Annotated in this window: 42 protein-coding genes (1 of these 42 running past the window's edge); 21 read left to right on the forward strand and 21 right to left on the reverse strand. The window is 63.8% G+C overall.

The features are described from left to right. Positions 1-149: 149 nt before the first annotated feature. From AC4FIJ_RS01385 to AC4FIJ_RS01410, 6 genes are all read right to left on the reverse strand, one after another. Positions 150-1,223, reverse strand: coding sequence for a Glu/Leu/Phe/Val family dehydrogenase (locus tag AC4FIJ_RS01385; protein WP_490334942.1), 1,074 nt, complete (start codon positions 1,221-1,223; stop codon positions 150-152). Between the two features lie 141 nt (positions 1,224-1,364). Further along, complete coding sequence (locus AC4FIJ_RS01390) at positions 1,365-1,838, reverse strand: Lrp/AsnC family transcriptional regulator (protein WP_490334943.1); 474 nt, start codon at positions 1,836-1,838, stop codon at positions 1,365-1,367. Between the two features lie 10 nt (positions 1,839-1,848). Further along, positions 1,849-3,051: a dipeptidase gene (locus tag AC4FIJ_RS01395; RefSeq protein WP_490334944.1), complete on the reverse strand. Its 1,203-nt coding sequence runs from the start codon at positions 3,049-3,051 to the stop codon at positions 1,849-1,851. Further along, entirely contained in the window at positions 3,048-4,187 is a 1,140-nt protein-coding gene (locus tag AC4FIJ_RS01400; protein WP_490334945.1) for a YkvI family membrane protein, read from the reverse strand. The genes AC4FIJ_RS01395 and AC4FIJ_RS01400 overlap by 4 nt, the downstream gene beginning before the upstream one ends. Continuing rightward, a complete protein-coding gene (locus AC4FIJ_RS01405) occupies positions 4,184-5,224 on the reverse strand; it encodes an N-acetyltransferase DgcN family protein (protein WP_490334946.1) in 1,041 nt (346 codons plus the stop codon). The genes AC4FIJ_RS01400 and AC4FIJ_RS01405 overlap by 4 nt, the downstream gene beginning before the upstream one ends. A gap of 99 nt (positions 5,225-5,323) precedes the next feature. Beyond that, the gene (locus tag AC4FIJ_RS01410) at positions 5,324-7,297 is read right to left on the reverse strand and encodes a serine hydrolase domain-containing protein (protein ID WP_490334947.1); all 1,974 of its coding nucleotides are present in this window, start codon (positions 7,295-7,297) and stop codon (positions 5,324-5,326) included. 131 nt (positions 7,298-7,428) lie between these two features. Here AC4FIJ_RS01410 and AC4FIJ_RS01415 point away from each other — a divergent pair, with 131 nt between their 5' ends. Continuing rightward, positions 7,429-8,052, forward strand: a complete 624-nt coding sequence (locus AC4FIJ_RS01415; RefSeq protein WP_490334948.1) for a helix-turn-helix domain-containing protein — start codon at positions 7,429-7,431, stop codon at positions 8,050-8,052. A 22-nt stretch (positions 8,053-8,074) separates the two neighbouring features. Here the strand turns inward: AC4FIJ_RS01415 and AC4FIJ_RS01420 are convergent, their stop codons facing one another. Together AC4FIJ_RS01420 and AC4FIJ_RS01425 are read right to left on the reverse strand one after the other, a co-directional pair. Next, complete coding sequence (locus tag AC4FIJ_RS01420) at positions 8,075-9,793, reverse strand: N-acyl-D-amino-acid deacylase family protein (RefSeq protein ID WP_490334949.1); 1,719 nt, start codon at positions 9,791-9,793, stop codon at positions 8,075-8,077. A 25-nt stretch (positions 9,794-9,818) separates the two neighbouring features. Continuing rightward, entirely contained in the window at positions 9,819-10,958 is a 1,140-nt protein-coding gene (locus AC4FIJ_RS01425) for a dipeptidase (RefSeq protein WP_490334950.1), read from the reverse strand. 262 nt (positions 10,959-11,220) lie between these two features. Between AC4FIJ_RS01425 and AC4FIJ_RS01430 the strand changes: the two genes are divergently transcribed. Both AC4FIJ_RS01430 and AC4FIJ_RS01435 read left to right on the forward strand, forming a co-directional pair. After that, the gene (locus AC4FIJ_RS01430) at positions 11,221-12,759 is read left to right on the forward strand and encodes a serine hydrolase domain-containing protein (RefSeq protein WP_490334951.1); all 1,539 of its coding nucleotides are present in this window, start codon (positions 11,221-11,223) and stop codon (positions 12,757-12,759) included. A gap of 584 nt (positions 12,760-13,343) precedes the next feature. After that, complete coding sequence (locus tag AC4FIJ_RS01435; protein ID WP_490334952.1) at positions 13,344-16,067, forward strand: TonB-dependent receptor domain-containing protein; 2,724 nt, start codon at positions 13,344-13,346, stop codon at positions 16,065-16,067. A 64-nt stretch (positions 16,068-16,131) separates the two neighbouring features. On the opposite strand, the gene AC4FIJ_RS01440 is transcribed toward AC4FIJ_RS01435, so the two are convergent. The 3 genes from AC4FIJ_RS01440 to kdsA form a co-directional block, all read right to left on the reverse strand. Continuing rightward, entirely contained in the window at positions 16,132-17,238 is a 1,107-nt protein-coding gene (locus tag AC4FIJ_RS01440) for a DUF2279 domain-containing protein (protein WP_490334953.1), read from the reverse strand. A 165-nt stretch (positions 17,239-17,403) separates the two neighbouring features. Further along, positions 17,404-18,453, reverse strand: a complete 1,050-nt coding sequence (locus AC4FIJ_RS01445) for a phytanoyl-CoA dioxygenase family protein (RefSeq protein WP_490334954.1) — start codon at positions 18,451-18,453, stop codon at positions 17,404-17,406. A 3-nt stretch (positions 18,454-18,456) separates the two neighbouring features. After that, the gene (kdsA, locus tag AC4FIJ_RS01450) at positions 18,457-19,320 is read right to left on the reverse strand and encodes a 3-deoxy-8-phosphooctulonate synthase (protein WP_490334955.1); all 864 of its coding nucleotides are present in this window, start codon (positions 19,318-19,320) and stop codon (positions 18,457-18,459) included. Positions 19,321-19,537: 217 nt separating this feature from the next. Between kdsA and AC4FIJ_RS01455 the strand changes: the two genes are divergently transcribed. The 5 genes from AC4FIJ_RS01455 to AC4FIJ_RS01475 are packed head-to-tail and all read left to right on the forward strand — an operon-like array spanning position 19,538 to position 24,941. Further along, entirely contained in the window at positions 19,538-20,530 is a 993-nt protein-coding gene (locus AC4FIJ_RS01455; RefSeq protein WP_490334956.1) for a KpsF/GutQ family sugar-phosphate isomerase, read from the forward strand. Positions 20,531-20,566: 36 nt separating this feature from the next. Then, positions 20,567-21,403 carry a 3-deoxy-manno-octulosonate cytidylyltransferase gene (kdsB, locus tag AC4FIJ_RS01460; protein WP_490335138.1) on the forward strand — a complete coding sequence of 279 codons (837 nt, stop codon included), beginning with the start codon at positions 20,567-20,569 and terminating at the stop codon, positions 21,401-21,403. A gap of 18 nt (positions 21,404-21,421) precedes the next feature. Further along, positions 21,422-22,033 (forward strand): histidine phosphatase family protein, encoded by a 612-nt coding sequence (locus AC4FIJ_RS01465; protein WP_490334957.1) that lies wholly within the window; start codon positions 21,422-21,424, stop codon positions 22,031-22,033. After that, positions 22,030-23,733 carry a capsular polysaccharide export protein, LipB/KpsS family gene (locus AC4FIJ_RS01470; protein ID WP_490334958.1) on the forward strand — a complete coding sequence of 568 codons (1,704 nt, stop codon included), beginning with the start codon at positions 22,030-22,032 and terminating at the stop codon, positions 23,731-23,733. The genes AC4FIJ_RS01465 and AC4FIJ_RS01470 overlap by 4 nt, the downstream gene beginning before the upstream one ends. Beyond that, positions 23,730-24,941 carry a glycosyltransferase family 4 protein gene (locus AC4FIJ_RS01475; protein WP_490334959.1) on the forward strand — a complete coding sequence of 404 codons (1,212 nt, stop codon included), beginning with the start codon at positions 23,730-23,732 and terminating at the stop codon, positions 24,939-24,941. The genes AC4FIJ_RS01470 and AC4FIJ_RS01475 overlap by 4 nt, the downstream gene beginning before the upstream one ends. 4 nt (positions 24,942-24,945) lie before the next feature. Here AC4FIJ_RS01475 and AC4FIJ_RS01480 read toward each other — a convergent pair whose 3' ends face one another. Beyond that, complete coding sequence (locus AC4FIJ_RS01480; protein ID WP_490334960.1) at positions 24,946-25,527, reverse strand: sterol desaturase family protein; 582 nt, start codon at positions 25,525-25,527, stop codon at positions 24,946-24,948. A gap of 114 nt (positions 25,528-25,641) precedes the next feature. On the opposite strand from AC4FIJ_RS01480, the gene AC4FIJ_RS01485 reads away from it, so the two are divergent. From AC4FIJ_RS01485 to AC4FIJ_RS01500, 4 genes are all read left to right on the forward strand, one after another. Beyond that, positions 25,642-26,433 (forward strand): SDR family NAD(P)-dependent oxidoreductase, encoded by a 792-nt coding sequence (locus tag AC4FIJ_RS01485; protein ID WP_490334961.1) that lies wholly within the window; start codon positions 25,642-25,644, stop codon positions 26,431-26,433. Between the two features lie 177 nt (positions 26,434-26,610). Beyond that, a complete protein-coding gene (locus AC4FIJ_RS01490; protein ID WP_490334962.1) occupies positions 26,611-28,737 on the forward strand; it encodes a TonB-dependent siderophore receptor in 2,127 nt (708 codons plus the stop codon). A 2-nt stretch (positions 28,738-28,739) separates the two neighbouring features. Beyond that, entirely contained in the window at positions 28,740-29,315 is a 576-nt protein-coding gene (locus AC4FIJ_RS01495; protein ID WP_490334963.1) for a hypothetical protein, read from the forward strand. Beyond that, the gene (locus AC4FIJ_RS01500; protein WP_490334964.1) at positions 29,312-30,616 is read left to right on the forward strand and encodes a PepSY-associated TM helix domain-containing protein; all 1,305 of its coding nucleotides are present in this window, start codon (positions 29,312-29,314) and stop codon (positions 30,614-30,616) included. The genes AC4FIJ_RS01495 and AC4FIJ_RS01500 overlap by 4 nt, the downstream gene beginning before the upstream one ends. On the opposite strand, the gene AC4FIJ_RS01505 is transcribed toward AC4FIJ_RS01500, so the two are convergent. Both AC4FIJ_RS01505 and AC4FIJ_RS01510 read right to left on the reverse strand, forming a co-directional pair. Continuing rightward, positions 30,617-33,193: a cellulase N-terminal Ig-like domain-containing protein gene (locus AC4FIJ_RS01505; RefSeq protein WP_490334965.1), complete on the reverse strand. Its 2,577-nt coding sequence runs from the start codon at positions 33,191-33,193 to the stop codon at positions 30,617-30,619. Between the two features lie 84 nt (positions 33,194-33,277). Beyond that, positions 33,278-34,801 (reverse strand): LTA synthase family protein, encoded by a 1,524-nt coding sequence (locus tag AC4FIJ_RS01510; RefSeq protein ID WP_490334966.1) that lies wholly within the window; start codon positions 34,799-34,801, stop codon positions 33,278-33,280. A 268-nt stretch (positions 34,802-35,069) separates the two neighbouring features. Here AC4FIJ_RS01510 and AC4FIJ_RS01515 point away from each other — a divergent pair, with 268 nt between their 5' ends. Then, entirely contained in the window at positions 35,070-36,332 is a 1,263-nt protein-coding gene (locus tag AC4FIJ_RS01515; RefSeq protein WP_490334967.1) for a capsule polysaccharide biogenesis protein, read from the forward strand. 48 nt (positions 36,333-36,380) lie between these two features. Here AC4FIJ_RS01515 and AC4FIJ_RS01520 read toward each other — a convergent pair whose 3' ends face one another. Then, positions 36,381-37,511 carry a polysaccharide biosynthesis/export family protein gene (locus AC4FIJ_RS01520; protein ID WP_490334968.1) on the reverse strand — a complete coding sequence of 377 codons (1,131 nt, stop codon included), beginning with the start codon at positions 37,509-37,511 and terminating at the stop codon, positions 36,381-36,383. A gap of 225 nt (positions 37,512-37,736) precedes the next feature. On the opposite strand from AC4FIJ_RS01520, the gene AC4FIJ_RS01525 reads away from it, so the two are divergent. From AC4FIJ_RS01525 to AC4FIJ_RS01540, 4 genes are all read left to right on the forward strand, one after another. Beyond that, positions 37,737-39,473 (forward strand): glycosyltransferase, encoded by a 1,737-nt coding sequence (locus tag AC4FIJ_RS01525; RefSeq protein WP_490334969.1) that lies wholly within the window; start codon positions 37,737-37,739, stop codon positions 39,471-39,473. Between the two features lie 310 nt (positions 39,474-39,783). Continuing rightward, complete coding sequence (locus tag AC4FIJ_RS01530; RefSeq protein WP_490334970.1) at positions 39,784-44,541, forward strand: glycosyltransferase; 4,758 nt, start codon at positions 39,784-39,786, stop codon at positions 44,539-44,541. A 55-nt stretch (positions 44,542-44,596) separates the two neighbouring features. Beyond that, on the forward strand, positions 44,597-45,334 hold the full coding sequence (locus tag AC4FIJ_RS01535) for a class I SAM-dependent methyltransferase (RefSeq protein ID WP_490334971.1): 738 nt from the start codon (positions 44,597-44,599) through the stop codon (positions 45,332-45,334). 200 nt (positions 45,335-45,534) lie between these two features. Then, a complete protein-coding gene (locus tag AC4FIJ_RS01540) occupies positions 45,535-48,372 on the forward strand; it encodes a glycosyltransferase family 2 protein (protein ID WP_490334972.1) in 2,838 nt (945 codons plus the stop codon). A gap of 285 nt (positions 48,373-48,657) precedes the next feature. On the opposite strand, the gene AC4FIJ_RS01545 is transcribed toward AC4FIJ_RS01540, so the two are convergent. From AC4FIJ_RS01545 to AC4FIJ_RS01565, 5 genes are all read right to left on the reverse strand, one after another. Further along, positions 48,658-49,305 (reverse strand): ABC transporter ATP-binding protein, encoded by a 648-nt coding sequence (locus AC4FIJ_RS01545; RefSeq protein ID WP_490334973.1) that lies wholly within the window; start codon positions 49,303-49,305, stop codon positions 48,658-48,660. Continuing rightward, positions 49,302-50,084 carry an ABC transporter permease gene (locus tag AC4FIJ_RS01550; protein WP_490334974.1) on the reverse strand — a complete coding sequence of 261 codons (783 nt, stop codon included), beginning with the start codon at positions 50,082-50,084 and terminating at the stop codon, positions 49,302-49,304. The genes AC4FIJ_RS01545 and AC4FIJ_RS01550 overlap by 4 nt, the downstream gene beginning before the upstream one ends. Continuing rightward, positions 50,084-51,265, reverse strand: a complete 1,182-nt coding sequence (locus AC4FIJ_RS01555) for a KpsE/RkpR family capsule polysaccharide export protein (protein WP_490334975.1) — start codon at positions 51,263-51,265, stop codon at positions 50,084-50,086. Before AC4FIJ_RS01555 ends, AC4FIJ_RS01550 begins: the two co-directional genes overlap by 1 nt. A 106-nt stretch (positions 51,266-51,371) precedes the next feature. Continuing rightward, entirely contained in the window at positions 51,372-52,172 is an 801-nt protein-coding gene (locus tag AC4FIJ_RS01560; RefSeq protein WP_490334976.1) for a DUF5672 family protein, read from the reverse strand. Between the two features lies 1 nt (position 52,173). Then, positions 52,174-53,769 carry a glycosyltransferase family 2 protein gene (locus tag AC4FIJ_RS01565; protein WP_490334977.1) on the reverse strand — a complete coding sequence of 532 codons (1,596 nt, stop codon included), beginning with the start codon at positions 53,767-53,769 and terminating at the stop codon, positions 52,174-52,176. Positions 53,770-53,962: 193 nt separating this feature from the next. Between AC4FIJ_RS01565 and rfbA the strand changes: the two genes are divergently transcribed. From rfbA to rfbB, 4 genes are read left to right on the forward strand one after another with little or no spacing between them, the layout of a single operon-like run. After that, a complete protein-coding gene (gene rfbA, locus AC4FIJ_RS01570) occupies positions 53,963-54,850 on the forward strand; it encodes a glucose-1-phosphate thymidylyltransferase RfbA (RefSeq protein ID WP_490334978.1) in 888 nt (295 codons plus the stop codon). 11 nt (positions 54,851-54,861) lie between these two features. Beyond that, positions 54,862-55,407 carry a dTDP-4-dehydrorhamnose 3,5-epimerase gene (gene rfbC, locus AC4FIJ_RS01575; protein ID WP_490334979.1) on the forward strand — a complete coding sequence of 182 codons (546 nt, stop codon included), beginning with the start codon at positions 54,862-54,864 and terminating at the stop codon, positions 55,405-55,407. Next, positions 55,404-56,261, forward strand: a complete 858-nt coding sequence (gene rfbD / locus AC4FIJ_RS01580; protein WP_490334980.1) for a dTDP-4-dehydrorhamnose reductase — start codon at positions 55,404-55,406, stop codon at positions 56,259-56,261. Before rfbC ends, rfbD begins: the two co-directional genes overlap by 4 nt. Beyond that, positions 56,254-57,309, forward strand: coding sequence for a dTDP-glucose 4,6-dehydratase (gene rfbB, locus AC4FIJ_RS01585; RefSeq protein ID WP_490334981.1), 1,056 nt, complete (start codon positions 56,254-56,256; stop codon positions 57,307-57,309). The genes rfbD and rfbB overlap by 8 nt, the downstream gene beginning before the upstream one ends. A gap of 7 nt (positions 57,310-57,316) precedes the next feature. Here rfbB and AC4FIJ_RS01590 read toward each other — a convergent pair whose 3' ends face one another. Further along, on the reverse strand, positions 57,317-57,671 hold the end of the coding sequence (locus tag AC4FIJ_RS01590) for a glycerol-3-phosphate dehydrogenase (protein WP_490334982.1). Its footprint extends 1,139 nt past the window's final position; 355 of the gene's 1,494 nt are visible here — the last part of the coding sequence; the start codon falls outside the window, past its right edge; its stop codon occupies positions 57,317-57,319.

A 57,671-nucleotide genomic window follows, 5' to 3' on the forward strand; every position in this document is an offset into this window, starting at 1 on the left:
CGGCCGCCGCAAATGGGCCCGTAGGTTCTGATCAGTGCAGGTTGGTATCAGTTCGGGCGCCGGCAGGTCGAGCTGCGCGAAATAGCCCAGCATTTTGCACAGCAGCCCGCTGTCGGACACTGCGACAGCGCTTATGCGGACCTGCCCGCTCATGCCGCCTTCACCCTCCCCGGCGGCAGGCCGATCAGTTCGCGTGCCCGCGCATCGGCCGCGCGATGCGGGGGCAGTTTCCGTTCGTCCGCAAGGTCGAAAACGGCGGACAGGCGCTGGCCGGTTTCCTTCACCCGGCGCTCGACCTCGACCTGCGTCCAGCCGAGATATTCGCCCGCGACGTTCACGATCCCGCCAGAGTTGACGACATAATCGGGCGCATAGAGCACACCGCGCTCAGCCAGCCTGTCGCCATCGGCATCGGTGGCAAGTACGTTATTGGCGGCTCCGCACACGACGCGGGCCCTCAGCCTGACAACCGATTGCGCATCGATGACGGCACCCAGCGCACAGGGGGCGAACACATCGCAATCCGCGCCAAGAACGGCATCGGGCGACACCACGCTGGCATGACATTCTTGCGCGACGGCCTCTGCCACGTCGCGGCGCATGTCCGCGACCACCAGACGCGCGCCCGCACGGTCCAGAAGGCGGCACAAATGCGACCCGACATGGCCCAGCCCCTGCACCGCCACGGTCATTCCGCGCAGGTCCGATCCGAATTTGCGGCGCACGGCTTCCTCCATCGACAGGAACACGCCCAGCGCCGTCCATGGCGAGGGATCGCCGCCGGGCCTGCCGGACCGCGCTGACAATCCGGCGACATGATCAGTGTGGCTGCGCACGTCCTCCATGTCGGCGACGCTGGTTCCGACATCCTCTGCGGTGACATAGGACCCGCCCAGCCGGGCGACCTCGCGACCAAAGGCTTCGAACAGGCGGCTGCGGTCGAACGGCTTTGACGGCAGGCGAAGCACCGCCTTGCCCCCGCCCAGCGGCAGGTCGGCCATGGCGTTCTTGTAGGCCATGCCCTCTGCCAGGCGGAACGCATCGCGCGTCGCGGCCCTGATGTCGGGATAGTGCCAGAACCGGCACCCGCCCGCCGCCGGACCGCGGCGCGTGGAATGCAGCACGATGACCCCTTCCAGACCGCTTTCGGGATCGGAAATCATGTGCACAGCCTTGGGCGGGGAACCGGCTGGGTGGGCGGCAAGACTGGTCAGTTCGGACATGGAAACTCCTTTGTGTCGAGGAGTCTTGTCGGGGATTTCGAACGGTATTGCTGTTCTATTTGCGGGCCGGCGCGTGCTGTCTCGGAATGATCTCACCGCAATATTCATCAAACCGGGCGAATTTTGCCCCGGGCCGCGGTACTACGGAACCGGCAGAGCCGTCGTCGCCTTGATCTCTGACAGCGCGACGGTCGAATTGACCTCCTGCACGCCGGGCAATTGCGACAGGCAATCGAAGAAGAAGCGCTCATAGGCCTCGATATCGGGCGCGACGATGCGCAGCAGGAAATCGACCGATCCCATCATCACATAGCATTCCAGCACCTGCGGAAAGCCCTGTATCGCCTTGGAAAACTCGTCGAGATTGGCGCGGCCATGCGCGTTCAGCTTCACCTGCGCGAAGATATGGGCGTTGAGGCCCAGCTTCTTGCGGTCGGCAATCGCGACGCGCCGCTTGATGAAGCCCTCGCGCTCCAACCGGTCGATCCGCCGCCAGCAGGGCGAGGACGACAGCCCGACCTTCTCCGCCACCGCCGATGTCGAGAGCGAGGCATCCTCCTGCAACAGCGCGAGGATCTGCTTCTCATACCGGTCGAGCGTATCGGGTTCCGACATGGCGTCCCTGCTACCGCGCCGCGGCTTCGGCGGCGCGCATGATGCGCAGCACGTTTCCGCTGGTCATCTTCTCGATATCCTCGGCCGAATATCCCGCCGCGAGCAGGCTTTCGGTGATACTGGGCAAGGCAGAGATCTCCATCAGTCCCTCGACACCGCCGCCGCCGTCCCAGTCCGCGCCAAAGCAGACATGATCCGTCCCCGCCACGTCGATCACGTGCAACAACGCCTGCATGTAACGGTCGAAATCGATGGTCCACAGCGGATCCGCCGCATCCAGTGCGCGTGTCCTGCGGGTCAAATCCTGCTGCTCTTCGGGGCTCATGCTGGCGATATGGCCATATTGATCGAACAGTTCAGAGCGTTCGGGCCCCATCTGCATCTCGCTCATGAAGATGGTCGACATGCAGATTGCCCCGCCCGATTCCGCCAGGCGCTTGATCCTTGCATCGTCAAGGTTGCGCGGATGATCGAACGCCCAGCGCGGCGAGCTGTGCGACAGGATGATCGGTGTTTTCGACAGTTCGACAAGCTGGTCGAACGCGGCATCCGAAGAATGGCTGCCGTCGATCACCATGCCCAGCCGGTTCATCTCGGCCACCCATTCGCGGCCCAGCGGGCTCAGCCCGTTCCAGCGCGCATCGTCGGTGGCGGAATCGGCGAACTGGTTGGTGCCCGAATGCACCGGTCCCGCCATGCGGACGCCGCGCCGGTAGAATTCCTCCAGCAGCGAGACATCCTCGCCCAGCGGATAGCTGTTCTCGATGCTCTTCAGCGCGACCAGTGTGCCTGCCGCGGCAAGGCTCTCGACCTCTGCGGCACTGGTCGCAAGGCGGATCATATCGGGATGGCGGGCGATTTCCCGGTCGATCGCGTCCGACCGCCCGCGAGCGAAGGCCAGCGCGTCGCGATAGCCCTCGGCAGTCAGCGGGCCCTGATCGGTGAAGGTGACGAAGAACCCGCCATCGAGATAACCCTGCGCCATGCGGCCAAGATCGACCTGCGCGACATCGCTTTCGAAACTGTGACTCGCGGCGAAATCCCAGCCTTCGCGCCCGAAGTTGACCGGCGTGTCGAGGTGGGTGTCGAGCACCAGCAGATCGCGGTGCACCTGCTGCGGATCGGCCTGCATCGGGGCGGTATTGGGGGCCACGGCGCAGCCGGCCAGCAGGGCCAATGTAGCAAGCGAGAGAAGCGGATTAGGGCGGGTCATGCGGGTTGCTCGCTCGTCTTGTGACTTTGCGCTGAGGACCGGAACAGCCGGTATACGCCCACTGTCATCAGCGGAAGGACGAAGGTTGCCAGGAACACATAGGCCATCAGCCGATAGCCCGAGGCGATCAGGTCGACCAGCCCGATCCGGCTGGCCACGAACATACAGCCAGCCAGAATGGCCAGCGTCAGCGCGGGGCGGAACCATCGCGGCGCCGGCCCCTTTCCCTTGCGTGCCGCGCGAAACGCCAGGGCGCGTTCGTTAAGCGCATGGATCACCCCGACCCCGCTTTCCAGCAGGGCGCCGAACACCATCAGCTGAAAGACGAAGCGGAATGCCGGGCTTCCCATGCGCTGCAGCAGATAGTCGGACGGAAGCGTTTCGGTCAGGATCTGCGGATAGAAACCGACCATCGCGATCAGGAAGAACAGCGCGGGCAGCATTGCCATCGGACCGGCGATAGCCCCCGCGACAAAGGCCTGCCGCCGCGAGGTCTGGTGCTGAAGCACGGGCAGGATCATCACCGCCGCCACGATGTTATAGGCGCCATAGGTCACGCCCGACAACGCCCAGCCCGGCTCGATCCCTCCGGCGGCAAAGCTGGCCGAGATGCGGTCGCCGAAACTGGTCAGCGCAAGCACCAGAAACGCCGCATAGACGGTGTAGAGCAGCATCGAGACATATTTGAACATCGCCTCGACCGCGTTTTCGCCCAGTCCGGCGATGATCGCGATGCACACGGCCAGCGCCACGGTGCCGACCAGCGCCGGAAGACGGAACAGGCTGACGCCCAGCTCTCCCGCGGCCGCGCCGAAGACGGCGAGCAGCAGGATCGAGAACAGCAGGAAGCAGATCTCGAAAATCACCGCCGCGCGGCCCAGCAGGCGTTCGATGAAAGCGCGGTAGTCGTAGCTGCGGAAATGATGCGCCAGCGCGAATGTCATCGCCGCGATCAGGCTCCACATCGCGGCGGCCACCGCCATGGCGAGCATCGCGCCCACCGGACCTATGGTGAGGAAATATTCGATCAGCTCGCGCCCGGTGGAATAGCCGCCGCCGATGATGACACCCTTCAGCGCCAGCGCAGGGAGCAGATAGCGCCTGAAGACGCCAGCCTTAGCGGGTTGCTCGCTCACGCGAGGCAATGGTCGACCAGCGCGTCGAAGGCCCGCCCGCCCCGGACGGGGTCGGCAACCGGGATGCCCAGCCGGTCGCTTTCGCGCGCGATCAGGCGATCCGCTTCCTCGGCCGAATAGGAGCCTGTGTTGAAGCTGATCCCGCCGCAGCGGATGTCCGGATTGGTCAGCTTGCCCAGACGGACCGTCATGTCGATCACCTCCTCGACCGGCGGCAGGCCGAACCCGTCGATGCCCAGCATCGCCTTGCGCGCGGGATCGTGGCAGACCACGAACACGTCGGGCTGGCTGCCATGCAGCAGGCCCAGTGTGACCGCGGCGAAAGATGGGTTGAACAGCGACCCCTGCCCTTCGATCACGTCCCAGTGCCCGGCAGGCGCATCGGGGCTGAGTACCTCGGCGGCCCCGGCCTCGAAATCCGAGATGACTGCATCCATGGGAATTCCGCCGCCCGCGATCATGATGCCGGTCTGGCCAGTCGCACGGAAATCGGCGTCGATCCCCCTTTCGGCCATCGCGCGGTGAATGGCGAGCGCGGTGTATTTCTTGCCCACCGCGCAATCGGTGCCGACGGCGAGCAGGCGCTTGCCCGACCGCTTGCGTCCGGTTCCAACCGGGATGCCCGCTGGCGGCGTACGCACGTCGATCAGGCGGCGGCCATTGCGCTTGGCCGCCTCGGCAATCGCCGGGATCGCGCCAAGCCGGACATGCAGCCCGCTGACGATGTCGAGGCCGGCGTCCAGTGCCTCGACCAGCGTTGCCTGCCAGCTTTCGGGAATGACGCCGCCAGAATTGGCGACGCCGATCACCAGCGCCTTGCCCCCTGCGGCCACCGCTTCGGCGGGTGTCATCGGCGTCAGGCCGACCGAAAGCGCCGAGCCGCCGATCGCAAGCTCGCCCACGCAGCGGTCGCTGGCCCAATGGGCAAGGCCGAACGCGGTCTTGGCAAAGCTGGGCTCCGCAACGTCGCCGAGAAAGAGAAGATAGGGCTGCGGCAGGTTCAATGAGCCGGCGAGCGTTTGCGATGGCGCGTTCATGTCAGTCCCGGATAAAGGCAAAGGAATAGGCCGGTTTTCCAAATGGAGAATAGTGGCCTGAGACGATAAGGCAACCTGCCATGGCGCATGATCCTTCCATCAATACACCATGCCAAAGCCGTAGAGATTGAACTGAATTGTGACCCATCCGAAGACCAGTCCCGCAAGCAGAAGCAGCACCGCGCCGAGCACCATTGTCCAGCGCTGCTTGCCGCGAATACAAAGCCACAGGTGCCAGCCCGCAGTGATGATCAGGCCAAGCGCGGCAAGCGGCGTCAGGATGCGCAGCAGGGTGATCAGCCAGTCGAGCGGGCCGCCGATTGCACCGATATCAGCCGAAAAGGCCATGACCAGCGCCACCCATCCCGCAACCGCAAGGATGACCAGCCACGCAAACAGGCGCGACAGGCGAAAGGCGGTCAGCGCGCGACCCTGAAGCATGAATTCGGCGCTGAATCGGCGGCGAACGATGGCGCGCAACGGCCATGCGAGCGCAGCCAGCACCACGATGAACAGCGCGGCCAGAACGACCGGCATCAGCCAGGCCGGATTGGTCGCGGCGGGTGCCGGTTCCATCACCATGAAGGGCGATACCGCGTCGATGCTGAAGCGCTTTACCTCGCCATTCTCGACGGTGGCGGCCAGACGTTCGCCGGTTGCGCGGTCGCGCCATACGAAGGGTGCGACCTCTATCCAGTCGCGTGCGCCCGCGGCGATACCGTCCAGACCCGGTACCATCAGCGCGCCATCCGGTCCGACGGTTACTTCGATCCCGCCGGCAAGTCCCAGAACGCTCATGAAATTGGTGAACGAGCCGCGGCTGGAAACATAGGTCCCGGCCATCATCTCGGCATGCTGGCGCGCGGTTTCCGCGTCGATCGGCGTCAGATCGTCGGGCGCCGGGAAATAGCGGTCGGCGAAATTGTGGAATAGCGCGCTGCGGATTGCGCTCGCCGCGCCGTTCCTGCCGGCGCTGTTGACCGAGATATAGACGCCCACGTTCTCTTCGGGGAACAGCCAAAGGTCGCTGTGGAACCATTGCGTGTCGCCGCCATGGGCAATGGCGCGGCGGCCATTGACCCATTGTTCATAGAAACCCAGCGCCATGGTGTTGAGCGGACCCACGCCCGGCGCGCGGTAGTCATGCATCTCCCGCGCGGTTTGGGGCTGAAGGATCGGCCCGCCATTGGCGAGATGCGCGATCATGAACTTGCCCATGGCCGAACCGCTGGCCGCAAGGCTGCCCGCTGGGGCCGGGATCACCAGCTCGTAATCCTTGGGCGCCTGGGTCACGTCGACATAGCCCTTCGACATGAAGGGCTGCAGCCTGTCGGGCAAAGGCTGGCGGAAGGTCGCATATTGCATGCCCAGCGGCGTGAAAATGCGCTGATCGATATAGTCATCGAACGTCATCCCGCTGACGCGCTCAACGATATAGCCCGCAAGCGCGGTGCCGTAATTCGAATAGGCTGGCGTCGTGCCGGGCGCATAGACCTGCGCGGGCAGATCTTCGATGACGAATTGCCGCAACGGCATGATCGCGTCGGGCCGGTCGCTGATAAGGTGCCGGACGGATTCCTCGAACCCCGCCGTATGTGTCATCAGGTGCCGCATGGTGACGGGCCTGCCCTCGTAATGCGGCACTTCGAAATCGAGATAGGTGTTGATGTCGGCGTCGAGGTCGATCTTCCCCGCCTCGACCTGCTGCATCACCGCGGTCCAGGTGAACAGCTTGGACACCGAACCGGGGCGGAACAGCGTGGTCTGCGGATCGACCGGCTCACGCTCGGCCAGATCGGCATAGCCATAGCCCTTCTCGGCGATCGTCTCGCCGTCCTTGACGACCACGACGACCGCGCCGGCAATCCGGCCATGATCCAGCGCATAGGGCATGAAACCGTCGAGCCACGCGGTCACGTCCTGCCTGTTCAGCGTAGCTACGCCCTCCGGGCTCGGCTGTGATGGCGGAGCCTGCTCCATCGCCGTTTCCGGCTGCAATTGGGGAACCTGCGCCGCAAGCGCGCCCAGACCCAGCAGGCCCATCAGCACGATCAACACCCGGACAAAATGCATAACCTACCCCTCTTGCTTTCTGCCGATCTTGCGGGCCTTCGCCCTTCCGCCTAGACTGCGCTGAAAGTTCAGCCCGTGGGGGACATAATGATCCTGATTGGAAAATTGTCAAACTTGGAATTGCAAATCTGATGGCCACGCGTGAGAAACCGCCCACTCTGGGGCAAGTGATGCGCGGCATTCGGTCCCGGAATGGCTGGACGCTCAAGGAAATGAGCGAGCAGTCGGGCATCCCCGTCTCGACCCTGTCCAAGGTCGAGCATGACCGACTGACGCTGAGCTATGACAAGTTGCAGCAAGTCAGCCAGCGGCTGAACATCCGCATGTCCGATCTGTTCGCCGAGCAGTCCGACGAGGCGATACCGCAGGTCACTGGCCGCCGCAGCCTTGCCACGCTGGACAAGGCGGTGCGGGTCACGACCGACAATTACGATTACTTCTACCTCTGCACCGATCTGCGGCAAAAGCGCATGATCCCGATCATCACCCGCATCCGCGCCCGCAGCGCCAGCGAATTCGGCGAGCTGGTTCACCATCCGGGCGAGGAATTCATCTATGTGATCGAGGGCGCGATCGAGGTGCATTCGGAATTCTACGACACCGTGGTGCTGCACGCGGGCGAAGGGATCTATCTCGATTCCAACATGGGCCACGCCTATGTCGCCGCCGACGGCTGCGACGAGGCCGTGGTGCTGGGCATGTGTTCCAGCGCGGGCGAAGGGCTGATGGATTCGCTGATGGACCTGCACGGCTGATCACGCCGACGACGCGACCGGCTCAGTTCGCGCAGGCCCCGCCATCGGGCCATCCGGTCCAGCCGGGCCCGCGCACCACCCTGCCAGGTGCCGCACCCGTATGCTCGCCCGCCGCGATGACCTGCGTACCGTTCACGAACACGTCGCGCACGCCGGCCGCATATTGGTGCGGCTGCGCATAGGTGGCGTGATCGGTGATCGTTGCCGGATCGAACACCACGATATCGGCCTGATATCCGGGGGTAAGCTGCCCCCTGCCCCGCAAGCCCAGGTTCGATGCAGGCAGTCCGGTCAGGCCATGGATCGCCTGCTCCAGCGGCAAAGCCTTGTCCTCGCGCACATATTTGCCCAGCAGCCGCGCGAAGTTCCCATAGGTGCGCGGATGGACCGCGCTCTCCAGCGCCTCGCCCTCCGCCGCCGGAGCGCTTGCGTCCGAGCCAAAGCTCATCCACGGCAGCGCGGTCTGAGCCTTCACATTGTCTTCGGACATCATGAAATAGACCGCGCCGATCCCGCCGTCCGCAATGACGAGATCGATCACCGTGTCCTCGATGCTGGTGCCGCGCTCCGCCGCGATCTCGGCCAGCGTCTTGCCCAGCAGCGGCTCGGCCTCCGCCGTCTCGGCCTCGACCAGCAGAACGCCTTCGCCCCCGCCCGCGGCGCGCAGCAGGTTTTCCCAGTCGTTCTCCTCCGCGCGCATATCGGCAAGGATGCGCGCACGGGTCGCCGGATCTCGCAAGCGTTCGACCATCGCCTCGCGTCCGCCGCTATGTGCCCATGGCGGGATCACCGCATCGAGGCTCGTCCCGCCCGCGGTATAGAGATACATGTTGGTGGTGATGCGAAGGCCGGACGCGCGTGCTTCCTCGATCTGTGCGACCACTTCGGGCAGCCTGGTCCAGTTGCGCTTTCCGGCGAGTTTCAGATGATAGATCTCGGCCGGCAATCCGCCCTCGCGGGAAATCGTGATGACCTCGTCGATGGCCTCGCCGATATTGTCGGCTTCGGACCGCATGTGGCTGATATACATGCCGCCGCAGCGCCCCGCCTCGCTCGCCAGCGCGACCAGTTCGGGCGTCTCGGCATAATTGGCGGGCGCATAGATCAGCGCGCTGCCGACGCCCATCGCGCCTTCCTCCATCGCCTGCCGCACCAGCGCTCTCATGCGAGTCAGCTGTTCGGGCGTGGGATCGACGTCCTTCTCGCCAAGCTCGTGAATGCGGATCGTCGTCGCGCCGACGAAGCTGGCGACATTGGGCGAGACGCCGCGATCCGCCAGCGTGTCGAGATATCCGCCCAGCGTCGTCCAGCCGGGGGCCGTGCCCAATTCCTCGGCCATTTCGCCGCGCATCGCGTCGTTCAACGGGCCCATCGTCCAGCCCTCGCCGAACACTTCCAGCGTGATGCCCTGTTTCAGGTCGGACATGCCGCGCCCGTCTTCCAGCAGCGAGCGATTGGCCCAGCTCAGCATGTTGATGAAGCCGGGGGCGACGGCCTTGCCCGATGCATCGACGACCCTGTCCGCCGCGCCCGAAAAGATGCCCACCGCCACGATCCGGTCGCCTTCCACCGCAACATCGCCGATATAAGGCGCGCCGCCCGACCCGTCGTAGATCGTGCCGCCCCGGATCACGAGGTCATAGGCGTCGTCCGCTTCCAGCGCTTCGCCGGACATTGTCGCACAGCCGAACAACAGCGGAAGCGTCAGCGCGGCAAACCCGTTGCGGATCGTCATTTCCATTCCCCTCTCCCGGACCATGCCCCGATCAAATCCACGTATCGCCCAGCAGCCGCCTGAAATTGCCACCCAGCACCAGCTTGATATTCTCGTCCGAGTAGCCGCGTCGGATCAACTCCTCGGTCAGGTCATAGGTCTTGAGCGGGTGATCGAAGCCGTCGGTGTCGATCTTCTCGCGGAATGCATAGGCCGTCTGGTCATATGCCTTGCGCAGCATCTTGTTCTGGTCGGCAGGCATATCGTCATAGCCGTTGAGGTCGGAGTCGGAGCCGATCCCGACATGTTCGATCCCCACCAGCTTCGCGACATGGTCGATATGCGTGGCCATGTCGGTGACGGTGACGGGTTCGTCCTTGCTGACGAACATGCGTACTTCGGTGATGCCCATGACCCCGCCCTTTGCCGCGAGCATCTGGATTGCCTCGTCGCTCTTGTTGCGGACATGCGGATTGATCGCACGGCAATTGGAATGGGTGATCGCGATGGGCTTGGGCGAGGCCTCGATCGCGTCCATCGTCGTGCGCTCCGCACAATGCGAGACGTCGACCAGCATCCCCACGCGGTTCATTTCCTCGACGATGGCGGCGCCGAAATTGGTGAGCCCGCCATCGACCCTGTCGGTCGAACCCGATCCGATGAAGTTCTGGCTGTTATAGGTCAGCTGCGCACAGCGCAGCCCCATGCGGTAGAAATATTCGACATCGGCGGGCTTCTGGAACTGGTCGGCGTTCTGGATGCCTAGAATGACGGCGATCTTGCCATCGGCCTTCGCGCGTTCCAGGTCCGGCGCCTTGTCGACCAGTGTGAAGTGGTCGGACTGGCTGCCGATGTAGTACGACCAGCGGCCCAGATACTCCATCGCCTGGTCCTTGCCGTTAAATCCTCCCAGCCCAACCGCCTGGTGGAAACCGGTGATGCCCGACGACTTGAATTCCTCCAGCGATTTCGCGTCGAAAGGCTCGTCGAAGAAGTCCTCGCGAAAATCGATCTTGAGCGGGGCCAGCATGTCGATCACCAGCGCCTCGTTCACAAGATCCATCGCGCGCCGCGAATAGGTGCGGCCCGGCGCGGCGGCCAGCGCATAGCTGCCCTTGTTGATCATGAACGCCGCAGCCGCTGCCCCGGCGGAAAGCTTGAGCGCAGAGCGGCGCGATTGGGTCGATTTCATCAAGACTTCCCCTCTGGCCAACGCGGCCAAAGCGCAATGCGCCGGCTGCGTCATTTCAAATCAGGATGATGACGCCTGTTTAGAAATTGTCAAATGGACCGATCGTTGGCGGGGCAAAGAGACAGGATTTCGCTACAGAAACCCCCGGATATGGGCCGGATTTGTAGCCTCCACGGCTGCTTTAGGGGTTAGGCGCTCTCACGGTTGACCTGTCCCGGATATCGGTTAGGTTTCCAAACAGAAAATTTACGGAGGTGGAATCATGTTTGCTATTGGCCGCAACCGGATGCCGGTTTTCACGACCGCATCGCGTCTCACCTTTGCGCTTCTCGCGGCTGCTCCACTTGCGTGTCCCGCCGCCGCAGCACAAACCGCCCCGGTCGCCGCCACCGCCTTCGATCCCGACGCGCATCTCGGCGGGCTGCAGGATTTCGTCGACGGCGTCATGGTCGAACAGATCGCCTCTCGCGAGGTTGCGGGCGCGGTGGTGACGGTGGTGCATGACGGGCAGATCCTGTTCACCCGCGGCTATGGCTATGCGGATATCGATCAGGACCGGCCGGTCGATCCGATGCAGACCCTGTTCCGGCCCGGTTCGGTGTCCAAGCTCTTCACCTGGACCGCGCTGATGCAACAGATCGAGGCGGGGCATGTCAGCCTCGACGACGATGTTGCCAAATATCTCGATTACGACCTGCCGCCCTTCGACGGCCCGCCGATCCGCGTGCGCGACCTGTTCCAGCACACGCCGGGCCTCAGCGACATTGGCGGCATCATCGTGCGCGATCCGGAAAACCTGCCCTATTATGCCGACTGGATGAAGGAGAACATTCCGGACCGCATGTGGGCACCGGGGACCGAGGTGTCCTATTCCAACTATGGCTCGGTCATCGCAGGCTATATAGTAGAGCGTGTTTCGGGCGAGCCTTTCGCCGACTATGTCGAGAAGCATATCTTTAGGCCGCTCGGGATGAACGCCTCCACCTTCCGCGAGCCATTGCCCGCCTCGCTGAAGGCGAACATGGCTCTGGGCTATACGCTCGAGGACGGCCAGTTCGTGGCCCAGCCCTATGAATTCGTCAGCCCCGTCCTGCCGGCGGGATCGGTGGCCGCCACCGCGCCCGATATGGCGCGATTCATGCTGGCCATGCTGAACCGGGGACAACTGGGCGATGCGCGCATATTGAAGCCGGAGTCGGTGGAATTCCTCTTCAGCGATTCCTTCGCCAACACGCCGAACCTGCCGGGCATGGCGCATGGTTTCCTCGTCTATAACGAAGCCGGCCCGCGGCTCGTCGGCCATGCGGGCAACACCGGGGACTTCCATTCCGACCTGATCATCGCGCCCGAACACGGTTTCGGCTTCTTCGTATCGACAACCGGCGGGCAGGAAAGCGGCGCGGGGCGCACCGATCTGGGCCATGCGATCCTTGGCCGCGTATTCTCCGAAGAACCGACCCCGCGCTGGACCGGGACCGATGCGGTGCAGCCTCCGCTGGGCGCCTATCGCAGTAACCGCCGCGATTACAGCAAGGAGCCGCGCGCCGAATACGACCTCAAGGTTTCGATGCCCGAACCGCATCTCGTGCTGGTGGAAAGCTATGACGGAACCACCGCGTGGGAACAAATCGGACCGAACCTCTACGAAAAGGTCACGGCGGCGCGCGAAGGCGGACCGTTCACGCAGCTGGAATTCTACGGCCTGCCCGACAACCCGCGGCTATCCTTCTCCGACCACCCGTACGAGACCTATCACTTCGTCCCGAATGCCCCTGATGCCGCGGAGGCGGGCGAGGACTAGTCCCCCTCGCCCCGTATTCCGGCTGACGGCAGGCCAGGCGCCGTGATGCGCCCGGCCTGCTTTTTTTGTCACGCTTTTATGCGGGCAGCAGCAATCCCCCGGACCGTATGTCGACATCAAACAATGTTCGGGTTGCAGAAGTGAGGGGCTGCCCGAAATTCGACCCGTCGTGTCGTTAACGACAAGAAAATCATCCTGCTCAGGACATCATGGTCCCATCGCGGGCCGCCTGGTGAGCAGGTGTGCCAGCGATATAAACCGTCAGATGCTCGATCTGCTTCGGACTGAGGCGCAAAGCCATCGGCAGCGAACGCCCGGCCTTACGCTGCGAATAGTTGCACGGAACCCACAGCATTGGGTTTTGTGCAAGAATACGTTGACAATCGTCCAGATTAGAGCAGAACTTTCTCCATATAGGCTTTTGTCGTCTCGATCAGGTCAATATGATCGTGAACGGAAGGCCATCGGGTAGGCGGCGGTAAGGGACGACCGGCGAAACCCTGGTCGTTCGATCGACCGGGGGTCCGCAGCCAGATTTGCAAGGCGTGGTGGCATCGCGCTCTTGGTTCAGGGAGAAATTGCACATGCGTTCATTCAAGCCCGCGTTTCGCGCGACACTTTCGCTATCCGCGGCCGGCCTTGCACTTGTCGGTGCAGGACAGGTGCTTGCTCAGGAAGCGCAGTCGGACGAACTGGAACTCACCGAAGTCGCGCCGAGCGAGGAAGAGACCATCGTCGTGACCGGATCGCGGATCAGGCGCGCCGGTTTCGACCAGCCCACCCCCACCACTGTCGTCACTGGCGCAGAGCTGATGCAAGGCAGCCCGGTCAATATCCAGCAAGCGTTGAACGATCTGCCGCAGCTGCGAAATTCGGTATCCGCCAACCAGTCCATTGCGAACACGTCGGCAGGCACGGCTCCCGTCGAATTGCGCGGCCTTGGCACCCAGCGGACGCTGACCCTGGTTAATGGCCGCCGCTTCGTTGGCGACAATAATCTCAATTTCGTCCCCGCCAACCTGCTCGAACGTGTCGAGATCGTGACCGGCGGCGCATCGGCAGCCTGGGGTTCGGGCGCAGTAGCAGGCGTGGTCAACCTTATCCTCGACGATGATTTCGATGGTCTCAAACTCGGTGCGCAGACCGGGATCTCCGATCGCGGCGACGGTGCCCGCTATCAATTCGACGGCGCGTTCGGGACAGATTTCGCCGATGGCCGCGGCCATTTCATGATCGGTGCCGAATATGTCCACGACAAGGGTATCGGCCCCGGCGGACGCAGGGACCGCCCGTGGTATGGTGCGGGCCTTGTCAGTGTCGGCAATGGCCAGGTGGAGCTGCAGCCCGACGTCGACAATTTGGTCGTGGCGCCCGGCATTCCGATCACGCTGGGCGGCACGATCTTCAGCGGCTCGCTTGCCGGACAGGTGTTCGATCCCGACGGATCGCTGCGCCCGGCGCAGGACCGCGATTTCCGCTCGCTCTACGACAATCTGATCGTGGGCAGCCCGCTCGACCGCATCGGCAGCTATGCCCGTGCGACCTATGACATCGGCGGCGCGACCCTCTGGGCCGACGTCAGCTATGGCCGGTCGAAGGTGGACCAGTTCTTCCTGCCCGATCCCGGCGGTTCGGTGCTGGCATTCGCGGTCATGGCCGACAACCCGTATCTGGAACAAAGCGTTCAGGACCGGCTGGCAGCGGCAGGCGAACCCTTCTTCCTCCTGGCAAGGCTGTCGGCCGATGCGTTCCCCATCGGCTTCATCGCGACGCGCGAAACGATCGAAGGCGCCATCGGTATCGAGGGCGAATTCGGCGGAGGCTGGGAATATGACGCGCATTACAGCCACGGCGAGGTTGATACCGGCGAACGTCTGACCAATTCGGCAATCAGCGCGAATTTCGCGCGCGCCATCGACGCGGTCGAAGCCAATGGCGCGATCGTGTGCCGCGTGAACGCGGATGCCGATCCGGCGAATGACGATCCTGCCTGCGCGCCCTTCAACCCGTTCGGCAATGGCGCGCCATCGGCAGAGGCCCGCGCCTATACCACTGGCACGCAAAGGTCGGACGCGGTGTCGAAACTGGATGCCGCCGCCGTCCGGGTGCAAGGCGATCTCTTCAACCTGCCTGCCGGCCCGCTTTCGATCGCCTTTGGCGCCGAGGCCCGCTGGGAGGAGCAGGACGAAACGGTCGGCGAACTCGACGCCGCCAGCGCTTTCGCCACGCCGCTCTATCCGCAGGCACTTTCGGGCGGCTTCAACGTCAAGGAGGGCTTCGTCGAAGCGCTCGTCCCCATTCTCAAGAACGATGGCTTCGAAGTCGATTTCAACGGCGCGGCCCGCTATTCCGACTACAGCCTCAGCGGCGGCATCTGGTCGTGGAAGCTGGGCGGCACGACCCGCCTGTTTAACGACCTCCTGCTGCGTGCAACGCGTTCACGCGACATCCGCGCACCCAATGTGGGCGAGCTGTTCTCGCAGGGCGGGCTCAACATCCGGCCCATCGTCGACCTCGACACTGCGGGCCGCAACGATCCCAATTACAATCCCAACCCGACGGCACGGGTCATCAGCGGCGGCAATCCTGACCTCGTTCCGGAAGTCAGCGAGACCCTGATCCTGGGCGGGTCCTATACCCCGTCCTTCGTGCCGGGCCTGCAGCTGTCGGTGGATTATTACGACATCAGCATCAACCGGGCGATCGCCACGGTGACGCCATCGGACATCACCGCCGCCTGCGCCGCCGGGGACCAGGTCGCGTGCGATGCCGTGATCCGCGATGCGACCGGCACGATCACCGACGTATTCGCCACCTCGCAGAACCTCGCCAAGTTCGAAACCAGCGGTTTCGATATCGAGGCTTCGTATCGTATTCCGCAATTCGCGGGACTGCCGGGCATGATGTCCTTCCGCGCGCTTGCCACCTATGTCGACAAGCTGGTCACCAAGACGGGAACGAACACGAACGACACCGCAGGCGACGTGGGCGATGCGATTGCCGGGCTCCCGAACTGGCGGGCAAACTTCGACATCGACTACATTACGGAGGATTTCAGCCTCAATGCCCGTGCCCGCTATGTCGGCGGCGGCGATTTCAACGACCAGCTCGACATCGTAAACGGCAAGATCAGCGCACGCACCTACATCGATCTAGGCGCCGAGTTCTCGGTCATGGACAATTTCACGCTGTTCGGGAATGTCCGGAACCTGTTCGACAAGGATCCGCCGCTGGTGACCACCACCTATAACGCGCATTACGACGTGGTGGGGCGCTTCTTCACCGTGGGCGGACGCGTAAACTTCTGACCGCGATTACGGGGCAGGCGATCACAGGGCAGGCGGGCAAACCGCCTGCCCCTTTACTTTGCCCTCAGAACGACCACTCGCCCTGCGTATCGCGGCGCACCGAGGTATAGGGCAGCTGGATATAATCCAGCGCCGAACGCGCCGCCCGCCCGACCCGCGACGAGGAGTTGGAGAACAGCAGCTCGCCCACGTTCAGGCCCACGCCGACGAACAGGTGCCGCTTGGGAATGATGCCCTGTTCGCGGTCGCTGTTGAGGAAGTCGCTGGCGTAATAGCCGACCTGCAGGTCGAGATAGCGCAGCGGCGTTTCGCGCACGTCCTCGAACCCGGCGCCCTTCACCGACATCATGAAGCGTTGCTGCTCGTAATGCTTCTTGCCGACATGGCTGTAGATCTGGTCGTTGGGCACGATCTCAAGCTTGAACGCCAGCTTTTCCTTCATCCCCGGAGTCGTGTTGCGCAGCGCGGAAAAGGCGGCGCCCGCGACGTTCATGATGATGTCCTGCATCGAATAGCCGCTGTCGGGCTCGATCGCATCGGATATCTCGTTCACCGCCATCAGGCCCGATGCCAGCACCGCCGCGGTAACCGCATCGCCCTCGCTGCCGTTGGTGTTGCGATGGATTCGGTAATGCAGCAGTTCGGCGATCAGATAGGTGTTGAAGGCATGGGTCAGCTTGTCCATGCCCAGGCTTTGCGTGTCCTTGCCGAACCAGCCTTCGTCCTTGAAATGGAACCCGGTGGTCGGCTTGAACAGCTTTGGCACGGATTGCAGCCCGACATAGGCGGTCAGGATCGCCATCTCGGTCCCCACGCTGCCCGCCTGCTGAAAGAATTCCCGGTGCGAGGCGAATTCGCGCGGGACATGGCCGGTGGCGTCGCGCGGCAGGTTCGGCTCCGGATCGGCGGGGCCGAAAGTCAGATCGGCGTCCTGCGGCGCTTCGGGCCCGGCGGCAGGCTGGGCCGAGATCGCGCTGCCATCGACCTGCGCCAGGCGAGAGAGGTCCCATTCCGCAGCGATCGTCACCATCGCGCTATTGCCCTGCACGGCCAGCGGGGCGGCCAGCTCCGGCATCGGACCGATATCCTGCGCCGCGGCGTCGGCGCACAGCCACCCGGCAAGCCACGGGGCCAGCGCAAGGGCGGTCGATAGCTGGAACCTCGTCTTCATGCATGCCCCCATGGCAGAACGGCTACCCCGACAGGCAATCCGTCATCCTTGCCGGAAACCGGGCCAGCGGCCCCAATCCGGCGTGTAGCGCCAAGCCTTTCCAAGGATGCGACCCCTTCCGATGGCCTTGCCCGTGTTTCCGTTTCGCCGCGCCTGATATGGTCCCTATTCGCTTTCGTCCAGCGGCGTGTCGATCGCGCGCCGCACACCCGCCGGTTGCCACGGCTGCCCGATCTGCGCCGCGAACCGATCACGGAAAGCCCACAGCCATCCGACTCGCCGCTCGGCGACGCCGGGCAGGCTGAGCAGGTCGCCGCCCAGCCACGGCAGGAAGGGATTGCGCCGCGCATAGGACCAGATCTCGACCCGCTCCCCCGCCTGCGCCGCCGCGCCGCGCGCGTGAAAGCCCCCGGTGTCGGCCACCACCAGCGTATTGGCCGGAACTGCCAGCCCTTCCGCCGGACCAAGATTCATCGAGGCGAGATCCTCCTCGGTCACGCGCGGCGAACCGCGGGCCGACAGGCGGTCGATCTGTTTTGGATCCGACAGGCTGCGCCGATATTCCCACGCCAGCCGTTCGGGCGTGAAGCGATGCGATCCGCGCACATAGGTAAACGGCCCATCCTCCAGCCGGACGGGATTGAGGAACAGCCACGCCTTCATCGAGGAATGGAAACTGTCCGCATGCACCGCTTCTTGCGGATCGGGACCGTCGCCGCTCGACTGGCTGACGATGGTCTGGATGTAATGCAGCGGCTCGGTCCGGAAGCTGGCGACATAATGGAACAGGGTCCGGATATCGCGCCGCGCCAGCAGCGCCCCCAGCGCCGGGATCGCGTCCAGCATGTCGGGATCGACCGCCATGCGCCGCGTGATCGCATCGCCCTGCCGCATTTCGCGCGCGGGGCCTTCATAGGACAGCAGCGCCTTGCGCAGCGCGGGAAATTGTCTGGGCGGAACGACATCCTCGATCACCACGAAACCGTCGCGGTCGAATGCCTTGCGCCAGTCCGCACGGACATGGCGCGCAAGCCTGCGCCGCCGCCAACGGCATAGCATGTCCGCCAGCCTGACGCGGCCGCGGTGCAGCCCCATACGGTTCAGCCGCGCCGATCCGATCAGCGGATGGTCGAGAAAACTTTTGGCCGAGGTAGCCAGCTGCAGCACATGCAGCGGCGTCAGCACGATCCTCTTCAGGCCGGCAGCGACCGTCATGGCTTACCCTTGCTGCAGCGCCGTCATAGGGGCCCGATCGCCGCTCTTCACCAGCGCATCGATGGCCTGAAGCTGGCGCAGCAATGGCTCGAACATGTCGAGACGAAGCGCATTGGGGCCATCGGACAGCGCCTTGTCGGGATCGGGATGGGTTTCCATGAACACGCCCGACACGCCGGCGGCGACCGCCGCGCGCGCCAGCAGCGGCACATATTCGCGCTGCCCGCCCGATTTCGTGCCCAAACCGCCCGGCCGCTGCACCGAATGGGTCGCGTCGAACACCACCGGGCATCCGGTCTCCGCCATGATCGACAATCCGCGCATGTCGGAGACCAGCGTGTTGTAGCCAAAGGACGTGCCCCGCTCGCACAGCAGGATATTCTCGCCATCGTGCCCCGCCGCCCTTGCCGCATTGCGCGCCTTAGCGACGACCTGCTTCATATCTGCGGGCGCCATGAACTGCGCCTTCTTGATGTTCACGGGCCTGCCCGTGGCGGCCACGGCGGCAATGAAATCGGTCTGCCGTGCAAGAAATGCGGGGGTCTGAAGCACGTCCACAACTTCCGCGACCGGTTTCGCCTGCGCAGGCTCGTGAACGTCGGTCAGCACCGGCAAACCCGTTTCCGCCCGCACCTTTTCAAGGATGCGAAGGCCCTCTTCCAGTCCGGGGCCGCGAAAGGACTGGTCCGAACTGCGGTTGGCCTTGTCGAAAGAACTCTTGTAAATCAGCAGGATATCAAGACGGCGCGCGATGTCAGCCAATGTCTCCGCGACCATCAGCGCATGCGCCTCGCTTTCGATCACGCAAGGTCCCGCGATCGCGAAAAGCGGGCTGGTCGTCGATAATTGCTGTCCGCAAAGGTCCATGGCTGTGCTGCTGCTATCTCGCCATGCCGACACGGATGGCATTGAAATCGTTGATCAATCTGGACGAAAACGGCGGGGCCGGAACATCAGTGGATCAAACTGTGTCGCTCCTTTGACAAAAAAACCGGTGTCAGGCAATTGCTAACCATTCCTGGCGTATGTCACCGGGGTCGCAGGGTGGTGGGCCGATATGGCCGATGCTAAGTTGAAACCGAACATGAATTTTCACGTCGCGCCGTCGCCGCACAGGCTGTCGGCTCTCCGCACGCTGGATATCGAGATCGAAGGTCTCGTCGCGCTCAAGGACGCGGTCACGAATCCGGATCTCGGCCAATCGCTGGAACGGGCGATCAAGGCCATCGCCAGCACCTCGGGACGCGTCATCGTCACCGGCATGGGCAAGAGCGGGCATGTCGCGCGCAAGATCGCGGCCACCATGCGTTCGACGGGAACCTCGGCGCTGTATCTGCATCCTGGTGAGGCGAGCCACGGCGACCTTGGCGTGATTGCCGCAGGCGATGTCGTGCTGGCGATCACCTGGTCGGGCGAAACGCGCGAGCTGGACGACGTCTTCCATTACTGCCGCCATTACGGGATCACGCTGGTGGTCGCGACGGCGCATCCCGATAGCACCGCCGGGCGCGCCGCCGACATCTGCCTTGCCCTGCCCCATGTGCGCGAGGCATGTCCCAATGCGCTGGCACCGACGTCCTCGACGACGTTGCAGCTGGTGCTGGGCGATGCGCTGGCGGTCGCCCTGATCGAGGCGCGGGGCTTTTCCCCGAACGATTTCCGCGTGTTCCATCCCGGCGGAAAGCTGGGCGCGATGCTGGCGACGGTCGGCGAAGTGATGGGCACGGGCGAGGCGGTTCCGCAGGTATCGACCACCACCTCGATCATGGACGCCACGATCGAGATGAACCGCAAGCGTTATGGCTGCACCGCCGTGGTGGACTCGCGCGACCGGCTGGTGGGTGCCTTTACCGATGGCGATCTCAGGCGCTGCATCACGGTGCACGACCTCAGGGAAGAGATCGCGCGCCACATGTCGCTCAACCCGGTCACCATCGACCCGGACAGCCTGTGCAGCGAAGCGCTGACGGTCATGAACGAGAACGCCGTGTCCGTGCTGTTCGTGACCCGCAAGGACACGCTGGTGGGCATCATCCACATGCACGACATCGTGAAGCTGGGTATCGAGCGGGGTTGAGCCGTGCCCGGGAGTGACACGTCCGCGCGCGCGCTGATAGTGATTCCCGCCCGATTTGGATCGACCCGCCTGCCGGGCAAACCCTTGCTGGCCATCGCGGGACGAACCCTGCTGGAACGCGTGCTGGCCAATGCAAGGGCCGCGGCACGCGTGGCGGGCAATTGCGAAATCGTTGTCGCCACCGATGATAAGCGCATCGCCAATCATGCGAAAGAATTGGGCGCGTGTGTCGCCATGACCTCGCCCGATTGCAATTCCGGTTCGGCGCGCGCTTTTGCCGCCGCGCAGCAGCAAGCGTCCAGACCAGCCCATGTGATCAACCTTCAGGGTGACGCACCCTTCGTCGCGCCTGCCACGATCGCCCTTCTGATCGGCGCGCTGCGCACGGGTTCGGCCGATGTCGCGACGCCGGTCTATCGGCTCGACTGGGCACGGCTCGACCGGCTTCGCGCGCACAAGCTGGCGGCGCCCTTCAGCGGGACGACCTGCGTACGCGATGCCGAAGGCCGCGCCATGTGGTTTTCGAAGTCGATCCTTCCCGCGATAAGGGACGAGGCGCGGCTGCGCGGCGAGAGCGGTGTCTCACCCGTGTGGCAGCATCTCGGTCTCTATGCCTATCGGACGGAAGCGCTGGAATGGTTCGCCGCCGCGCCGCAGGGTCATTACGAGGCGCTGGAAGGGCTGGAGCAATTGCGCTTTATCGAGAATGGCTGGACCATCGCCACCGTGCCGGTCGACCCGCCCGAACATGCGCTGTCGGGCATCGATACGCCTGAGGATCTCGCGCTGGCCGAGGACGCGATCACGCGGCTTGGGGATCCGTTTCCGGCAGATGCTGCGACTCCAGTATCCACAGAGATCGGACCGGCCTGACGCCGGGCATTGGCCGTCATGTTCATCATCGTCCGCCATGGCAATACGTTCGAAGCCGGTGAACCGCCGCGCCGCATCGGAGCGCGCACCGACCTGCCGCTGACGGCGCAGGGCAAGGCGCAAGCGGATGCACTGGGCGAGCATTTCGCGGGGGCATCCGTCCGGTTTTCCAAGGCGCTGATCTCGCCGCTGCTGCGCACGCGCCAGACGGCCGAGGCCATCCTGTCGCATCAGCCGGGCGGCGGCCCGTCCCCCGAAACAGCCGATTTCCTGCGCGAGATCGACCACGGCCCCGACGAGAACGCCACCGAAGAGGCCATAACCGCCCGCATCGGTGCCGAGGCGCTGGCCCGATGGGACGCGCGGGCAGTCCCGCCCCCCGATTGGCAAGTCGATGTTGATGCGCGTATCGCCGCGTGGCGCGCGCTGTTTGCGCAGGGCGGCGAAAGCGGTCATATCCTGCTCGTCACCAGCAATGGCGCGGCGCGCTTTGCCTTGATGGCGGATCCGGGGCTTGCCGATGCGGCAACGGCGGCGGGGACGCTGAAATTGCCGACGGGGGGTTACGGCGTGATCACACGCGATGCCAAGGGTGCGCTGGAACTGAAAGGCTGGGGCATCCGGCCATGACCGCACAACCATTGCTGCGCCCGCCCACGTTTCCGGGCGGCCTGCCCGTGCGCTCGCAGCGCTCCGCACCCCCCGCCGATACGCCCCTTGCAACGGCGGACCGCGAGGCGCTGTTCGAGCAGGTCAGGCAGGCCCGCGTCGGCGGTGATTTCTGGGGACCGCGTGCACGGCCGACCTCGCCATTCGAGGTCGTCTTTCGTCCGCGCAGCCTTTCCGATGTGCGCAAGCTGCTCCCCTTGTTAGACCGCGCCGCGACCTTGTGGATCGTGCGCGATCCGGCATTGCGGCGCTTGCTTCACGAACTGGGCGCAAGCGGCGAGGTGCTGTGCGCGGGCGACGTCGATCCATGGTCGGTGCTTCCGGATACCGGCCTTATTCGCGCGCATGGCGATGACGAATGGTTGGCGATTGCGCGGATCGCCGGGGTGCGGGTCGAAATCATTGCACCCGGACGATACGGCAAGCCCGGCGACGATGCCGAAACGCTGGATTCGCGCGCCGCTGCGGCGCTGAATCGCGGGATGGCGGATCCCTTCGGCAGTGGGTGGCTGAACGCGCGGCAAGCCATCGCACTGCTTGCCGACTGGCGCCGCACGATCGACGCCAATCGCGGCGAACCCGGCCATACCATCGTCGCGGCCAGCGGCATCGCATGGTGGAAGCGCGCCGAAATCCGCCATTTCCTCTGGACCCCCGGCCAGCGCCTGCGCATCGTATCCAGCCCGCGCCGCGCCGTTGCCGTCGCCGCCAAGAGAGGCGGCGCGCTGGCGATCTGGCCCTCGCGCGTGTCTCCCGCGCTTCTGGCCGATGCGGAGCGACAGGGCGTTCCGGTCGTGCGGGTCGAGGACGGCTTCGTGCGTTCGGTCGGGCTGGGCAGCAATCTCGTTCCGCCATCGTCGATCATCGTCGACCGGCGCGGCATTCATTTCGACCCGTCGGCACCGAGCGCGCTGGAGGACATCCTCGCCACTGCCGATTTCAGCGAGGAGCTGCTGATCCGCGCTCGCGCGCTGGCGGAGACCATCCTGTCCGCAGGGATCAGCAAATATGCCGCTGGCCGCGACGACAGCGCCCTGCCCCCGCGCACGGACCGCCGCGTGGTGCTGGTGCCCGGTCAGGTCGAGGATGACATGTCGGTGCTGGAAGGCGGCGGCGGGCTCACGTCCAATCGCGAACTGCTGCGCCGCGTCCGCGCGCTTGAGCCCGATGCCGAAATCTGGTGGCGGCCCCATCCCGATGTCGATGCCGGCCACAGGCGCGGCGCGGTGGCGGACGAGGACGCGATGATCCATGCCGACCGCATCATGCGCGGAGGCAGCATGGCGGCGCTGCTCGACCGGGTCGATGCAGTGCATGTGCTGACCTCGCTGACCGGGTTCGAGGCTTTGATGCGCAGTCGCGAGGTCATTTGCCACGGCACGCCCTTCTATGCAGGCTGGGGCCTCACGCGCGATCTGGGTCCGGTTCCCGATCGGCGGGGGCGCAAGCTGGATATCGACCAGTTAGTGGCTGCTGTGCTCATTCTCTATCCGCGCTATCTCGATCCCGTGACGCGCCTGCCTTGCCCGCCTGAAACGCTGGTGGCCCGCATGTCGCAGGATAGCGCGGTCAACCGGCAGGGATGGGTCGGGCCGCTCCGCCGCTGGCAGGGCCGTGCCATGTCCCGCTTGCGCAGCCGCTTAAAGCCAGGCTCGCGATGAGCGGCGTGATACTCGACATCTCGCGCCTGATTTCGCGTGTGCGCCATGTCACGCCGTCGGGCGTGGACCGCGTGGAAATGGCCTATGCGCGGGGATTGCTGGACGCATATGGGCAGGATCTGTCGTTTGCTGCCGTGCATCCCTCGGGCCCCTACGGCAGGCTGAAGAGAGAGGCGGCGCTCGCCTATCTCGACGAGCTGGAACGGCGCTGGGCGCATGACAAGGAAGACAGCCGCCAGCGGTCGCTGGGATCGGCTGTGCCTTGGCTGACGGCCCTGCGTCCCATTGCGCGCGGGATTGGGCGCGGCAGCGGACCCGGCGGTGTGCTGGTGCAGGTCTCGCCGCATCATCTCACGCGAAAGGGTCAGGTCGGCAGAATACTGACGCGTGAGAAGGCTCGCTACCTCGTTCTGGTTCACGATCTGATCCCGATCGAATATCCCGAATATGCGCGTCCCGGCGGGGCGGAGCTGCACGCAAGGCGCATGGATACGGTGGCGACCCACGCCGATGCGGTGATCGTCAATTCGCAGGCGACCGGCGCATCGCTGACCCGCTGGATGGGCGCAAACGGGCACAAGGTCCCGCCCATGCATGTCGCGCTTCTGGGTACGGAGCCCGTGAGCGAAGCGCCGCCTTTCGGCTTCGACGACAAGCGGCCCTATTTCCTCTGCCTAGGCACGATCGAGCCGCGCAAGAACCACTTGCTGCTGCTCCATCTATGGCGGCAGATGGCCGAAAGCCTGCCCGCGGAATCGATCCCTCGCCTTGTCATCGTCGGGCGCCGGGGATGGGAGAACGAGCAGATCCTAGACCTGCTGGATCGCTGCGAGGCGCTGAAACCGCATGTGACCGAGATTAACCGCTGTTCCGACCGCGAACTGGCCGGACTGCTGCGCGGTGCGCGCGCGCTCGTCATGCCCTCCTTCGCCGAAGGGTACGGCATGCCGATTGCCGAGGCGCTGAGCGTAGGCACGCCCGTCATCGCCAGCGATCTGCCTGCCCATCGCGAGGTGGGCGGCGACGTGTCCGATTACCGCGATCCGCTGGATGGTCCGGGCTGGCGGCAGGCGATCATGGACCATGCCGCGCCAGACGGCGGAACGCTCTACAAGGAACAGATCGCGCGAATCGGCGGTTGGCATGCGCCGGACTGGCCTGCGCATATGGATATCGCGCGCAAGGCCATCGAAACGCTGCGCCGCTGAACCCTCAGCGTTTCAGCGAGCGCACCCTGCTGCCGAACAGGCGGTCCCACACGATGAGCGTCACCGCGAAATTCGCATCGCTGTCGATGTGGTGATGGCGCATATGATGCCGCTTGATCGCCCGCGCGAGCCGGCCGCGCATCGGCAATTGATGGCAGGCGAAATGGGTAAGGTCATAGATCACGTAACCGATCATGAAGCCCAGGAACAGCCACGTTCCCGCATCGCCCAGCAGCAGCGCGAAGATACCCCAGATGCACAGCCCCACCGGTATGCTGACGACAGGCGGCATCAGATTGCGCAGCCGGTCATTCGGCTGAGCATGGTGGCTGCCATGGATTAGGAAGGTCACTGCCCTCAGCGGCGCGAACCGGCCTGTCCAGTGGAACAGGTAACGGTGCATCGCATATTCGAACAGGCTCCACACCAATAGCCCCGCCGCGATCAGACCCAGCCCCTGCAGCGGTTCGACCGCGCCCCAGCCCGCCAGCGCGATCAGGGGCAGCAGGACGGCCCAGGTCGCCAGGAACCAGAATGCGGATACGACCGTCAGCCGTTCCAGCCATGCATTCTGGAACAAAGCCATGCGGTTATCGATGGATGCGGCGCGTTTCATCGCCCCAAGTCTGGACAGAACGCGGAACTCCCTGTCAAGCGCTTCGCATCGAATTGGCACCATTACGGGGCAGATAGCTGCAAGATGTCGAAAACAGGTCGCACTTTAGGCCGCCTCGGCCCGCCAGAACGCATATTTGTTAGCGGCGCATCGGGCGGCTTGGGTTGGGCTTTGGCCCGCCATCATGCCGCGCCAGGGGTGTTCCTGTGCCTGTGGGGCCGCGATCTGCCGAGGCTGGAGGAAGTTGCAGCGAAGTGCCGGGCCAAGGGGGCATCGGTCGAGATACGCTCGCTCGATCTCGCCGACGGAGACGCTGCATTGCGCGCTCTGACGGAGGATGACGAGCGTTTTCCTTTCGATCTGGCCTATCTGGTGGCGGGACGCGGCGATACGCGCGCACCGGATGATGCCATCGAAAGCCCGCAACTGGCGCTGCGCCTTGGCCAGATCAATTTCAGCGTTCCGTCAGCAATGGCCAGCGCGCTTGCCGGCGTCATGGCAAAGCGCGGCGGCGGACGGGTGGTGCTGATCGGATCGGCGGCGGGGCAGCACGCGCTTCCCTTTGCCGCCGCCTATGCTGCCAGCAAGGCGGGGCTGGCCCGCTATGCACAGGCCTTGCGCATAGCCGCCGCGCCGCTGGGCGTCAGCGTGACGCTGGCCGCGCCGGGTTTCATCGACACCGCAGCCGGGCGCGCCGTGCCGGGGGCCAAGCCCATGCTGCTGAGCGCCGATGAAGCAGCCCGCCGCATCGCGCGGGCAGCGCTGGCCGGCAAGGGATATTACGTGACGCCGTGGCCCTTCTCGATACTCAGGTTGGTGGACCGCCTTCTGCCCGCGCCTCTGCGGGACCGGCTGCTACGCGCCCTTGCGGTCTGACCCTGCGCAGGGTCCCGAGCTAAAAAGCACGGACTGCACTTCCAGCAAACAACGGGCGCTCGCGCCTGCTTTTCGCTTTTGAATTGCGTACATGACATTTCCCGATAAGTGGAAATACCCTGTTGCAACTGAGAATGACTCGCATTACTTGCAGCCCCATCAAACGAAGGGGACCCCATGCAATTGCTGAAATTCTCGATCCTGTCGGCCACCATGCTCGCGCCGGTCGCTGCCCTCGCCAATGAAAACGCGGTGGAAGCGGAGCAGCCGCGCGACATCGTCGTGTCCGGCGCAAAGCAGGAAAGCGCGTCCGCAACCAAGACCGACACGCCGCTGATCGAGGTTCCGCAGCCGGTCACCATCATCGAGGACGAAGTGTTCGAGGCGCAGGGCGCCATCTCGGTCAGCGACACGCTGAATTACGTCGCGGGCGTCACCGCCAATCCCTACGGCCCCGATAGCCGCGTCGACGGGGCGCTGGTACGCGGGATCAGCGCGCTGCAATTCCGTGACGGCATGCGCGACATCTTCAGCTTTTACGCCAGCATTCGCGCCGACCCGTATAATTTCGACCGCATCGAAATCATCCGCGGGCCCGCTTCGGTCCTGTTCGGTCAGGGTTCGCTGGGCGGCATTATCAACATGGTGTCCAAGACCCCGCAGTTCGAAACCGGCGGCGAGGTGTCGCTGCGCTATGGATCGTTCGACCGCAAGGAAGCGCTGGCCGACATCACCGGTCCGATCACCGACAATCTGGCAGGCCGCGTCGTGGCGCGGGTGCGCGATTCGGGTACGCAGACCGACAATGTGCCCGATGACCGCGTGCTGTTCTCGCCCTCCCTGACCTTTGCGCCGACCGATGCCACGCAGGTTACGCTGATCGGCCTTTATCAGGAGGACGATGGCGGTTCGACGTCGCAGTTCCTGCCGCTGGTTGGCACGATCCTGCCCAATCCGAACGGGCAGCTGGGCAACGATCTCTTCATCGGCAAGCCCGGCTGGGACCGCTATGACGGCCGCCTGCTGCAGGGAACGGTGATCGCCAGCCACGCCTTCTCGCCAGACCTGACGCTGAATGCCAAGGCGCGCTATATCGACAGCGACCTCGACTATTTCACCCATTATCCGAACAGCTATTCGAACCCGCTCGATCCCTATCTGGACGAGGAGCAGCGGCTGATCTCGAATTACGCAAGCGGCAGCCTTGCGAACATGGAGATCTTTTCGACCGACAATAATCTGCAGTACGATTTCCGCACCGGCGATGCGGTCGAACACACGCTGCTGGCGGGCGTCGACTACAGCTGGAACCGGGTCCGCAAGGACAGCGGCTATGCGCTGGAGCCGATCGACATCTACGACATCGATTACGATGCGCTGTCGGATTATGGCGGCTCGATCCCGATAACCGGCGATCCCGGCTTTCTCTACAGCGTCCTGGAAGACACGAAGCAGACCCAGATCGGCCTTTACCTGCAGGACCAGATCCGCCTGTGGGACCGCGTTTCGGTGGTGCTGGGCGTCCGGCGCGACGAGGCCCGCTCGACCTCTTTCGGCGAGGAAGTCTATGACCAGGGCGCGACCACGTTCCGGGCCGGGGTTATCGGCGAAGTCGTCACCGGCGTCTCGCCCTTCTTCAGCTATACCGAGAGCTTCGAGCCGATCAGCGGCGCGGACCTTTACGGCGATCCCTTCGTCCCCAAGACGGGCCGCCAGTTCGAGGCGGGGGTGAAGCTGCACCCGACCGATCGCATCCTCGTCACCGCAACCGCCTATCACATCAAGGAAGCGAACCGCCCCATCGCCGCCGTGGTGCCCAGCCCGGACGACCCGGACATCGTCCTGAACGGCCAGCTGCAGATCGGATCGCTGACGTCAAAGGGCGTCGAGTTCGAAGCCAATGCCACGCTGCCGGGCGAACTGCTGCTGATCGCCAACGCCAGCTATAACGAGGCGGAAGTGGAGGATACCGGCCAACAGCTCGACAATGTGCCAAAGTTCAATGCCTCGCTCTGGGCGATGAAGGACTTTCGCCTGAGCGGCGAGACGACCGCAAGGCTGGGCGCAGGCGTGCGTCATGTCGGCAAGAACAAGTCCTATGGCCCCGCCTTCCCCGACGGCATCACGACGCCCGGCTTCACCCTGGTCGATGCGGTCGCCGAAGTCAGCTGGCGCAACTGGAGCCTTGCGGTCAACGCGACGAACCTGCTGGGCAAGGATTATTATTCCGCCTGCCTCGCCCGCGGCGATTGCTTCATGGGCAGCGAGCGCAATGTGTTCGGCACCGTGAGCTATCGGTTCTGACGATGGGCGACGTGATCCTCCTCACCGGTTATTTGCTGGCCGTCGCCGGGGTGCTCGTGCTGCGCCTGTCCTGGGGCCTCGCTGGACGGTCGCGCATGCTGAATGCCGCAGGCTGGGCGGCGCTGGCTGCCGCCGTGCTGTGCGGGGCGGTCGCGGCAGGTGCGTGGGGGATCACGGTCGTCTCGCTGTGGGCGACGGCAACCGCCTTCGTGCTGCTGGCCGTCGCCGGATGGACGGCGCAGCCCTCGGTAAGGCGCGCGTCCGACCGGCGGGCTGGCATGCTGCCCGAAGGCACGGAGCCGCTGCGTCTTGGCGGGCGCGTGCTGACCTTTGCGATTGTCGCGGTGCTGTCGATGGCGGCGTCCATCGCAGCCGCCCTGTTCGTCCGCTGGGCCGCGCTGCTATGCGGCGCGGCAGAGGGCAATGCCTCGGTCCTCGCGCTGTTCGCGGCGCCGCTGGTTTGGACGATGCTGGCCTATCTTCTGCTGATGACCGGCAGCCGAAAGCGGCAATTCGCGATTCTGGGCGGGACGATCCTGACTGCCCTTCCCCCGGTCCTGTCAGGAGCTATGACATGAGCAAGCCCGTCGAAGCCGGCACGGTGAAGCGAGCCCTGTCCGCCCATGCCGCCATCGGGCTTATCGCCGGCGCGCTGCTCTATCTGGTGTCGCTGACGGGCACGGTCGCGGTGTTCTATGCCGAACTGCAACGCATCGAGCAGCCCGATGCGCCCGAGATGACATCCATCACGCCCGCAGCGGTGCAAAAGGCCGTCGAAACCGTGCTCGGCCGCCAGCCGGCGGAGGCACCGACCACCCATCTCTACGTGCATCTGCCCGTGGAAGACCTGCCCCGTGCGACGATCACCACCGACACCGAAGCCATGCACCTGACTGCCAACGGCGATCTTGCCATGCCCGAGCAAATCGCGTGGTCCGATTTCCTCGTCCAGCTGCACTACACGCTGAACCTGCCTTCACTGGTGGGCATTACCATCGTCGGCATATTGGGCGTCATGATGATGGCGCTGTCGCTGTCGGGCGTGGTCGCGCTGCCGCGCATCTTCCGCGATGCATTCCGGTTTCGGGCGCGCAATCCGGGCGGCGTCGGGCTTGCCGATTGGCATAACCGGCTCAGCGTCTGGACCCTGCCGTTTGGCATCGCCATCGCGCTGACGGGGGCGTTGATCGGGCTGGCGACCGTGACCGCCTATGCGATTGCCGCCAATTACTACGAAGGCGACGTCGCGGCGGTCTATGCGCCGATCTTCGGCGACGAACCGGAAGAATACGACGCGCCCGCTCCCGCACCCGATGTCGCCGCCGCGCTAGCCTATATGACGGCGAACCATCCCGAGATCGAACCGAGCTACGCCATCCTGCACGATCCGCTCACGCGCGGCCAGCATGTGCAGATCATCGCCCTGCACGACAAGCGGCTGATTTTCGGCGAATATTACGGATTCGACGCGGATGGACGCTTTATGGGCACGGCGGGACTGGCGGACGGCGACTGGGGCCAGCAAGCGGCGGCCTCCATCTATCAGCTACACTTCGGGACATTCGGCGGTATCTGGGTCAAGCTTGCCTATGTTCTGTTCGGCGCGGCGCTGACGGCGGTTTGTGCGACGGGCACCTATATCTGGCTGGGCAAGCGCCGCCGACGCGGTCACGACGAGCCGCGATTGCGTGCATTGTGGAGCGGCGTGGTGGTGGGCGCGCCGGTGGCGCTGGCGATCAGCTTCGCGGCGCGTATGACGCTGGGGAACGAGGCACCGCTGACGGCGATCTTCTGGCTGTCCTATGCAGCGGTTATGGCCGGCTACGTCGCCATGCGGGGGCGACCGCGCAGCAGAACTGCACTCGCCACGCCAGCCTGATCATTCCGGCGGATTGCCCTGCCCGCCATAAAGCGCGTCCGCCGCGAGCGCGAGGAACATGTAGTTCGTCGCGCCACCGCCCATCACATATTCGCCCTGCTGCCAGAAAAACGGCCATTCCTTCAGTTCGGGCAAGTCCGGCCGCACCAGATTGGTGCCTGAAATGACGCCGCCCGGGATATAGGACCAGTCCGCCCGGTTCACGCCATAGGCCACGATCGGCGAATCCGCCCCGACACCGGAAACGAAGCTTTCCCCGTTCGCGCCCGGATGGACGCCCAGCACGAAATTGAGCGCATTGAGGAAGCCGTCGCGCGACGTCGCATCGGGCCACCCCTTGTGGAAGAACCACTGGCGCACGCCCAGCGACTGGATCGTCCAGCCCGCGCCCCAGATTTCGGGTTCATAGGGCACGCCATAGGGGCTATCAGTGCGGGCACTGTCCTCGACCTTGCGCTGGTGTTCGGCGACGGCGGCGGCAAGGCGCTGCCGGAAACCTGTGGGGAGCCTATCCTCGATCGAAGCGAGCCGCCAAGCGCTGCCCGCCACATCGGCGATGATCTCACCCTCCATCGCGGCAAGCTGCGCGATATAGCGTTCATCGCCGGTCGATTGCGCCAGTTCGGCCAGCGCGAAGGTCCGGTTAGAGGTGTTCTCCGACTTGCCAAGCGCCGCTGCGGTAATCGCGGCGGCGGCGTCGATGGCTTCCCGCCCCAGCGGCGAACCATTCGCCCGCATCACTCGCCCGGCCGCGGCCAGACCGCCCGCAGTATAGAGTTCGCGGTCCGGATTATTCTCGGTAAAAACCCAGCGGTCGTCCCAGCGGATCGGGTCGCCACTGGTGTCGAGGCCAAGCCCGTCCACCGGCTTTTTCGAGACATTGTCGGTATGGTTGGCCGCATCGCCCAGCATCACATAGGCCCGCAGGCTGGGCGTGATGATCCCGCGATAGAGGCGCCCGAGCGCGCGATAGCCGCCAAGAACCGTGAGCAGCCCGTGCTCGATCTGCTGGACCGCGTCATTGACGCCGTCGGGGTCGTGGATCTCGACCAGCCGGTTCTGCTGATCGATGGTGGTCGCGTCATAGTCGAGCCCGAATTCCTCGACCATCTTGGCCAGCATGTATGTGGTGCCGATCTGCGATTCCACGCGCAGATCGTAATCGCCCGCATCGTGCCACCCGCCGCGGTCCAGCCCAGGCACGTGATCGCCCGGTGCATATCTCGTCAGCGTCGTGGGCCCCTGCACATAACCGTCGATATGGTTGAGATCCGTCGGCGCCATCAGCGCATCGTCAAGATGGTCGAGCCCGTGCCAAACGCGATATTTCTCGTTCACCCGCATGTGGCACATCTGGACAGGCAGGAAATATTCCAGCGTCGGCTGCCACGCGTGCCGCGAAAAGACCTGCGGGTCGATACGGAAAACGTGCGAGGTCGAACCGCCATATTCGATCTCGTAAAGCCCCGGCTGCTGCACCGCGCTGAAATCGAACTGGGCATAGTCATAGCGCAGGAAGTCACCCCATTTCGCAGGCGCGGCCGCCTTGACTTTCTCGCGGCCGGAAGCCGTCAGGCGGTAAAGCGTGGCCTCGCCCGCAGGCGCGCTGCCGGATGCCGTCTCGATCACCGCGCGCTTGGGCTGCGTGGGGGCATAGCCAAGCTGCGATACCTGGATGACGGGCTCATATCGCCAGTCCTGTTCGGTATTCGGGGTGACGATCCATTCGACCACGCCCTTCGTGACGCCTGCCGGGATCGGGGTGCGCACGATGAACCAGCCATTGTTATGCGCCGAGCGGCCGTCGATCAGCTGCAGTTCGCCCTGCCCGACATTGCGGAACTGGATCCGCTGAAGATCAGCATCGGGCGCGACGGTCAGCAGTTGCCCGCTCGCCAGCGGGGCGGCCAGCACCTGGCCGTTGGGGTCCTGCACTGGCCCGTTCACCTGCACGTTGCGCGGCACCGGAACCTTGCCGCCCTCTGCGGTGACCAGCGGCCCCTCAGGCTGGCGATTGAACAGGCCCGATGCATCGTCCAGCAGCCATGCCTTGCCGAACAATTCGCCGGGAAAGAGCTCCATGTTGAAACCGGCGCGCCCGACCCATTCCGCCGGCAGCGGCTTGTCGAGGTCGACGCTCACGCGGAAGGAATTGCCACCCGCAGGCGTCACCGAAACCGTGTAGGCAAGGTCGAGGTCGGGATAGAAGATCGGATTGAAACCCTTACCGTTCTTGGCAGGGTCCGGATAGCGCAGGGTCTGGCGGATGGTTCCGGTAGCCGGATCGATAGTCCGCTCACCCGCCGATACGGGCATGGGCGACCACTGGCCGGGTTCCGGTTCAAGCCGGACATCGCCGTTCGCCGCAACCCGGCTTCCGTGCTGAACGATGGTGACGCCGGTCTGGTGCCCATCGGGATAGATGTCGTCGAACACGATGACGTCGAGACCATGGGCGGATAGATAGCCCTTGTCGGGATCGAGCGTCAGTTCCCCGCTGTCTTCCGGCCCCGCCGCCAACAGCATCGGCGCGCCGATCAAAGCGCCCGTCCACACGCAGAGCCTGCGATACTTCACCGATCCACCCCCCTCGTTCCTGTTATCGGGTGTTAGCGCTATCACGCGCTGCACGGCATTGTCGAGACAGGCGGGAAGCGCCGATCAATCGGCAACGGAGACCACGGCGCCCAGCGCATTGTCGAGGATCAGATGATGCAGCGCGGCGGGCGTCAGGTCGCGGGGCTGCCCATCCCCTTTGACCAACTGTCCGCGAGCATCGAACCGCAGCACCACATAGGGCGTGTGACGGTTGCCGCCCGGTTCGCTGGCACCCGGAATGCTGGGCCGGTGATCGCCGAAAAAGACCAGAAGGGCGGGCCTCTGCAGGGCCGCGATCCCGGCGCGCAATTCGGCCAGCATCGTATCGCCCTTGCCCACCAGCCTCCGATATTTCTCGACCAGGAGACCGGGCGAGCGGCTGTCTGATCCCTGCGCCGCCGCGTCCTTGTCCGCCGACCATGGGCCGTGGTTCTCGATCGTCACGGCATAAAGCAGCGTCGGATCGGTCGCTTCGGCTGCACGGGTCAGGATCTCGTGCGCGATGGCCGCGTCGGTGACATAGCGACCCTCGCCCTTTGCGGGCGGGGCAAAGCTTTCCTCGCCGACCAGCCGGTCGAATCCGCTGGCGGGCAGGATCCGGTCGCGACCGTAAAAGCGCATGTCGTGCGGATGGATGAACAGGCTGCGCCACCCCGCCGGTCGCAGCCGAATCGGCAAGGCATACGAACTGTCGCGCAGCGCCGTCAGGAACGGATCGAACCGGCGGAAACCCAGATCGCTCTCCTCGCGCCCGAACAGCAACGCATATTCGGTGCGCATCGTGTAGGCGCCGAACCCGCTGACCAGCAGATTGCCCCAATGCCACGCGTCGGCGCGCGCCGCTGTCAGCCCCGGCAGAGCCATCGCGGGATCGCCAAAGAGCTCAACCGGATCGGCAAAGGATTCGCACTGGATCGCGACGATCAGCTCGGGCGGGGCGAGGCCGGGGGCGATGGCGCTCCTCTGAACGGGCGGGCATGGCGGGGCATCGGGCATTTCGCGCCAGCGCCGCCAATGCAGGATCAGCGTTGGAACCAGCCCCAGACGCGTCATGTCCGCATCGGGATCGGGCCGCGGTGCGAGCGCACGAAAACCCGGCAACCGCAGGATAGAGGTCAGCGCCGCAACACCGACCAGCGCCAGCCCCGCCCCGATGCCATGCGGTACCGGATCGGCCACGAACAACCACGCCAGCGCCAGCGCCAGCAACGCCGCCACCGCCGCCATTGCCAGCTTTTGCCAGCCCGACAGAGCGGATAGGTAGAATTGCGGATGGCGGAATATCGCGCCCATCAGCGCAAGGTCGGAAAACAGTAGCGGCTCGCCCAGCATGGCCCGCTTTGCGTTCGACGCCAGCGCCAGCAACGCCAACAGCGCGAAGGCCAGCAGCGCCGACAGACCGGCATTGCCGCACAGCGCCAGGAACCCACCATAAAGCGCCGTGCTAACCAGCGTGAGCAGGACAGCACCCTTTGCGCTGCGCCAGGGCAGGCCGAAACGGCGCAAGGGCCGCGGCCGCACCAGCCAGTCGAGCGCCAGCGCACCTGCCACCAGCGGAAGGATCAACAGCAGTATAGGTCCGATCACCGAGGGATCCGTCAGGACGCGAAGGTCCGGTTGAAACATGTCATCAGGGCCATGTCCGTTGCGCATAGTTCAGCGCAGGGTCAAGGTTGGTCCGCTTTGGATCCGTCTATTGCGATGAACCGTGCCGGGCAATCTTGGATTTCCGGCCAGAACGCAGTAGCGGCAAAGGCACATGTTTCGTTCGATAGACAAAGAAAATACCGCTTCACCCGCGAAAGCCGCTGCCGCGCAGCCGGCTGACGGCGCCGGGGATGCGCGTGCGCCTGACGTGGCCACGGAGCTGGCAGTCGCGGGACCGCATTCGCGCAGCCACGCCCCAAAGCGCAGCGTGTTGCTGCTGCAGGGCCTGATGGGTCCCCTGTTCCGCAGGCTGGGGCAGGAGCTGATTGATGCGGGGCACGACGTTCACAAGGTGAACTTCAACGGCGGCGACCGGCTATACTGGCGGCTGCCCGGCGGCATCGAGTATCGCGGATCGCTTGAGCAATGGTCCGGGGCCTTCCGCGACATCCTGAGCGAAAAGCAGGTGACCGATGTCGTGCTGTTCGGCGATTGCCGCGTCCATCACCTCGCCGCCACCGCCGTCTGCCGCGAGATGGAGGTTCCCGTCCACGTGTTCGAGGAAGGCTATATCAGGCCCGACTGGGTGACGCTGGAACTGGGCGGCGTGAATGGCCATTCGCAATTGCCGCGCGACCCGAACTGGTATCGCAAGACGGCCGCCGCCTTGCCGCCCGTTCCCGCACATCAGCAGGTTCCGTTCTCGTTCCGGAGGCGCGCGATGGAAGGGCTGCTGTATAACTGCGCCGACATCTTCACGCGCCGTTTCTATCCGCACTGGACCAATCATCGCCCATGGCACCCAGTGATCGAGGGTGTGGGATGGACGCGCAAGCTGGCCCGCCGCAAGAAGGTGCGCAAACATGCCACCGCCCTGATCGAACGGCTGCTGGTCGAGAAGCCCGACTACTACCTGTTCCCGCTACAGCTCGACAGCGATGCGCAGATCCGGCTGCATTCGCCTTTCGCGGGCGTCGCGGACGCGATGCGCCTGGTCTTCGAGTCCTTCGCCCGCCACGCGCCGCCGCATACGCGGCTGGTTGTAAAGGAGCATCCGCTCGACAACGGGGTGCGCAACTGGCGGGAAGAAGCGGATAGCCTTGCCGCCCTGTTCGGCATTTCGGAACGCGTGGATTACATCGGCTGGGGCGATATCGTGCCGGTCGCGGCGCATTCGCGCGGCATGGTGACGATCAACAGCACCAGCGGCACTTTGGCGCTGGCGCTGGGCGTGCCCGTCGTCGTGCTGGGCCACGCGGTCTATGACATTCCCGACATCACTTATCAGAACGGGCTGGATGCGTTCTGGAACGATCCGGTCGCGCCCGATGAGGACACCTTCGCGGCATTCCGGCGCGTGCTGATCGAACGCTGCCTGATTCCCGGCGGGTTCTTTTCCGAAGAAGCGCTGGACAAGGTCGTGCGCCACGCCGTCGCGCGGTTCGAAGGCAGGGCGCTGCTACCCGAATGATCCGCCCGAACGGCCCCGGCGCATGGCCGGGACCGTCGGTGCGACGGATCAATTGCCCAGGCTGTTGGCGACGGTGGTGACCGTCACGACCGGCGCGAACAGCTGGCTGATCGTCTGGATCAGCAGGCGCGGCTGGTTCGCCTCGGCATTGCCGAAGTAGAGGATGTCGTCGTCGCGTAGCGCGAATTGCTGTGCCAGGAAATAGGTCGGCGTCTTCATCAGGTTGAAGTGATAGACCACCGGCTCCGCCCCGTTCGGCCCGGTAAAGCGCAGCAGGAATACCGCCTGCGGGTCCGCCGTACTGCGATCCGGGCCGCCTGCATTGGCGATCGCCTCCATCACCGTCATAGTGTCGCGGGTGAACGCGAACTGCTGGACCCGGCCCGATGCCCCCATCACCGAATACATCATCGGTTCGGGCAGGATCGTCAGCCGGTCGCCCGGATAGGCCTTCAGATCCTCATACGCGCCGGCCATGACCTTGCTCAGCCGGATGCGCGCCTCGTTCTCGCCGCGCTTCACCCTGAGGACAAGGTCCTTGGGATCGCCGCGATAGCCGCCCGACAGCGCGATCACGTCGGACATGCTTTCCTGGTTGGTTTCCAGCACAAGCCGACCCGGTTGCACCACTTCGCCCGCGACGATCACCGAATTGGTGATGACTTGCTCACGGTTCACCAGAACCTGCGGGTCCTGCGACAGGGTGCGCAGCGACTGGCCGATCATCTCCTGCACTTCGGTGACGGTACGGCCCATCACGTTAAGGCGGCCGACATAGGGGATCGTGATCTCGCCATCGTCATTAACGCGGCTGGCGGGCAGCGCCTGCATCTTGACCGCGGGGTCGAAACTGCCGCCGATCTCCGCGCTCGCGCCCGTGCTGCCGAACAGGGGGATACCCGCTTCATAGATGCTGATCGCCAGCACGTCGCCCGGTCCGACGATGTCGGTCGGCGTCGTGGGCTGCATCGGCAAAGCCCACTGAACGGGGGGCAGCACCGGCGGCACGACTTCCGCGCGGTCCACTTCGACAATGGCAATCTGCGGGCCCGCTCCGGTCTCGACCGCTTCTTCCGCGGTCGATCGGATCTGGCTGCCGGTGGGCCCCGTGCTGGGCAGCGTCGAACAGCCGCACAGGACGCCCAGCGCGACGGGCACCAAGCAATGTTGAAATTTCATGCGCAATTGCAAACCAGTCTGTTATAGCGATCGGCCCACCTAACGAATTACCACTGGCAGGCCTAGTCCGAACTCGCTCTACTCGTCGAACCGATGTCGCCTTGCGGGGAACGCTGTCGCCGCTGCATGGGCGCGCACGGCATGGCCGGGTCGAGGAACGCGCTTCAACCAACTGCAATGACACGATTTTCTTCCCGTTTTCAAACATCGAGACGGCTTGCGTGGATGCGCGATGCGTCGCTGCTGATCCTGTGCCGCCCCGCTCGTCTGGCAGGCGCAGGATGGGCGCGGCTGTGCGGCAAGCGAGTGCGGGCGCGCAACCGGCTGCAAAGCGCCATCGCCAGCCTGCCTTTCGCGCATCAAAGGCTGATGCAGGCCGGCGCGCTGACCGATTTCGAAACGCTGTCCGCCCGCGAGGACGGCGAGATACCCAGGATCGGCGTGCATTTGCACCTGACTGCGGGGGACGCGCCCGACGCATTCCAAACCGCCCTGGCGTCGGTGCAACGGCAGAGCCTGCCGCCAGAGGCGATATTCGTGACGTCCGCGCAAGGCACGCCGGACATCGCATCCGCCGGTGCGGTCCAGATCGTGGAAGGGCATTTTCCGGACAGGACTGCGGGGCTTCGCGCCGCGCTCGATGCGGCGACTGGCTGCGGTGTCGATTTGATGGTGCCGCTCGCATCCGGCGATGCGCTGCCGGGCAATGCGCTGGCGGCCTATGCGGCGTATTATACGGGCGCGGCGGCTGTGCTTTATGGCGATCAGGACGAATTCGGGCGCGGCGGCATAGGCCGCGAACCCTGGTTGAAACCGCAATGGGATCCGCGGCTGTTTCTGTCGCAGGACTACGTCAGCCATGCCTGCGCACTGCGGGTGGATCGGGTGTCTGCCCCGCTAACCGCCGCCCCGCCGCGCGAGGGGGAAAGTCTCTACGAAGTCCTGCTGCGCTTGACGGTCGATCCGGCGGGCCCCGCGCTTCCAGTTGGCCACGTCCCCCGCGTCACAGCCCGTACGCCGGCGGGTGCATGGCAGCGCGAACAGGACAGCCGCCATGCCGCCGTGGCGCGTTTGCTGGACGGGCGGGCCGAAGTGCAAAACGGTCAGCACGGCACGGTCGATGTCCAATGGATCCTGCCCTCCCCGCTGCCCCGCGTCAGCATCGTGGTTGCCACGCGCGACCGCGTGGAACTGCTGCGAAAATGCATGGAAGGGCTGCTGGAAGGCACCGATTATCCCGATTTCGACATCGTTCTGGTCGACAATGACAGCCGCGATCCCGAAACGCTGGACTACATGGACAGCGTCGCCGCCGACCCGCGGGTCCAGCTGCTGCGCTGGCCGCATCCGTTCAACTATTCGGCGATCAACAATCATGGCGCGCGCCATGCGGCCAGCGAATATCTCTGCCTGCTCAACAACGATATCGAGATCATCCATCCCGACTGGCTGACCGCCATGATGCGCGAGGCCGTCCAGCCGGGCGTCGGCGCGGTGGGCGCGCGGCTGCTGTATCCTGACCGCTCGATCCAGCACGCAGGCGTCGTCATCGGCATGGGCAACGCCGCGGGTCACGCGCATCGCGGACTGCCCGAAGGCGAGCCAGGCTATTTCGCGCAGGCCCATGTCGCGCGCGGGGCCAGCGCGGTTACCGCTGCCTGCCTGCTGGTGGCCAAGACGCATTTCGACGCGGTTGGCGGGCTGGACGAGGAAGGGTTGGCGGTCGCCTATAACGACGTCGACCTGTGCCTGAAACTTCGCGCCCTGGGCCTGTCCAATATCTACACCCCCGCCGCGACACTGGTGCATCACGAAAGCAAGTCGCGGGGGCTGGACTTCGCGCCCGAACACATGGAACGCTATTTGCGCGAACTCGCCGTGTTCCAGCAGCGCTGGGACAGCATCGGACATGTCGATGCATGGCATCACCCCCACCTCGACCGGACGAGTGAGGTCTATTGATAAAGACGATACGACGTTCTGCTACGATCCGTAGCAACTCGGTTAGAGCCCGGCCCTGACAAGGAGGCGGATTCCAACGCGTCGGAATCTGCCAAAAACCGGTCACATTTCAGGGGAATGCGTCAGCAACAGCTTATCATGACGACAACGCTGCTATAGGGCTTTACAGAACCGCCCAAGGACTACTGAGAGATAGAGGCCCTGATGAAAAACTGCAGCATTCGGATGCAAGCCGGTGAAAATTAAGAATAATACATCACAGGTTTTGTCCGAGGCTGAGAAGAGGGGGCCAGTTGAGCAGCCTCGCCAGATGATCGTGTTGGGCATGCACCGCTCAGGCACATCCGCGCTGACCAATGCCCTCGCCCGCATGGGCGTGTTTGTTGGTGATCAGGACGAACTGACTGCAAGCAACTGGGAAAACCCGCATGGCTTCTTTGAGCGCCGGGATGCGCGGCGTATTTGCGATGCGCTTTTGCATCGCGGCGAGGCCGACTGGTGGAAAATCTCTCGTTTCGACGCTGGGCAACTGACCAATCCGGTCCTGGGCCCGGCACGCGAGGATTTCATCTCTCTAACCGAAAAGCTGGACGCCAAAGGTCACTGGGCGATCAAGGAGCCGCGCCTGTGCGTGCTCCTGCCGATCGTCCTGCCGTTGCTGCGACGGGTTTTGCCGATTGTCGCTTTGCGGCATCCGATCGAAATCGCTCATTCTCTTTATCATCGCAATGGATTCTCAATCCAGGCCTCTTTGGCACTTTGGGAAACCTACATCCTGCGTGCTTTGCGCGATTCCGATGGTCTAGACCGCTGTTTCGTTCATTACGATGCGCTTATCCGTGATCCTGCTGCTACACTGGAACGGCTGGCGACGCGGCTACAAAGCCTCGGGGTAAGCGGCCTGGATCCCGAGCAGGGTGTAGCAGCGATCGATCCCGCACTTTTTCGGGAAAAGCAAGACGGCGGGCAGGATTGGCGCCTTTCGCCGGAGCAAGCACACCTCTGGGCCATGCTGAAGGACCTTGGCGTAGACGGTGCCGGACTCGAAATCCCGGCAGTTTCGCTACATGCCACACAGATTCTCCGCGAGTTCGAAATCGACCAGACAGCGCGACGTTCCTTGATTTCCGAAAAGGAAGCCAGCGAACGTGAACGCAGCAAGGCCGAGGCCAACCTACAGCGACATCAGGCAGCGGCCGACGAAGCGCGAGCGAAGCTAGGCGCGACCGACGCACAGTTGAAGACGACACGCGCCGAGCTCGAAGCAGCAAAGGCGCGTTCGGCCGAGACTGAAGCGAAGCATGGTAAAGTCTCACGCGAACTGGATGAAACACGCACGAATCTGGCTGGGCTAAACGATCGGTTCGACAGCGCACGCCGTGAACTCGAGGTGACGACAAAGCGACTTCTGGAAATCGGCGACCATCATAACAAGACGCTTTCAAAGCTCGGAGAAGATCGCGAGCGGCTGGTCGGCGAGCGCGAGGCATTGAAGGGTGAACTGACGGCCCAACGCCGGTTGTCGGAGAAGCAGGCGCGAGCACATCAGGACATACTCCGGCGAGCGATGGAGCGTTCCGCCGATGAGATCCGTGCGTTTGGCCGGGCACGCCACAAGGCGGCCACTCAAATCGCCAAATTCGAGTGGAACCTGAACCTGGCCGTCAGGGACAAGGTGTTGCTCGAAGCCGAACGGGCCGCTCAAGCCGCTCTACTCGATGCCATTCTGGGATCGACGCTTTGGCGCGTGCTCTCTCGGATCCGCAAACTGACGCACAATCCCATCGCTGCAAGACGGCGGCGGGATCGAGTGGCGCGCAGCGTTTCGATGGCCGAGGTGATGGCGCTGTTCGATCCCGACTGGTATCGCATGCGCAATCCCGACGTCGCTTTGACCGGTCTGGATCCGCTCGATCACTATTTGCTGCGAGGGGCCGTCCGTGGCCGCGATCCCGGTCCGCTATTCCATGTCGATTTCTACCTCGCGTCGGCGAAAACTATCGGCGAAGACGAGGAAGCGGCCCGCAATCCGCTGATCCACTATCTGACAAGCGGAGCAACGGCCGGCCTCAGCCCCCACGCGCTTTTCGATCCTGCTTTTTACGCGACAGAAAATCCTGATGTCGTCGAGAGCGGCATGAACCCGCTGGTCCATTTCATACTGCACGGCGGACAGGAAGGGCGATCGCCCAGCCCCTGTTTCGACGCGCGCTGGTATCTGGACATGTACCCGGATGTGGCAGCTGCCGGCTGCAATCCCCTGCTGCACTATTTGGATCACGGCACGGACGAGGGGCGCGATCCCGCACCAGATTTCTCGACAAGCGGTTATCTGAAATCGTACCCCGATGTCGTGCGCAGCGCACAGAACCCGCTCATGCATTACCAGCTTTTCGGGCGTTACGAGGGCCGCAATCCTCGGGGCATCGGTGATCCAACCGCTACCGACGGGTCTACGCAGCAACAAAAATCGCCGCAGCCCGTGCCGGCAAACCTCTCTACGATGCGGCCAGTTGCGCCACTCTCCGCCAGCCCGAAGCCTTCCAGGCAGAACAAACTGCCGCTAAGCGCGCTTTTGATCTCCTGGGATATCGGCCATAATCCGGTGGGCCGCGCTTACATGCTGGCCGAAGCTGTGGACCGCGTGGTCGAACACACGGTCATCGCGGGATTTCAGTTCCCGCGATACGGATCGCGGGTCTGGGAGCCGCTGCGCGATTCGCGCCTGCCCGTAATCCCGATCCCCGGACACAATCTGCCAGACATGATCGAACTGGCACGCTCGATTGCGGATCAGGTCCGCCCCGATGTCGTCATCGCCTGCAAGCCCCGTCTGCCGGCCTTGCAACTGGGCATGCAGATCCGGGATGCAGCCGGTTGCCCGCTGATCCTCGATATTGACGATCACGAACTTAGCTTCTTCGCCAATCGCGATCCGATTACGATGGAACAGTTCGAGGCAGTCCAGCCCGGCGAATGGGCAAATCATGTCGAGCCTTACGGCGAGGAATGGACCCGCTTGTGCGAAGGCTTGACTGGAACCGCAGATCGAATCCTCGTCTCCAATACGGCTCTGCAGAAGCGGTTCGGGGGCGTTGTCGTGCCGCATGTTCGCGACGAATCGGCCTTCCAGCCGGTCGATGCCAGCGCGCGGGTGGCGGTCCGCAACCGGTTCGGGGTGCCGATCGACGCACGCGTCGTGCTGTTTTTCGGCACGCCGCGGTTGCATAAAGGGATAGGCGAACTTGCCGCCGCCGTGGCCGCGATCGATGATCCACGGGTGCGACTTGTTATCATCGGCGACGCACCGGATAAGTCGGTAACCGCAAAGCTCAACCAGATCGCGCCGGGCCGGGTCATCCAGATACCCGGGCAGCCATTCTCGGCTATTCCTACGATCATGGCGCTGGGCGATGTGGTCGCATTGCCCCAGGATGTCGACCATCCGATCTCGCAGTTCCAGCTTCCTGCAAAGGCGATCGATGCGATTGCTGCAGGGCTGCCGCTGCTGGTCACACCGACTCCGCCGTTGATGGACCTCGTTTCGGCAGGGCTTGCGGTTCCGTTCGAACCGAAGGGTCTGAAAGATGCCATTGTCGCGGCATTGAACAAGCCGGTTACGCCAGAATCGCAGGCCGCTGTGCGAGAGCGCTTCCTGAGGGGCTACAGCTATCTTTCCGCCGGAGAAAGCCTGCGAAAAATCATCGGCGAAGCGGTTGCGCAGAAGCCCTCTGAAGCTGCGGTTGGCAGCGGCACACGACTTGTCGCTGCGCAATATCGCGCTCTTGGCTGCGAGCCTCCGCAACCCTCCAAGACACTTCCCGAGCAAGGCCGAGACATCGTCATGTTCTGGAAGCAGAACGACAGTGCACTTTATGGCCGCCGCAACGACATGGTCGCGCGCTATCTTGCCTCACGCGACGACGTCCGCCGGGTCATTGTGTTCGATGCGCCGATCTCACGCAACAAGCTAATAGAATTACGCGACCGCGGGCGTTCCGGCGATCAGGACCGCCTCATCTACACGCGCACCATCGAGAAGCAGATGGGGCTTCGCGACGAAGGCAAAATCGCGCGCCGGGTTCTGGTCTACCAGCCACGTCACGTGCGCAACGTGAAGTCAAATGCCCTGCAGGACCAAGTGGTCAACCATGTCAGGGCTACGCTCGAACAGGAAGGTGTCGATCCGTCGCAGGCCGTGTTCTGGCTTTATCCGCGCAATCCCTTCCTCGAAACTCTTGTCGACACGTTCAAACCTGCGCGAGTTGTTACCGATATCGTCGACGACCACCGCGCCTGGCCAAATGTGTCGGAAGACCAGCGCCGGGAACTCGATCAGCATTATACCCGAGTGCTGGGTTTTGCCGATTTTGCCATGGCCAATTGCGAGCCGGTGCGCGCCTCGATGGCGAAGATACGCCCTGATATCCGCCTGATACCCAATGGCTGCGATATGCCCTCTACGGATACCACGCCTTCCTCTTCCGCATTCCAGCGCGTGACCGAATGGCCGGGCAAGGTAATCGGTTTTACCGGCAATCTTGAGGCAAAGATCGACGACGAGTTGATCAAACGCCTGTCTCGGGAGCTTCCGGATGCGCTGATCGTACTCGTCGGTTCGACACACGCCAACCCATCCGTGCGGGAATTGGCGGAGTTGCCGAACGTATTGATGCCGGGGGTGGCGCCTTACGAAGAACTTGGAGCATGGGTCAGCCGCTTCGATGTCGCCATCATTCCGCATCGGCGTATGGCGTTGACCGAGTCAATGAACCCGCTGAAACAATACGTCTACCTCTCCCACGGTGTTCCAGTCGTCGCCACGAACATCAGCGGCCTCGAGGACGTGCCAGGTATTACCGTGGCCTCTGATCAGGAATCGTTCGTTATCGCTGTGCGAGCAGCCCTGGAGGCCCCACGTGCGGCAGTCGCAACACAGGATTTCATCCGCGAGCACAGTTGGGACGCACGGCTTTCCGGGTTCGTCGACGAAATCCTGACGGACGAGAATTCGTCGCCAAAACCTGTCCGGCATGGTTTTGACGAACAGGCAAACCCGTCGGATTGATCTAGATAAGACCTTCGGTCCGATCCTAAGGGCAGCGACCGAAACTGGAGGTAACATGGAATTCGACGCGGACAGCTATTTCGGATCGTGCCCTGTGTGCGGATGGGTCGGAGAATTCGTGCGCAACCATCGCGCGATCCGGGAAACCTATAACTGCGGCGGCTGTCGAGCCTCATTGCGCGAGCAGGGACAGGCTGATGCCCTCGTGCGGCATTACGCCCTACCCGGCGTGACGTCATTGGCAACACTCGTCACTTCGACAAGCATTGCCAGGCTTTCCGTATACGAACCGGGACTCAGCGGAACCCTGCGCCCGTATTTGGGCCGGATCGCGGATTATACACAGTCCTTCTACTACACTCCCGAAGAACGCGCCGCCGCGCCAGTCCGCCATGAGGATTTGCAGGCTCTCAGCTTTCCCGATTGCCGTTTCGACCTGGTCGTAACGTCCGATGTCCTCGAACACGTTCGACATCCTTTATCAGCTTTCGCCGAAATCTTTCGAGTATTGAAGCCTGGCGGTTTGAATCTGTTCACGGTGCCGCTTCAAGAGCCATTGAGGCAACAAACCACTTGGCGCGTGGATACCAGCGGACCGGAAGACGTGCATCTCCTTGAAGAGCAATATCATGGCGACGGCCGTGGCGGCAGGTCGCTGGTCTATGCCAATTTCGGGCGGGATATCGTCGACATGCTGGCAGAAACAGGATTCGAAACCGAACTGGTCTATCCTCGCACGCCGAGCGAAATTGCCAACCGTGCCATCACTGTGAAGGCCGTGCGCCCGTCTTGATTTTGGTCCGCCAATTGAAGCGCTTGGTGAGTTTGCATCGGTAGGGCGATTTGCCTGCCAGGCCCGATACCGATCTGTCACGGAAGAATGAACGGGTTCGTCTGGAGGAACCGCGCGCTGCGCCAGAAGAAGGGACAATCGAGCCCAGAGTGGCGACGAGAATTTCCCTTTTGCGTTGCTGATCGCTAACGCGGAACACAATGAAACACTTCATTACGACCGTCGTGCCGAACTGGCTTCGCAAACGGTTTTCGCGAGAGAAACCGTTTCAGGGAACGCTCGATGCCATAATTGACGGGCGCGTTTTGGGCTGGGCCCGGTCAGCGGACCACGACGGTCCGATCCGTATCGACCTCCTGATCGACGGGCGGGTCGTAGCCATTGATGAACCGGCGAATGTACTGCGTCCCGATCTTCGTGACGCCGGGATAGGCGATGGAGCCTATGGCTTTGAAATTGCGGTGCCCCCTGAATGCCTCGGGCCAGATACGCTCTCTGTCACGATCCGTCCGCATGGCAGCGAACAGGCAGGCCTGACACAGGCAATGAGATTCCACCGCGAGCATGGCGAATATCGTCCGTTGCAGAGCATAAACGCGGCCTCGGACATCACCATCACGATCGACAGTCTGACCGATGACGCCCTCGAAGGATGGTGCGTCGACAGCAGCGAAAGAGGGCGGATCCTCGAGCTCGATATCATTGTCGACGGCGAATTCTTCGTTTCCATTAGAAATGACGGGCCTCGCGGCGATCTGGAGAAGCTGGGAATTTCCAAAGGCCTTGGTGGATTTCGAGCTGACTTGCCTCTTCGCTGGCTCGATCCCGGCCCTCACATCGTCGGAATTCGAGCGTCCGGCAGAACGTTGCAGGAAACTTCGGTAAATGTCCCGGAACACCGCGCCTTCGTCGATCTCCGGAGGGTCGCAAAGCCTATTCGCGATGTCTCGATCATTGTTCCGGTTTTCAACGCACCCGGCGATCTGGAAGTCTGCATCCAGCGCCTGTCCGCGTGGACGCCGGACTCGGTCCAGATCCTGTTTATCGACGACGCGTCAACGGACCCGGAAGTTGCGAATCTGTTGCGAAGCGCAGCCGAGCGGCCAAACATGCGCTTTTTGCGCAACGAAGCGAATCTGGGCTTCACCCGGAGTGTCAATCGAGGTTTCGACGAAACCGGCCGCGACGATGTCATCATACTGAATTCCGATGCACGGGTCACGAGAGGGTGGGTAGAGGGACTGGCCGTTGCTGCGCATTCGGCACCTGGCATCGCCACCGTGACACCCATGTCCGATCGGGCAGGCCTTTTTTCAGCGCCTCGGCCAGGAAATGACAACACCCTGCCCGAGATGGTCGGCGAGATCGCCTACGCCCGGGCTTTCCGCCGGCAGAGCCTGGGGCTCTATCCAACCGTGCCAACCGGCAACGGGTTCTGCATGTTCATACGCCGCGCCTGCATCGATGAGGTCGGCGGTTTCGATGCGAAGGCTTTTCCGCGCGGGTATGGTGAGGAGAACGATTTCTGCATGCGATCCATGCGGAATGGCTGGCGACACATCATCGACGACCGGACTTACGTATTCCACGCAAGGTCGAAAAGCTTCGGTGAAGAGCGGCACGCATTAATGCAGGCCGGGCGGGCGGTGCTTGATCAACGCTATCCTGAATACGAAATCTCGATCCGCAAATTCACTCAAAGCGCCAAAATCGGGCTCGCACGGCAACGCGCACGGGTTGCCCTGACCGATTGTACCAACCGCCCCTCGCCGCTTCCACGTGTCCTCTTCGTTGTGTCGACGCAGACTGGCGGAACCCCACAGACCAATCGCGATCTCATGGCCGGGCTCGCGGATAAGGTGGACTGTTGGCTGTTGCAATGCGACGGCAAGACGCTCGAATTGCAGCGCATGCTTGGGCCTGAAGATGGCGCCGAAGATAGTTCGGGCGATCGGCGGATCCACCGCCTGGATGAAGCCATTGACCCGGTCTCTCACCGCTCGGAAGAATACGACGCCGTAATCAGTGAATGGTTGCTGAGGCTCGATGCCGACATCGTGCATATCCGCCATCTGGGCTGGCACGGACTGGCCTTGCCGAAAATCGCAAAAGCGCTTGGCAGCAAGGTCGTGTTCTCCTTTCACGATTTCTACGCACTATGTCCTACCGTCAAATTGCTCGACGATACCATGCAGTTCTGTGGTGGCGCCTGTACCCCTGGGGATGGGCATTGCCGAACAGAACTATGGCCTGATGGTTCTCTCCCCGAGCTTAAGCATAAATGGGTCCATGTCTGGCGGCAGCGTTTCTCCGAAGCCCTGGCGCCCTGCGATGCCTTCGTCACCACATCGAAGAGCGCGCGGGCACGGATCCTCGAACATATGCCGGCGGTGTCGCCCGAACGTTTCACGGTGATCCCCCACGGGCGCGATTTCAGCAATTTTTGCCGCCTCGCCCATTTGCCCGATGACGACGCAGTCCTGCGCATTCTCCTGCCTGGCACCATCACGCGCGCGAAGGGCCTCGATATCGTGCATGAGTTGCTTGCACAGGATCAAGCGGGACGGTTGGAATTCCATATTCTGGGTGAGGTTCTGGACGATAGCGGGGCGCCCAAACGCAGACATCCGCGTTTGATCTGCCATGGCCGCTACGAACGCGACCGCTTTGCCGAGCGGGTCGAAGCAATCCGTCCCCATCTCGGGGCTGTCTTCTCGATCTGGGATGAAACCTATTGCCACACGCTGACCGAACTCTGGTCTGTCGGCGTGCCAACATTTGTGTTGGATTTTGCTACCTTGGCCAGTCGCGTCCGTGAGAGCGGCGGAGGCTGGGTACTGCGGCACGACGACATCGCCTCGCTCTACGCAAATATCGTGAACATTGGCTTTGACCGGGAAGCGCGTTCTGTCGTGGATGCCGCACTTGTCCAATGGCAGAACCAACAGGCCGCGCGCAACTCAGTCGCCACCATGGCCGCCGCATATTTCGACCTCTATCGCGGCATCCTGGCAAAACCGCACGACAATGCACTGTGATCAGGGCGGGCTGCTAAGGCGTGCGATGAATGATCAGCGATCGTGATAGTCGAGGCCGTATCGACCGAAGCAATTCCCGTAGCGGTTCGGTTCTGCTCTTTGGGGAAAGGTACAAGTGGCTGACTTCCCGTAGCAGCCTTCTGCTCTTTGAGTAGCGACTGAGAACGCCATAATGCATGATCTGTCGGCACAGGCGCGCGGCATGGCCGATGCCAGCACTCTCTCAATAAGCAACTCCGGCGCAACGGCGCCGACGGCGCTGGCAGGCAGCTTCTGTTGGCATGCTCACAAGGCTTCGTAAATGGCCAGCGCCTCGCCCACGTCTTCATACATGGTGGCGACGCCCTGGTGCAGGACGATCGCCCGATTGCAGTATTTCTTGACCATGGTCGTGCTGTGCGAGGCAAGAAGCAGCGCGCGGTCCTGCCGCTGTTCAAAAAATTCCTCTTCGCATTTTTTCTGAAAGGCGCGGTCGCCCACCATGATGACCTCGTCGATCAGATAGCATTCGAACTCGATCGCCAGCGACAGCGCAAAGGCAAGCCGCGCGCGCATGCCCGAGGAATAGGTCTTGACCGGCATGCGCAGCTGCATGCCCAACTCGGTGAATTCCTCGATGAATTCGCGCATTTCGCGATAGGGCTTGTCATAGATGCGGGCGATGAAGCGCGCATTGTCGAAGCCCGTCAGACTGCCCTGGAACCCGCCGTTGAAGCCCAGCGGCCACGAACAGCTCATCTTGCGCACGATCTTGCCCGATGTCGGCATCTCGACCCCGCCGATCAGCCGGATCAGCGTCGACTTGCCCGCGCCGTTGCGGCCCAGCAGCCCGATCCGGTCACGCGGATTGATCGTGAAATCGACGCCGCGCAGAACCGTCTTGGTCATCGCACCGCTGCGGTAATGCTTGTGAAGGTCGCGGCAGTGAATCATGAGACTGCCAGCGTCCGGCGAACCCGGCGGCAAAGGACCAGGCCCACGAAAATGCAGGCAAAGCTGACCGTTAGTGCTTTGGGCACGTCGTAATAGGGTATCACCAGTTCACCGAACAAACCGGCACGCATCAGTTCCATGCCCGTCACTAGCGGCGACCACATCAGATATTCGCGCAGGTTTTCAGGCAGCCACGACGCCATGTTGAACACGCCGGAAAATGGAATGGCGAGATAGACGCTGACCGGCACCAGCTTTTCGACTGCGGTGGAAACCTCGGACAGGGGGGCAAGGACGAGGCAGACGGAGAGCACGAAGAGCACGTAAATGGCCCAACCCGCGATCAGCAGGGCGACATCGGCGGGAACCGGGAATTGGCCGAGGAACAGCAGCACCGTACCGCCGAACAGATAGGCCATCATCGCGCCGATAGCCTCAAGCGAGACGCGCACGAAGATGAAGTCGAGCACCTTGACCTGCCGGTGATAAAGCAAGGCACTGTTAGCAACGAAGATCTTGGCCGATTGCGCAAAGGAATGGCGCATGAAGGTCAGCGGGATATAACCGCTGACCACGAAAGGGATGACCCCGATGCCGTGGCTTTCGGGCCCTTTCATGAACGACCACGCCACGCCGACCAGTCCTGCAAACAGAAGCGGTTCGGCCATGATCCAGAGGAAGCCGATATTCTCGCGCCCGAAGCGGGTCACCAGTTCGCGAACCATCAGCGCCTTGATGACCTTGGCCTGGACGCGCAGGCCTTCAGCAAAGCGTGTCATCAGTCGTCCGGCGCGTGCTCGAGTATGCCGACGACCAGCATCCAGCCGACTAGATAGAGGCACAGACAGGCAAACAACACGGCCAGCACGCTCTTGACCCGATTGGGCAGAAGCGCATCGTCGGGCCGGTTCGGCTCCACCACGCGCTCAAGGTAATATTGCTGGCTGACCGCTTCGGCGCGGGCCTGTTCCAGCGAGGCTTGCGCCGTCGTCAGCATCTGGGTGGCGAATTCCTGTTCGACCAGCAGCGTTTCATAACCCGCCAGCTTGGACGCGATGCCCCCCGGCGTGCCCACGGCGCGGCCGGTCTGTTCGGCCACCTGCTGCGCCAGCGCCGCGACGCGCTTGCGCATGGCGGGTAGCGACGGGTGGTTGGGCGTCGCGGCCTGCACTTCGGCCAGCTTGGCACGCATGGCGGCTTCCTGGGTGACGAGATTGCTCGACACCGCCAGCACGGCCTGTCCCTGCTGTTCGGGGTTGAGCAAATCGGACCGGTTGCGGAATGCGGCCAGTTCCACGCGCGCATTGCGCACGCGCTGTTCGGCAAGCCGCACGCGCTCTTCGGCCTCGTCGATAGCCCGTGCATTCACGCGCTCGTTCAAGCGGTTTACCAATTGTTCGCTCAGGTCCAGCAGCCCGGCGTTCAGCGTCTGCGCATCTTCCGGTCGGTAGGCATTGACCTTCAGAACCGTCAGTCCCGTTTCGGCATCGGGAGCAGCAAAGACCATCTCGTTGTAATAACTGTAGAGGTCTTCGAAATTGCCTGCGCTTAATGGGCGAGGAAAGCGATTCAGCCAGTCAGCCTCTTCCGCCGAAAAGATCGCGCGCACGTCGACGGTTTTCGACACGTCCTGCAGCGCATCGCGCGAACGCAGATAGCCCAGGATCTCGCTGCTCTGCTCCTGTCCGCCGCCAAGGCCCGCACCCTGCATGAAGCTGCTGAACGAGCCCATCGAACTGTTACGCTTGTCCGGAGCCTTCACCACGAAACGCGATTCCGACACGTAGACGTCCGCCGCGATCAAGCCGTAATATAGCGAGGCGATCGCCGTGGGCGCGATCACGAACAGCGCGAACCAGCGCCATTTGCGCAGGCGTGCGCCCAGCTTGCCGAGCAGGCCGCCTTGCTTTTCGGTGCCGACCTCTACGGCCAGACGCTGAAGTTCCGTATCGTGATGCATCGGGAGTGTTCTTACAGCGCGCCTCTGAAGCGCAAGTTAATACGGTTAAACGGCCTTAATCATCATTCATGGCCGCTATGCAAAGGGTTTCGCGTTTCTTCCCCGGCTAGTTTGCCCGTCGAAAGCGTCGCCAAAGCCTGGCGTCGGCCAGCTTGCGACCGATCATCGTCACGGCGCGCCGCGCCCCCTTATCCCCGCGCAGGACGCTGCGCAACAGGTCGCCGAAATCGGGCCTGAGGCTGGATCGCTCGTCCAGCGAGGCATAGGCGTTCCAGAAATCCTCGCCCCCCAGCACGCGGGGCATCAGGAAAACGCCGTGATATCCGAAGCTGGCGTCCGGATCGCCCGCGCGCTCGGCGGCGAAGCGGTCGGCCAGTTCGCGGGGCGCGAAACGCATGTCCCGCGCTTCCAGAAAGGCGCGATTGGTGCGGCCTATGGCGATGTCTTCGGGGTGATGCGCGGTGAACTCGCTTGAGCGGCACAAGGCCATCAAGCGGCGGCTGCGCAGCGAAAAACCGCCATTTCCAACGTCATGACCGTCATCGAACTGCGGCCAGCTGGCACCGATATAATCGTAGTCGAGGAACTCGTCCCGCCAGCGGCCCGCATCGATGACATGGCCGTCCCATTGCACGACCAGGCAGAAATCGCTGGCCACATGGTCGGGCAGGCCATGCAGGATGAAGTCCGAATAGGCCGGCGAAGACAGCAGCGGTGCGATCTCGACGATCCGGATCGCGGGGTCGACAGGCGCCAGCCGCGCGGTAGAGGCGCTGTCGGTAAACAGCAGCACTTCGGCGAAATCAATCTGCGCCATGCAAAGTTCGAGCGCGCGGACGGTCGCGGCGAGGTTCACCGAACTCGCCGCACAAAGCGTCACCTGGCTGAGATCAAGGCGTGTCGTCATGTCAGAGCCGCACCACGAAGCGTTCCGAAAACGGGCTGAGCGACGGATGGTGAAACGGATCGATTCCGCCCCCGGTGCCCCAGTGCGCCTTCAGGGCGACCAGTTCGCGGGCCAGACGGGCCGCGCCGACGGGATCGCGGTCCAGCCCGCGCGACACCGATTCGTGATGGATGAGCGACGCGCGCGGCTCGTAGAACGATTGCCAGCCACGCGCATTCAGCCGCAGGCACAGGTCGACATCGTTGAAAGCTACCGCGAAATGAGCCGCATCCATGCCGCCGACCGCCAGCAGCTTTGACCGCTGTGCCACCAGACAGGCCGCCGTCACCGCCGACACGAATTGCGGCAGCGCATGGCGGCGGAAATAGCCTTCGTCCTCCGGGCGAAGCAGCCGGTGGGCATGCGCCGCGCCGCCGCCGATCCCGGTTACGACCCCGGCATGCTGGATCCGCCCGTCGGGATAGAGCAATTGCGCGCCCACCGCGCCGACTTCGGGCCGCAGCGCCTGCACCGCCATCGTCGTTAGCCAATCCGGATCGCGAATCTCGATATCGTTGTTGAGCAGGCAGACCAGATCACCCGTGGCTTCCTCGATCGCGCGATTGTTCATCGCGGCGAAGTTGAATGCGCCCGGATGGCGCATGACCCGCGCGAAATCCGGGTCCAGCGCGTTCAGATAGTCGAGCGTTTCCGGATCGTCGCTGTCATTGTCGATGACGATGATCTGCAGCGCGCCCGGATATTCCGTGCCCGCCAGCCCCGTCAGGCACATGCGAAGCAGATCCACGCGGTTGCGGGTCGGGACGATGACCGTGATGGAAGGCAAGTCCCGGAAGGCGGCGTGATCGATCGCCGCGGGTCGGACCGGGTCGGGACGAACGCGTCGGTGGTGCAGGATGCGCGGCACATGCTCCGGCTTTCCGCCCTGTGCGAGGGTGCGGTCCAGCACGCGGCAGGTCAGCGCCTTGGCCCAGCCTTCGCCCGGCAAATCCGCAAGATCGCCGTCCTCCACCTGCAGCAGCGCAGCGCCGGTCAGGTAATCGTGGTGATGGAACAGTTCCGCGTTCCAGCCCGGTTTGAAATGCGGCTTCTCGCGCTGGCCGGCCGTCCCGAGAAGATCGTCGTCGGCGTACAGGATACGCGTGGCATCATCGGCGTTTGCGGCGCTCTGGCGATAAAATGCCCCGGCGCCCCTTGCCAGCGCATCGCCCGCCAAAAGCGGCATGACCCACCCCGCGCCGATGTCGGTCGGCACCTCGGAACCCCGCCCGATGACACGATGCGCGATGGCTTCCCGGTGCAAGCTGGCGAGTGTCCGGTCCAGACCAGCCCCTTCCTCGATCAGCGCGAGGATAGCCGGCTCGCCAGCCTCGGGCACCGGATCGTCCTCACCCTGCAGCAGCCACAGCCGATAGGCCCTTGGCGAGGCGCCCAGCAGCGGCGCCATCTGCGAGCGCGAACGCACCCGTTTCCCCAACAGCCGCCACCACGCCGCCACCGCCCATGCACGCGGGTGGGCGCGCAGGGCATCGCCGTGCACGGCCAGACGCAGCAGCGTCCGCCGCACGGCGCCGGCAATGGAAACGGATCCCGTCATCGCGGCAGGCGTTAATGCGGCGGCGGCGGGACGCAAGCCCTGTCAGGAAAACCACCTGCCGGAAAATGTGCGGAATGAGCGGCGATCCATCACTTGCCACGCGAAAACATTGTCCTTAGGCACCCGATCCCGACATCACGGTGCACGCCCCTTCTAGCGGCACGGCACGCAGACGCACGGACGTAAGGCCAACATGACATTGCAGCGCAAGGGTATCGTATTGGCGGGCGGGTCGGGAACACGGCTCTATCCGCTGACCAAGGGCGTGTCGAAACAGCTGGTCCCGGTCTATGACAAGCCGATGATCTACTACCCGCTGGCGGTGCTGATGCTGGCGGGGATCCGCGAGATTCTGATCATCACCACGCCAGAGGATCAGGCGCAGTTCAAGCGCCTGCTGGGCGACGGGTCGGACTGGGGCGTCTCGCTTGATTATGCGGTGCAGCCCAGCCCCGACGGGCTGGCGCAGGCCTTCCATATCGGTGGCGATTTCGTGAAGGGCCATCCCAGCGCGCTCGTGCTGGGCGACAATATCTTCTACGGCCACGGCCTGCCCGAACAGCTTGCCGCCGCCGACGCGCGCACCGACGGGGCGAGCGTGTTCGCCTATTGGGTGGCCGATCCTTCGGCCTATGGCGTGGTCGGCTTCGACAAGCAGGGCAAGGCCACCAGCCTTGAGGAAAAGCCCCAGCAGCCGACGTCCAACTATGCGGTGACCGGCCTTTATTTCTATGACGAGACGGTGGTGGACCGCGCCCGCGACCTCAAGCCCTCGCCGCGCGGAGAGCTTGAGATCACCGATCTCAACCGGCTCTATCTCGACGACGGTTCCCTTTCGGTGGAGATCATGGGGCGCGGCTATGCGTGGCTCGATACCGGAACGCATGGATCGCTGCTGGACGCGGGCACCTATGTGCGCATTACCGAGGAGCGGCAGGGGCTGAAGATCTGCTGTCCCGAGGAAATCGCTTGGCGCAAGGGCTTCATCGGCGACGACCAGCTGCGCAGCATCGCCGCGCCGCTCAGGAAATCGGGCTATGGCGATTATCTGATGGGCCTGCTCGAACACGGACCGGACTGAAAGGCGCACGCATGAACATCGTCGAGACCCGCCTGCCCGGCGTATTGATCGTTGAGCCCAAGGTGTTCGGGGACGAGCGCGGCTTTTTCCTGGAAAGCTGGAACCGCGCGCGCTTTGCCGATGCGGGGCTGGATATCGATTTCGTGCAGGACAACCATTCGCGGTCGAACCGCGGCGTGCTGCGCGGCATGCATTTCCAGAACCCCGGTCCGCAAGGCAAGCTGGTGCGCGTGGTATCGGGCGCAGTCTATGACGTGGCGGTCGATCTGCGTCGTTCCAGCGCGACCTTCGGCCAGTGGTTCGGCGTGGAACTGAGCGCGGCCAACCACCGCATGCTGTGGGTGCCCGAAGGCTTCGCACATGGCTTCCTGACATTGGAGGACGGCACCGACTTCCTCTACAAGTGCCGCGGCGGATATGACCCCAAGGCGGAGCATTCGCTGGCATGGGACGATCCCGATGTCGGCATCGAATGGCCGCTGGAGGGGATCGAGCCGATCCTGTCGGGCAAGGACGCGCAGGGCACCCCGCTGGGTGAAGTGGAGACGTTCCCATGAAGGTCCTGATCACCGGCGCGAACGGACAGCTGGGCCGCGCGCTGGCAGCAACCGCGCCCGAGCAGCACGAGATTGCCGCGCTGAGACGCGCCGAACTCGACCTCGCGGATGCGAACAGCATCGCCTCGGCCATCGCGGAGCGCAAACCCGACGTGGTCATCAATGCCGGTGCCTATACCGCGGTCGACAAGGCCGAGAGCGAGACCGATCTTGCGCAGCGAATTAATGCCGACGCGGTGGGCCTGCTGCGGCGTAGCTGCGCCGACATCGGCGCGCGGCTTGTCCATGTCTCGACCGATTTCGTGTTCGATGGCCGCGCGTCCGCCGCCTACACAACCGACGACATGCGCAATCCGCTGTCCGCCTATGGCCGCACCAAGGCCGCAGGCGAGGACATGGCCGGCCCCGACGCGCTGATCGTGCGCACCGCCTGGGTCTATGCCGCGGGCGGCGCCAGCTTCGTCGCCACCATGCTGCGCCTGATGCGCGAGCGGGACGAGATCGGCGTCGTATCCGACCAGATCGGCGCGCCGACATGGGCGACTTCGCTGGCGCGCACGATCTGGGGCCTTGTCGCCAATGGGTCGAGCGGGATCCACCATTTCTCCGACGCCGGGGTCGCCAGCTGGTACGATTTCGCGGTCGCCATCGGCGAGGAAGCCGCCGCCATCGGGCTGATCGACCGGACCATCACGGTGAAGCCGATCACCACCGAAGATTACCCGACGCCTGCCGTGCGCCCCGCCTTCTCGCTGCTCGACAGCCGCGCGACGCGCGAGGCCGCTGGCGTCGATCCCGTTCACTGGCGCGAGAACCTGCGCCACATGCTTCAAGAGGTAAAACAGCTTGGCTGATCTGCTCGTCACCGGCGGGGCCGGATTCATCGGCGGCAATTTCGTGCATTACTGGCGCGAGCGGCATCCCGGCGACACGATCATCGTGCTCGACGCGCTGACCTATGCCGGCAACCGCGAGACGATCGAGGATGTCGACAATATCGAACTGGTCGTCGGCAATATCTGCGACACCGCGCTGGTCACCCGCCTGCTGGAAGAGCGCGGGATCGACACCATCGTGCATTTCGCGGCCGAGAGCCACGTCGACCGCTCGATCAGCGCGCCGGACGATTTCATCGAGACCAATGTCATCGGCACGCACAGCCTGCTCAAGGCCGCGCGCGATGTCTGGGTCGAAAAGGGATCGGGCCGTCCGCACCGCTTTCACCATGTCTCGACCGACGAGGTGTATGGCTCGCTCGGCCCCAACGATCCGGCCTTCAGCGAGACGACGCAATATCAGCCGAACTCGCCCTATTCGGCGTCTAAGGCGGGATCGGACCATCTGGTGCGCGCCTATCACCACACCTTCGGGCTTGAGGTGACGACCAGCAATTGCTCGAACAATTACGGGCCTTACCAGTACCCGGAGAAGCTGATCCCGCTGTTCCTGCTGAACGCGCTGTCGGGCAAGCCGCTGCCGATCTATGGCGACGGCATGAACGTGCGCGACTGGCTGCATGTCGAGGATCACTGCCGCGGGATCGAAGCGGTTCTCAAGAACGGCAAGCCCGGCGAGACCTATAACATCGGCGGCGGGCAGGAACTGCCCAATCTGACGGTGATCGAGGAGATCTGCCGCGGCGTCGATGCGATCTTCGCCTCCGATCCCTCGCTGGCACAGCGCTATCCCGACGCGCTCGCCGCCAAGGGCCAGCCGACCGAGACGCTGAAAACCTTCGTCACCGACCGCAAGGGCCACGACCGTCGCTACGCCATCGACGAGACCAAGGCGCGCGAGGAAATCGGCTACACGCCAAGCCGCGATTTCCCGACCGGCTTTGCCGAGACGATGCAATGGTATCTCGACAACGAGGCATGGTGGCGGCGGCTGCTCGCCAAATAGGCGGCGGTCAGCGCGCGGCGAAGTAGCGTTCGAGCGCCTCGCGCTGCGCGGCGTCCAGCCTGAGGCCAAGCTTGGTGCGGCGCCATAATATGTCGTCGGCAGTCATAGCCCATTCGCGGGCGCGCAGGTAATCCACCTCGCGCGCGGTCAGACCGTGGCCGAAATACTCGCCGCAATCGGCCAGCGCATGCGCATTGCCCAGAATGTCGCGCGCGCAGGTGCCATAGCTGCGGATCAGCCTGTCCGCCATTTCGGGCGAAAGGAACGGGTAGTCGCGCCGCAAGGCCGCGATCTGTTCGTCCGCCGTGCCGACCGGAAAATCGCCGCCCGGCAGCGGTGCGTCCGCCGTCCAGCCCGGTCCG

Source organism: Croceicoccus sp. (assembly GCF_983967925.1).

Bases quoted from the DNA above. Each gene is read 5' to 3' on its own strand.
- AC4FIJ_RS01385 (WP_490334942.1), bottom strand. From the start codon at position 1,223: ATGTCCGAACTGACCAGTCTTGCCGCCCACCCAGCCGGTTCCCCGCCC.
- AC4FIJ_RS01390 (WP_490334943.1), bottom strand. From the start codon at position 1,838: ATGTCGGAACCCGATACGCTCGACCGGTATGAGAAGCAGATCCTCGCG.
- AC4FIJ_RS01395 (WP_490334944.1), bottom strand. From the start codon at position 3,051: ATGACCCGCCCTAATCCGCTTCTCTCGCTTGCTACATTGGCCCTGCTG.
- AC4FIJ_RS01405 (WP_490334946.1), bottom strand. From the start codon at position 5,224: ATGAACGCGCCATCGCAAACGCTCGCCGGCTCATTGAACCTGCCGCAG.
- AC4FIJ_RS01410 (WP_490334947.1), bottom strand. From the start codon at position 7,297: ATGCATTTTGTCCGGGTGTTGATCGTGCTGATGGGCCTGCTGGGTCTG.
- AC4FIJ_RS01415 (WP_490334948.1), top strand. From the start codon at position 7,429: ATGGCCACGCGTGAGAAACCGCCCACTCTGGGGCAAGTGATGCGCGGC.
- AC4FIJ_RS01420 (WP_490334949.1), bottom strand. From the start codon at position 9,793: ATGGAAATGACGATCCGCAACGGGTTTGCCGCGCTGACGCTTCCGCTG.
- AC4FIJ_RS01425 (WP_490334950.1), bottom strand. From the start codon at position 10,958: ATGAAATCGACCCAATCGCGCCGCTCTGCGCTCAAGCTTTCCGCCGGG.
- AC4FIJ_RS01430 (WP_490334951.1), top strand. From the start codon at position 11,221: ATGTTTGCTATTGGCCGCAACCGGATGCCGGTTTTCACGACCGCATCG.
- AC4FIJ_RS01435 (WP_490334952.1), top strand. From the start codon at position 13,344: ATGCGTTCATTCAAGCCCGCGTTTCGCGCGACACTTTCGCTATCCGCG.
- AC4FIJ_RS01440 (WP_490334953.1), bottom strand. From the start codon at position 17,238: ATGAAGACGAGGTTCCAGCTATCGACCGCCCTTGCGCTGGCCCCGTGG.
- AC4FIJ_RS01445 (WP_490334954.1), bottom strand. From the start codon at position 18,453: ATGACGGTCGCTGCCGGCCTGAAGAGGATCGTGCTGACGCCGCTGCAT.
- kdsA (WP_490334955.1), bottom strand. From the start codon at position 19,320: ATGGACCTTTGCGGACAGCAATTATCGACGACCAGCCCGCTTTTCGCG.
- AC4FIJ_RS01455 (WP_490334956.1), top strand. From the start codon at position 19,538: ATGAATTTTCACGTCGCGCCGTCGCCGCACAGGCTGTCGGCTCTCCGC.
- AC4FIJ_RS01465 (WP_490334957.1), top strand. From the start codon at position 21,422: ATGTTCATCATCGTCCGCCATGGCAATACGTTCGAAGCCGGTGAACCG.
- AC4FIJ_RS01470 (WP_490334958.1), top strand. From the start codon at position 22,030: ATGACCGCACAACCATTGCTGCGCCCGCCCACGTTTCCGGGCGGCCTG.
- AC4FIJ_RS01475 (WP_490334959.1), top strand. From the start codon at position 23,730: ATGAGCGGCGTGATACTCGACATCTCGCGCCTGATTTCGCGTGTGCGC.
- AC4FIJ_RS01480 (WP_490334960.1), bottom strand. From the start codon at position 25,527: ATGGCTTTGTTCCAGAATGCATGGCTGGAACGGCTGACGGTCGTATCC.
- AC4FIJ_RS01485 (WP_490334961.1), top strand. From the start codon at position 25,642: ATGTCGAAAACAGGTCGCACTTTAGGCCGCCTCGGCCCGCCAGAACGC.
- AC4FIJ_RS01490 (WP_490334962.1), top strand. From the start codon at position 26,611: ATGCAATTGCTGAAATTCTCGATCCTGTCGGCCACCATGCTCGCGCCG.
- AC4FIJ_RS01495 (WP_490334963.1), top strand. From the start codon at position 28,740: ATGGGCGACGTGATCCTCCTCACCGGTTATTTGCTGGCCGTCGCCGGG.
- AC4FIJ_RS01500 (WP_490334964.1), top strand. From the start codon at position 29,312: ATGAGCAAGCCCGTCGAAGCCGGCACGGTGAAGCGAGCCCTGTCCGCC.
- AC4FIJ_RS01520 (WP_490334968.1), bottom strand. From the start codon at position 37,511: ATGAAATTTCAACATTGCTTGGTGCCCGTCGCGCTGGGCGTCCTGTGC.
- AC4FIJ_RS01525 (WP_490334969.1), top strand. From the start codon at position 37,737: ATGCGCGATGCGTCGCTGCTGATCCTGTGCCGCCCCGCTCGTCTGGCA.
- AC4FIJ_RS01530 (WP_490334970.1), top strand. From the start codon at position 39,784: ATGATCGTGTTGGGCATGCACCGCTCAGGCACATCCGCGCTGACCAAT.
- AC4FIJ_RS01535 (WP_490334971.1), top strand. From the start codon at position 44,597: ATGGAATTCGACGCGGACAGCTATTTCGGATCGTGCCCTGTGTGCGGA.
- AC4FIJ_RS01540 (WP_490334972.1), top strand. From the start codon at position 45,535: ATGAAACACTTCATTACGACCGTCGTGCCGAACTGGCTTCGCAAACGG.
- AC4FIJ_RS01545 (WP_490334973.1), bottom strand. From the start codon at position 49,305: ATGATTCACTGCCGCGACCTTCACAAGCATTACCGCAGCGGTGCGATG.
- AC4FIJ_RS01550 (WP_490334974.1), bottom strand. From the start codon at position 50,084: ATGACACGCTTTGCTGAAGGCCTGCGCGTCCAGGCCAAGGTCATCAAG.
- AC4FIJ_RS01555 (WP_490334975.1), bottom strand. From the start codon at position 51,265: ATGCATCACGATACGGAACTTCAGCGTCTGGCCGTAGAGGTCGGCACC.
- AC4FIJ_RS01560 (WP_490334976.1), bottom strand. From the start codon at position 52,172: ATGACGACACGCCTTGATCTCAGCCAGGTGACGCTTTGTGCGGCGAGT.
- AC4FIJ_RS01565 (WP_490334977.1), bottom strand. From the start codon at position 53,769: ATGACGGGATCCGTTTCCATTGCCGGCGCCGTGCGGCGGACGCTGCTG.
- rfbA (WP_490334978.1), top strand. From the start codon at position 53,963: ATGACATTGCAGCGCAAGGGTATCGTATTGGCGGGCGGGTCGGGAACA.
- rfbC (WP_490334979.1), top strand. From the start codon at position 54,862: ATGAACATCGTCGAGACCCGCCTGCCCGGCGTATTGATCGTTGAGCCC.
- rfbD (WP_490334980.1), top strand. From the start codon at position 55,404: ATGAAGGTCCTGATCACCGGCGCGAACGGACAGCTGGGCCGCGCGCTG.